Source organism: Nonomuraea sp. NPDC003707, assembly GCF_053587055.1.
The window spans coordinates 1-55,201 of record NZ_JBSFNK010000050.1; the positions used below are offsets into that span (position 1 = coordinate 1).

Sequence of the window (55,201 nt, forward strand, 5' to 3'; positions counted from 1 at the left end):
AACAGGAAGATGGCCACGAACGACAGGCCCATGGCGATCTCGTACGAGACCACCTGCGCCGCACTTCTGAGACCGCCCAGCAGCGCGTACGGCGAACGCGACGACCATCCGGCCAGCACCACGCCGTAGACCGACACCGCGCCCATGGCGAGCATGAACAGCACGGCCACCGGCAGGTCCACCATCTGCAGCGGCGTCTGCACGCCGAACAGGTTGACCATCGGCGCGAACGGCACGATCGAGAAGGCCAGGAACGCCGGGACCACCATGATGACCGGGGCCAGCAGGTAGAGCACCTTGTCCACGGTCCGCGGGAAGAGGTCCTCCTTCAGGCCCATCTTCAGGCCGTCGGCGACCGACTGCAGGAGGCCGAACTTGCCGGCCCGGTTGGGGCCGTACCGGTTCTGCATCCTGGAGATCAGCTTGCGCTCGAACCAGACGCCGAACAGGATGCCCAGCATCAGGAAGGCGAACAGCATCACGGCCTTGATGATGGTGATCCACAGCGGGTCCTTGCCGAAGTCGGCGAGGGTGGGATCGGCCGCGAGAACGTAGGTCATGAGGCGCTCCCGATGGTGACGATGTCGCCGGCCACCGCGTGCAGGTCACGGGTGACCGAGCAGCCGCCGGAGTTCGCAGGCACCCAGACGACCCGGTCCGGCAGGTCGGCGACGCGCACGGGCAGCGTGACGCTGTCGCCGACGACGAGCTTGTCGCCGTCCGCGACCCCGAGCTCGGCCGCCGTGCTCTCGGAGACCAGCGCCTCGGCGGCGCGGGCGGTGCCCGCCAGGTACGGCTCGCCGTCCTGCAGCCTGCCCTCGTCGAGCAGCAGGTGCCAGGTCGCCAGCAGCGCCTCACCGGCCGCCGGGGCGACCTGGGCGCGGGTGGCGGTGTGCGGGGCGGTGACGCGGCTGCCGCGCCAGGCGCCCAGGCCGGACAGCTCCCGCCTGGCGGCCTTGGCGTCCGGCAGGCCCAGGTGGACGTCCATCCGGTCGGCCAGGTTGCCGATCACGGCCAGGTCGCTCTGCAGGCCGGGCACCTTCAGCGGCGCCTCGAACGAGCGGCCCCTGCCCTCCCAGTTGACGAACGTGCCGCCCTTCTCCTGAACTGCGGCGACGGGCAGGACCACGTCGGCGCGGTCGGTGACGGCGCTGGCGCGGATCTCCAGGCTGACGATGAACGGCGTGTGCTCGAGCGCGTCGAGCGCCGCCGCCGGGTCGGCCAGGTCGTAGGGGTCGACGCCGGCCACGACCAGCGCGTCCAGCTCACCGGCGCGGGCGGCCTCCAGGATGCCGGTCGTGTCGCGGCCGGGGGTGGCGGGCAGCGAGGCCACGTTCCACGCCCTGGCGACCTCGGCCCTGGCGGTCTCGTCGTCGACCGGGCGGCCGATCGGCAGCAGGTTGGGCAGCGCGCCGGCCTCGACCGCGCCGCGCTCGCCCGCCCTGCGCGGCACCCAGGCGAGCCTGGCGCCGGAGGCGTTGGCGAGCCGCACCACGGCGGACAGGGCGCCGGGCACGGTGGCCAGGCGCTCGCCGGCGAACACGATCGTGCCCTCGGCCAGCGTGCCGACCAGGTCGCCGATCGCGTCGGCCTCGGTGCCGGGCGCGGTGCGGATGAGCGTGCCGCCCATCTTGACCAGGCCGGGCGAGGCGAACGGGGCGATCGAGGTGACCTTGAGGCCCTTCTTCTGCCACGCCTTGCGCAGGCGCAGGAAGACGATCGGCGACTCCTCCTCGGGCTCGAACCCGACGAGCAGCACGTGGGGGGCCTTCTCGAGGTCGGTGTAGCTGACCTCGATGCCCTTGCCGGCCACCGCGTGGGCCAGGAACTGCGCCTCCTCGGCGGAGTGCGGCCGGGCGCGGAAGTCGATGTCGTTGCCGCCCAGGGCCAGGCGGGCGAACTTGGCGTACGCGTACGAGTCCTCGACCGTGACCCGGCCGCCGACCAGCACGCCGGCCTTGCCGCGGGCCTTGGCCAGGCCCTCGGCGGCCACCGCCAGCGCCTCCGGCCACGAGGCGGGCACGAGCACGCCCTCCTCGTTGCGGACCAGCGGCGTCTTCAGCCGGTCGGGCTGCTGGGCGTAGGTGAAGGCCCAGCGGCCCTTGTCGCAGTTCCACTCCTCGTTGACCTGCGGGTCGTTGCCCGCCAGGCGGCGGGTGACCCGGCCGCGCCGGTGGTCGGTGCGCTGGGCGCAGCCGGCGGCGCAGTGCTCGCACGCGCTCGGCGTGGAGACCAGGTCGAACGGGCGGGCCCGGAACCGGTAGGCAGCGCCGGTCAGCGCGCCGACCGGGCAGATCTGCACCGTGTTGCCGGAGAAGTAGGAGTTGAACGGCTTGCCCTCGGCGGTGCGCACCTGCTCCTTGGCCCCGCGCTCGAAGAACTCGATGAGCGGGTCACCGGCGATCTGGTCGGAGAAGCGGATGCACCGGGCGCACTGGACGCAGCGCTCGCGGTCGAGCAGCACCTGCGTGGACAGCGGCAGCGGCTTGGGGAAGGTCCGCTTCTGCTCCTGGAACCGGGACTCGCCCTGGCCGTTGGACATGGCCTGGTTCTGCAGGGGGCACTCGCCGCCCTTGTCGCAGACCGGGCAGTCGAGCGGGTGGTTCATGAGCAGCAGCTCCATGGCCCCGCGCTGCGCCTTCTCGGCGACCGGCGAGGTGAGCTGCGTCTGCACGACCATGCCCTCGGCGACCTCGATCGCGCACGACGGCTGCGGCTTGGGGAAGCCGCGGCCGTTGCCCGCGTCGGGGATGTCGACCAGGCACTGGCGGCAGTTGGCCGCCGGGTCGAGCAGCGGGTGGTCGCAGAACCTGGGGATCTGGATGCCCAGGAGCTCGGCGGCCCTGATGATCAAGGTGCCCTTGGGCACGCTGACCTGGAACCCGTCGATGGTCAGGGTCACCAGGTTCGTCTCGGTCTCTACGACTGTCACTGCTCACCCCAGAGAGTGGACTTCTTCGGGTCGAACGGACAGCCGCCGATCTCGAAGTGCTTGAGGTACTCGTCGCGGAAGTACTTCACGGAGGAGTGGATCGGGCTGGTCGCGCCGTCGCCCAGGGCGCAGAACGAGCGGCCCAGGATGTTGTCCGCGATGTCGGTGATCGTGGTCAGGTCCTCTTCGGTGCCCTGGCCCTTCTCCAGGCGCTTGAGCACCTGCTTGAGCCAGTACGTGCCCTCGCGGCAGGGCGTGCACTTGCCGCAGGACTCGTGGGCGTAGAACTCGGTCCAGCGCAGCACCGTGCGGACCACGCAGGTGGTCTCGTCGAAGATCTGCAGGGCGCGGGTGCCGAGCATGGAGCCCTTGGCGCCGACCGCCTCGAAGTCGAGCGGCACGTCGAGGTGCTCGTCGGTGAAGATCGGCGTGGAGGAGCCGCCCGGGGTCCAGAACTTGATCTGGTGACCGGCCCTGATGCCGCCCGCCATGTCGAGGAGCTCGCGCAGCGTGATGCCGAGCGGCGCCTCGTACTGGCCGGGCCTGGTGACGTGGCCGCTCAGCGAGAAGATGCCGAAGCCCTTGGACTTCTCGGTGCCCATCCCGGCGAACCAGTCGGCGCCGTTGCCGATGATCGAGGGAACACTGGCGATCGACTCGACGTTGTTCACGACAGTCGGCGAGGCGTACAGGCCCGCCACGGCGGGGAACGGGGGCTTGAGTCGCGGTTGACCTCTGAAGCCCTCCAGCGAGTCGAGCAGCGCCGTCTCCTCGCCGCAGATGTACGCGCCGGCGCCGCTGTGCACGACCAGCTCGAGGTCGTAGCCGGAGCCGAGGATGTCGGTGCCGAGGTAGCCCTTCTCGTACGCCTCCCGCACGGCCGCGTGCAGCCGCCGGATCACGTGGAGCACCTCGCCGCGCACGTAGATGAAGGCGTGGTTGGCCCGGATCGCATAGGCCGTGATGATGATGCCCTCGACCAGCGAGTGCGGGTTGGCCATCATCAGCGGGATGTCCTTGCAGGTGCCCGGCTCCGACTCGTCGGCGTTGACGACGAGATAGTGCGGCTTGCCGTCGCCCTGCGGGATGAAGCCCCACTTCATGCCGGTGGGGAAGCCCGCGCCGCCACGGCCGCGCAGGCCCGAGTCCTTGACCGCCTGGATCACGGCGTCGGGGTCCATGGCCAGCGCCTTCTTCGCCGCCTCGTACTCGCCGTAGACGTCGATGGTGAAGGAGTTGGGCTGGTCCCAGTTCGCGGTCAGGACCGGTGTCAAAGTCGTGCTCATGCCTCGGGGGCCTTCCATCCGTTGGCCTTGGCGACCTTCAGGCCCTCCAGCGAGGCGCCGGCGGCCGACGGGCCGTCGCCCGCCAGGTCGTCGGGCAGGCCGGCGAGCACGCGCGAGGCGTCCTTGAAGCTGCAGAGCTTCTTCGGGCCGCGGGTCGGCCGCACGTCCTTGCCGTCACGCAGGTCGTCGACGAGCTGCTTGGCCGACTCGGGGGTCTGGTTGTCGAAGAACTCCCAGTTGACCATCATGACGGGGGCGAAGTCGCAGGCCGCGTTGCACTCGAGGCGCTCCAGCGAGATCTTGCCGTCTGCGGTCGTCTCCTCGTGGCCGACGCCGACGTGCTCGGACAGCTCGTCCCAGATCTGGTCGCCGCCCATGACCGCGCACAGCGCGTTGATGCACACGCCGACGTGGTAGTCGCCGGCGGGCTTGCGCTTGTACATCGTGTAGAAGGTCGCGACGCCGGTGACCTCGGCCTTGCTGACGCCCAGCATCTCCGCGCAGAACTCCTGCCCGTCGTCGGAGACGTAGCCGTCCTCCGACTGCACGAGGTGGAGCAGCGGCAGCAGTGCGGAGCGCGTCTTCGGGTAACGCCCGATGATCTCCTTGGCGTCTCGCTCCAGACGCTCCCGGATCTCCGGTGAGTAAGTCACCGGTCCACACCTCCCATGACGGGGTCGATAGAAGCCACCGCGGCGATCACGTCGGCGACCTGGCCGCCCTCTGCCATCGCGGGGAAACCCTGCAGGTTGCAGAAGGACGGCTCGCGGAAGTGCACGCGGTAGGGGCGGGTGCCGCCGTCGCTGACCACGTGGGCGCCGAGCTCGCCCTTGGGCGACTCGATGCTGGCGTACGCCTGCCCGGCCGGCACCCGGAAGCCCTCGGTCACCAGCTTGAAGTGGTGGATGAGCGCTTCCATCGAGGAGCCCATGATGTGGGCGATGTGGTCGGGCGAGTTGCCGAACCCGTCGGGGCCGAGCGCGAGCTGCGCGGGCCAGCCGATCTTCTTGTCCTCGATCATCACCGGGTCGCCCTTGAGCGGGCCGGCGATGCGGTCGAGCGCCTGCTCAATGATCTTGAGGGACTCTTCCATCTCCTTCATGCGCACGAGGTAGCGCGAGTAGACGTCACAGCCACGCTCGGTGGCGACGTCGAACTCGTACGTCTCGTAGCCGCAGTAGGGCTGCGACTTGCGCAGGTCCCACGGGAGCCCGGCGGCGCGCATGATCGGGCCGGTGATGCCCAGGGCCATGCAGCCGGTCAGGTCGAGGTAGGCCACGTCCTTGGTGCGGCGCACGTAGACCGGGTTGGCGTCGAGGAGCTTGCGGATGTCCTTGATCCGCTTGGGCATCTCCTTGAGGAACTCACCGACCTTGTCGACCGCGCCCGCGGGCAGGTCGACGCTCACGCCGCCCGGCCTGATGTAGGCGTGGTTCATGCGCAGACCGGTGATGTACTCGAAGAGATCCATGATCATCTCGCGGTCGCGATAGCCGAAGAGGAACGGCGTGGTCGCGCCCAGCTCCATGCCGAACGTGCCCATCGCGACCAGGTGCGAGGAGATCCGGTTGAGCTCCATCATCATCACGCGGATGGCCTGCGCCCGGTCCGGGATGCGGTCCTCGATGCCGAGCAGCTTCTCCACGCCCAGGCAGTAGGCGGTCTCGTTGAAGATCGGCGAGAGGTAGTCCATGCGGGTCACGAACGTGGTCCCCTGGGTCCACGTCCGGTATTCCATGTTCTTCTCGATACCGGTGTGCAGGTAGCCGATGACGCTGCGCGCCTCGGTCACCGTCTCGCCGTCGAGGGTCAGGACCAGGCGGAGCACGCCGTGCGTGGACGGGTGCTGCGGGCCCATGTTGACGACCAGGCGCTCTTCTTCGGTGTCGCGCGCCCCGGTGACGACCTCGTCCCAGTCGCCGCCGTTGACCGAATAGACCTTGCCCTCGGTCGCCTCGTCATAAGCGGTGCTCACGAGTAGCTCCTCCTCTGGTCGGGCGCGGGGATGGTGGCGCCGCGGTATTCGACCGGGATGCCGCCGAGCGGGTAGTCCTTGCGCTGAGGGTGGCCGTCCCAGTCGTCCGGCATCATGATCCGGGTGAGCGCGGGGTGACCGTCGAAAATGATCCCGAAGAAGTCGTACGCCTCACGCTCATGCCAGTCGTGACCAGGGTAAACGCCCACGGTCGATGGAATGTGCGGGTCGGAGTCGGGAGCGCTGGCCTCGACGCGTACGCGGCGGTTGTAGGTGATCGAGCACAGGTGGATGACCGCGTGCAGCTCCTCGCCCGTCAGGTGCGGGTAGTGCACGCCGGTGACGCCCAGCGAGAGCTCGAAGCGCAGGGCCGGGTCGTCGCGCAGCTTCTGGCAGACCTCGACCAGCCGGTCCCGCTTGACGTGCAGGGTCAGCTCGCCGCGGTCGACGACCACGCGCTCGATGGCGTCGTCGAGCGCCAGGCCGTCCACGACCTCGTCGAAGTAGCCGCCGTACGGGCGGGGCGTCGACAGCTGCGGCGCACGGCGCACGACGAGGCCACCGTAGCCGGAGGTGTCACCGGAGTCCTGGGCGCCGAACATGCCGTGCCGGGCGATGGGCGCCTCGGGGATGGCGGGAACCGCGGCCTCGGGGGTCTCACCGCTTTCCGGGCTACCGGGGAGGTTGTCGGGCGAGGTCACTTCGAGGCTCCCTGGTCGATCAGCGGCAGCGGCCGCAGCGCCTGCAGCTCGAGCTCCTCGATCTGCTTGGCGCGGTGGGCGCCGAACTTCGTGTTCTGGATCTTGTCGTGCAGCTTCACGATCGCGTCGATCAGCATCTCGGGCCGCGGCGGGCAGCCCGGCAGGTAGATGTCGACGGGCACGACGTGGTCGACGCCCTGCACGATCGCGTAGTTGTTGAACATGCCGCCGCTGGAGGCGCACACGCCCATGGAGATGACCCACTTCGGCTCGGCCATCTGGTCGTAGATCTGCCGCAGCACGGGCGCCATCTTCTGCGAGACGCGGCCGGCGACGATCATGAGGTCGGCCTGGCGAGGAGACGCCGAAGCGCGCTCCATGCCGAAGCGCGCCAGGTCGTAGTGGGGGCCGCCGGTGGCCATCAGCTCGATGGCACAGCAGGCGAGGCCGAATGTGGCGGGCCACACGGAGTTCTTGCGCGCCCATCCGGCGGCCGCCTCGACCGTGCTGAGGATGAACCCGCTGGGGAGTTTCTCTTCAAGTCCCATTTTCAGTCCCAGTCCAGACCCTTGCGGCGCCACACGTACGCATAGGCGACGAGCACGGTGACGATGAACAGCACCATCTCCACGAGCGCGAACAGCCCCAGACCGGAGCTGAGCACCTGGCCGGCGTCGTTCGTCTGCGGCGCGAACGAGACCGCCCATGGGTAGAGGAAGATGATCTCGATGTCGAACACGATGAAGAGCATCGCGGTGACCATGTACTTGAGCGGGAACCGTCCGCCACCGACGGGCTGGGGCGTCGGCTCGATGCCGCATTCATAGGCGTCAAGCTTGGCGCGGTTCCAGCGCTTGGGGCCGGTGAAGGGAGCGATGGCGACCGAGAAGATCGCGAAGCCCCCCGCGAGAACGGCGAGCACCAGGATGGGCACGTAAAGGTCCATCGCTACGCCTCCTCCGGAGTCGCCGCGCGCGCGGGCGCGCAGCCGGATCTGTCAGTTCTGAGATTCATGCTGGTGGGGCGACCTTCGAGAGAGCGTTAATGATCATGTCTGACGCATCGCCTCGCCGGTCGGTGAGATTACCAAGGAGTTTGATGGCGAAGCGCATCAGCCTCGGGTGAGGGAGACCGTGCCTGGTGCCGAAGCTCATCACGCCCGGCTTTCCGATGAGCTCGACGAACAGCCTGCCCAGGGTGAAGTATCCGCCGTAGGCGTCCTTCAGCACTTGAGGATAGGTCCTCAGAGCGCGTTCCCGGTCCGCGGGGGTGGTGCCCCTGAGGGCCTTGGCGATGACCTCCGCCGCGATCTCACCGGTTTCCATGGCGTAGGCGATGCCCTCGCCGTTGAACGGGTTGATCGACCCGCCCGAGTCGCCCACGAGCACCAGGCCGCGCGTGTAGTGCGGCTGCCGGTTGAAGGCCATGGGGAGCGCGGCGCCGCGGATGGGGGCCGTCATGTTCTCCTCGGTGAACTCCCACTCGGGAGGCATGGCCTTGCACCAGGTCCGCAGCAGGTCCCGGTAGTCGATGTTCTTGAACTGCGCGCTGGTGTTGAGCAGCCCGAGGCCCACGTTGGCGGTGCCGTCGCCGACGCCGAAGATCCAGCCGTAGCCGGGCAGCAGCTTCTCCTGCGCCCACAGCTCCAGCCAGATCTCGAGGTAGTCGTCGTCGTGGCGCGGGCTCTCGAAGTACGTCCGCACCGCCACGCCCATCGGACGGTCCTCGCGCTTGTGCAGCCCCATCCCCAGGGCCAGCCGGGTGCTGTTGCCGTCGGCGGCCACCACCACGCGGCTGCGGTACTCGCGGCCGTCCTTGGTCGTCACGCCGACGATGTGGCCGCTGCGGTCGTCGAGGACGGGCCCCGTGACGGTCACGCCCTCCATCAGGCGCACGCCGTTCTTGACCGCGTTGGCGGCGACGATCTGGTCGAAGTCCTGGCGGGTGCGTACGAGGCCGAAGTCCGGAAAGCGCTCGAGCTGGGGCCAGTCGAGGTCGAAGCGGAGGCCGCCGCCGACGACGCGCAGCCCCTTGTTCCTCACCCAGCCGGGAGCGTCGACGTCGACGTCCATGTTGAGCAGCTGCTTGACCGCCCGCGGCGTCAGGCCGTCGCCGCAGACCTTCTCGCGGGGGAACCTGGTCTTCTCCAGGAGCAGCACGTCGAGTCCGGCCTGAGCGAGGTACCAGGCGGTCGCGGAACCGGCGGGACCCGCGCCGACGACGATGACGTCAGCGTCAACTGTGCTCATGGTCGCGCCCGCTTCGCCACTCGTTGGCTCCTTCGTCGCTCTCTCGCGACGAGCTCCTGCGCTCGGGGCTCATGGTCGCGCCCGCTTCGCCACTCGTTGGCTCCTTCGTCGCTCTCTCGCGACGAGCTCCTGCGCTCGGCGGGTGGCTGTTGGCACGATCACTGGACTGTCCTGTCCTACACGCTCGAAGGCCTCGGGGGTGGTGTGCTGCCTTCGTTCCTTTGTGAACCCCTTCACAAACTTGTCGGCCCGCAGTCTACTGCTTTTCCAGTACATAGTGGCAGTCGGGGTGCTGTTCTGTGATCCAAGAGGAACGGTGTGTCGCGTGTGGTCTCACGCCGCCTTGAACCCTCTGTGCAGGGCGACGATGCCCATCGTGAGATTGCGCCAGGCGACCCGCTCCCAGCCGGCGTCCTGAATGGTCCGGGCCAGTGTGCGCTGGTCGGGCCAATCCCGGATCGACTCAGCCAGATATTCATAGGAATCGTCATTCGAGCCGAACACCTTGGCCACTTTTGGCAGCAGCTTCATCAGATATTCGCGGTAGACGAGATCGAAGGGCTCGAACGTCACGTGGGAGAACTCCAAGATCACCAGTCGGCCGCCCGGCCTGGTGACGCGCAGCATCTCCCGCAGCGCCTGCCGGGTGTCGTGCACGTTGCGCAGCGCCACCGAGATCGTCACCGCGTCGAACGCGTCGTCGGCGAACGGCAGGCGCAGCGCGTCGCCCGCGATGAAGGGCACCCCCTCACCCGACAGCGCGTTGCCGCCGTGGCGGCGCACGCCGGTGCGGAGCATGCCCAGCGAGAAGTCGGACGCGATGGCCCGCGCGCCCAGCGTGGTGAACGCGTCGGTGGACGTGCCGGTGCCGGCGCCCAGGTCGAGCACGAGCTCCCCGGGGCCCGCGTCGATGGCCGCGGCCACCGCCTTGCGCCACATCCTGACCTGCCCGAGGGAGATCACGTCATTGACCAGGTCGTAGCGCCGGGCGGTGCGATCGAACATCGCGGCGACCTCGTCCGGCTGTTTGTCCAACTGAGCGCGCGTCATAGGCCAAGACTATGGGAGGCCCTCCAGGCCCGTTCCCAGGGCCGTGAACACGACATTCAACGGAAAGTAGCCATGAGACTACTGAACGTCTGCTAAAACTTGGCGAATGCTTGCCCGTGTCGCCCTTGCGGCGATCATCGCCTCGGCTCCCACGGCGCATTTCGGCGTCGTCTCGGCCGACCCGGTAGACAACACCCCGCACGTGCTCGACGGCATCGTCAACGCGATCACGGTCGTCGGCGACACCGTCGTGGTCGGCGGCTCGTTCAGCGAGGTGAGCGACGCCGCCCGCACCACCGCCTACCCGCGCTCCAACCTCTTCGCCTACAACCTGACCACGGGCCGCGTCCTGCCGGGCTTCGCGCCGATCGTCCCCGGCCCCGTGTACGGCCTGGCCGCCGGCGACCAGGGCACCGTCTACGTCGGCGGCGAGTTCATCGGCGTCAACGACTCGCCCGCCAGGTCGCTGGCCAGGCTCAAGCTCTCCGACGGCACGCTGGTGACCGGCTTCGCGCCACACATCGGCGGCGGCATGGTCTCCACGCTGGCCAGGCAGGGCTCGAAGCTCTATGTGGGCGGCGACTTCACCAGCCCGCGCACCGCGCTGGCCAGGATCGACGTGACGACCGGCGCGGCCGACCCGGCGTTCGGCATCACGCCCGGCGGATCGCTCACGCCCAGGGTGAAGGTCTACGCGATCGCCGCCACCCGCTACCGGCTCGCCGTGGACGGCTCGTTCACCACGCTCGCCGGCCGGTCCAGGCCGCAGCTCGGGCTCATCGACATCAGCGGCCCCACCGCCAGGCTCGCGCCCTGGCGGACGGAGGCGTACGCGCGCCCGTGCATGAGCGAGTTCCCCTCGTACGTGCGCGGCCTGGACTTCTCACCCGACGGCCACTATTTCGCGGTCGTCACCACCGGCGGCCCCAAGGGCGGGATGTGCGACACGGCCGCCAGGTTCGAGACGTACTCCAAGGGCTCCACCATCAGGCCGACCTGGGTGAACGCCACCGGAGGCGACTCGCTCTACGCGGTTTCCGTGACGGGCGCGGCGGTCTACGTCGGCGGGCATCAGCGCTGGCTGAACAATCCGCAGGGGCGTGACTCCGCCGGCCCCGGAGCAGTCTCACGCCCGGGGATCAGCGCCATTCATCCGACTACGGGAATGGCCCTCAGTTGGAATCCCACACGGGAGCGCGGCATCGGTGTGAAGGCGTTTTACGCGCATCGCAGTGGACTACTTGTCGGTAGCGACACAACCAGACTCGGACGGGAGTACCATGCCCGGATTGGCATGTTCCCCCTGCCCTAGTCGTCTTGCGGCTTCGGCCGGTCGATCTTGTTGCTGATGCGTTCGCTCACGGCATCACGCTGCTTGCTGAGCAGGACGTAGCTCGCTATGCCGCTGATCAAGAAAGACACCAGGATCAGCACGAACGGGTTTTGCAGGCCGAGCAGCCACAGCACTCCGAGGGTGACCGCAAAGATGCCGATGCGCGACAGTGTGTAAACGAGAACAGGAGGCACAGGTTCGAGGTTACTCGGACCCGTGGACCGGTCGCTCTTCGCATCGAACGCGAGCGATGCTACTGTTCCCAGTCAGGGAGTTTCGTAAAGAAACACCCACGAGAGCCCCAAAGAGGCTCTATCATATAACAATCGGGCAGTCAGCTGATAACAACCCGTGATCTTTGCAGAAAACCACGGATAAATCAGGCTTCGCTCGACACACTGGTTACCTGTCCGCCCGCTGGCAGGAAGCGGGATGCGAGGGGGAGAGATTGGTGGAGAGTAGCAGCGAGCGTCTGCTGACCCCAGGAGAGGTTGCCGCCCTCTTCCGGGTAGACCCAAAGACGGTTACACGCTGGGCTGCGGCAGGCCGCATCAGCAGTATCCGCACCCCCGGAGGGCATCGGCGGTTCCGCGAGTCGGAAGTGCACGCCCTTCTACGTGGCGAGGATGTTTTGACGGCCGACAGGCCGGCAGGTGAGTCCCCGCGCGTCTGACCGTGCAGACGGTGATCCTGCGACGGCAGGATCACCGCCGGCGCGCCCCACTGTTCGCGTGCTTTCGGCCACACTTCCGTCCGGCAGCATGAGGCGGCGCCAACCGCCGACCGTGGTTGGCGCCTGTCTGGTCGCCTCAGGCGTCCTCCTGCCGCGCCTTGAAGGCCAGGAACTCACGCTCCAGTTCGTCGTTCTCCTTCTCCCACTCGTTGCGGCGCTCGGCCAGCTCCTCCTCTGTCAGCGCCTCCGGCAACAACTGGTCGTAGTCCGGATCACCGGGCAGCACCTCGACGTACGCGTTCCCGATCAGACGCCCGTCTTCGCTGGTCAGGCTCTGCGGCACGCGCAGGGTCCCGTCCGCGAGCCGGATGACGTACATGTCCGATCACCTAGATTCCGTAGCGCCGGTTGAAGAAGAGCATGATGTCCAGCGCCATCCGCGTGTCTCCCCCGAGCATGTCCACGAGGGCCGGACGCTGGCGGGAGGCGATGGCGGCGAAGGCATCGGCGAAGAACTCCTTACGGCCGAGCCCTCCGCCCTGGCGGTGGAACGTCGAGGCCAGCAGCGGCATGGCCGTGTCGTAGAGGCGGACGAACTCAGGGGAGTCGGAGACCCAGCCGCCGTACGCCGAGTCGATGTCGTCGATGGCATGGCCGACCTCATGCATCATAACGTCCGGGGTCGGTGACGGGCGGTCACCCACGACGATCTTGCGGTCGCCGTACGCGCCCGCGCAGATGTCCCAGGTGGCGCGGCCCGACGGGAGCGGGGCGCCGCGTAAGTAGCCCATGTCGTCGAGGTCCGGGACGCCGCCGCGGCCGACGTAGATGCCCTCCAGCCCGGCCGCGAGCTTCTCCTTCAGCCGCTCCGGCAGGCGGGCGAGGCTCTCCACGGCGCGTACGACGTCCGCCGACGGCGGTCCCTGCCTGGCGTCCCACTGGCGGTGCAGGATGGACTCCAGCTTGCCGCAGTGGCGCAGGCCGTCGCCCATGGACGGGATGCCGGGCCGGTTGGGCTGGGCCCTGGGCTGGTCGTCGAGCTCGAAGTCGTACCAGGTGTAGCGGGGGCGTTCGACCACGGCGGCCGGCAGTCGCTCGCCGCGCTCGCGCAACGAGAACCCGTCCCAGCTCGTCTCGGAGGGCCGTCGTACCTCGTCGCCCGGCCACGCCATCCGCTCACCCCGCTCATTACCCGGCCATCTCGAACCATCGCGCTCTCCGGGTCGCTCAGGCTGGCCTCTGGGCACGTCGGGCCCCCGCCCGCGCTTCTTGCGTGCCTTGGCGTCCGCGCGGCTCTCAAAGGGCTTCTCACGGGCGTTGAACCAGACGGAACGGTCCGCGTCGGGGGGCGCCTCGCCGCGCCGCGAGAAGAGGTACGATCCGCGCCGCCACCAACGGCCGCGCCGATGCCGACCCTTGTCACCAGACGCCTTGGAGTCAGAAAAGGCCATCGCACCTCTCAACGCCCGTGGAGTCCGGCGACTTCGCCGCATCGGCCTCCACGGTACGACGCATGTCTTCCCCTAGTCACCTGAAACGGGACATCGGGAAGCACGATCACGTCGCGGATGGCTTACAGTTCAGGAATGGCAGGTGTACTGATCGGCCTGGCGCTGCTGGTCTTCTGGCTCTTCTCGCTGTTCGACGTGGTCACCGCACCGGAAGATGAGGTTCGGAACGTACCAAAAGCCCTGTGGATCCTGATCGTCGTCCTGATCCCGGTGCTCGGCGGTCTGGTCTGGATGGCGCGCGGCCGCCCGCGGGCCCCGCGCGCCGCGTGGCCGGTGCCCCCTGGTCCGGGCATGCCCAAGGGGCCGGACGACGACCCCGACTTCCTGCGTGACCTCGACCGCCGCATGCGTGGCGACGACGTCTGAGCCGATCAGACGTCGGCGTAGCTGTGCAGGCCGCTGATGAAGATGTTGACGCCGATCAGGTTGAACATCAGGCAGGCGAACGCCACCAGCTGCACGATCGTCGCGGCCCTGCCCCGCCATCCGGCCGTCACCTTGGCGTGCAGGTAGGCGGCGTAGGCCACCCAGGTGATGAACGACCAGACCTCCTTGGGGTCCCAGCCCCAGTAGCGGCCCCACGCCCGGTCGGCCCAGAGCGCCCCCGCGATCACCGCGAACGTCCACAGCGGGAACGAGAACACGATCGCCCGGTGCGCCACCCGCTCCAGGTCGGACCGCGAGGGCAGACGTGACAGCCCGTCACCGCGCACCAGGTAGAGGACCCCGGCGACGCCGGCCAGCGTGAACAGGCCGCTGGCGATGATGGCGGCGGTGACGTGGATGGCGATCCAGTACGAGTCCAGCGCGGGCACGACGGGCCCGGCCGCCGTGTAGAAGAACTTGACCGCCAGGCCGAGCCCGAGAGCCGCCGTGATCATCACGAAGGCGCCGAGGAAGCGTACGTTGTAGCGGATCTGGGTGCCGAGGAACGCGGTCACGGCGGCGAAGCAGATGGCCACCACGAACTCGTACATGTTGCCCCACGGCCACCGGTCCACGGACATGCCGCGGGTGGCGATGGCGGCGAAGTTGGCCGCCCAGCCGATCCAGGCGAGCACCAGGGCCACCTTGCCGGCCCTGACTCCCCCATCTGACGGCTCCTTGGCCTCCGGGGTGGCGGCGACCACGCCGTCGGCTGAAGGCCCCCCACCCGCTCCGACCGTGACCGGCTGCTTGACCTCGGACCGCTCGACGGCGACCGCCTTGTCCGGCCGGGACCTGCCGAAGGCGAGCTCGATCGCGAACCCGACCATGGCGAAGAAGTAGAGCAGAACGGCGGCGACGACGAAAAGGTCGCTCAGCTCCGCGAGTTGCTCAGCGGACATCCTTTTCTCCTGCGGCTAGAACCTTGACGATGTCGGCGAACTCCTCGGCGAAGCCCGCCGCGGAGCCCTCTGTACGGGTCAGGCCGCCCACCTCGACCACGCCGTTCCCGATCCGCACGAACACCCTGCGGCGGCGGATCATCAGGGACAGCGCGATGGAGACGACGGCCGTGGCGGCGAAGACCAGCACCGGCATGCGACCGGGGTCGTAGGCCGTCTGGAGCGTGATCCACTCCTTGACCCCGGTGAACTCCAGCTTGCCCGCCCCCTTGGGCAGGTCGATGGACTGGCCGACGGCGAGCGGCTTGGGGACGCTCTTGCCCATGATCAGCGGGGTGAGCTTCTTCATGAGCTCGGGCGGCGCGAGCTCGTACACCGACCGCGGCTGGCCGGAGCGCAGCCCCAGGTCGCCGGTGAAGGCCCCGACGAGCTGCACCTCGGGGTTGAGCGAGCCGGGGAAGGCCGAGGCGTACGTGCCGTCCGTGAGCGGCACGCTGGTGGGCAGGAACTGCAGCAGGAACCCGAGCTGCGCCGGCTGGGCGTCGGGCACCTTGACCACGCATCCCGAGGTCATCGTGCCCTTGGCCTCGATGAGGCACGGCACCGGGCCCTCGAAGGCGACCTGCCCCTTACCGTCGGTGACCTTGAAGACGGGGGCGTAGCCGTTGCCGATCAGGTACGTCTGCGTGCCGTTGATCTCCAGCGGGTCGTTGACCTTGAGGTCGTACTCGCGGGCGGGCGACCCCGGCGAGTCGTTGACCTTCAGGCGGGCCGTGTAGTCGAGCGCCTGGCCCCGCTTCTCGCCCGTCACCTGGTAGGCGACCTTGAAGTCCTCCAGTTGGAAGGAGAACGGCTCCAGCGACTCGGCCGAGACCTGGTTGCCCGGGATGAACCGGTCGTAGGCGGCCACCGTGTTGGCGAACCCGTCGCCCTCGACGACCAGGACGTTGCCGCGGTAACCGAACAGCGAGCCGAAGCCGACCGCGAGCAGGATCCCCAGCAGGGCGACGTGGAAGAAGAGGTTTCCGGTCTCGCGCAGGTAGCCCTTCTCGGCCGACACCCACCCGTCGCCGGTCACGACGCGGAAGCGCAGCTTGCGCAGCCGCGCGGCGGCCCCTCCGACCTCCAGGTCGCTCTCGAAAGAGGCGAAGTGCGGCAGGCGGGAGACGTTCTTCGGCGCGGCCGGCGGCTTGCGCCGCAGCTCGCGCAGGTAGGTGGCGGTGCGCGGGAGGACGCAGCCGATCAGCGAAGTGAACAGCAGCAGGTAGATCGCCGCGAACCAGACCGAGGTGAACACCTCGAAGAGCTGGAACCTGTCGTACCACTCGGCCAGCGTGGGGCTCTTCTCGTAGAGCTGCGCCACCTTGTCGGGATCGACGCCGCGCTGCGGCACCAGCGAGCCCGGCACCGAGGCGAGCGCGAGCAGGAAGAGCAGGATCAGCGCCGTCTTCATCGAGGTGAGCGTGCGCCAGCCCCACCGCAGCCAGGCGACCAGGCCGAACCCCGCCTGCTGCGCCGCCCGCTCCCTCTCCTCCAGCTCCTTGACGCTCATCAGATCACCGGTACGAATCCGCCGATGAGGCCCTGCATGGCAGCGATCATCTCTCCCCACAGCCCGGTCACGAGCAGCACCCCGACGGCCACCATCATGCCGCCGCCGATCCTGGTGATCAGGCGCGAGTGCTTGCGGATGGCCCGGAACGTGCGCAGGGCCCTGCTGTACGCGAGCGCCGCGCCCACGAACGGCAGCCCGAGGCCCAGCGCGTACGCGACGGCCAGGAGGGCGCCACGCGCGGCGCTGCCCTCGTTGAGCCCGAGCGCCAGCACGACGGCCAGCGTGGGCCCGATGCACGGCGTCCACCCCAGCCCGAACACCACGCCGAGCAGCGGCGCCCCGGCCAGCCCGGCGGCGGGCACCTTGTGGATGCGCACGTCGCGCATCAGCCCGGGGACGAGCCCCAGGAACGCGAGCCCGAGCAGGATGGTCAGCACCCCGAGCACCCGCGTGATGATCTCGATGTGGCCCAGCATGACCGAGCCGAGCCCGCCGAACAGCGCCCCGCTGAGCACGAACACCAGCCCGAACCCGGCCACGAACAGCACCGTCCCCAACACCAGCCGCCCCCGCTTGGGGTCAGCGCTCATGCCGGTCACGTACGACAGGTAGCCCGGCACCAGCGGCAGCACGCACGGCGACAGGAACGACACGACCCCGGCCAGCACCGCGATCGGCACCGCGAGCAGCAGCGAGCCCGAGGCCACGACGTCACTCATCGCGCACCTTGGTCACGGTGTTGAGCAGGTCGGTGTACTTGACCGCGCCGAGCGCCCTGGCGGCGATCCTGCCCTGCTTGTCGATGATCAGGGTGGACGGGATGGCCGCCGGCGGCACCGTGCCCTGGAAGGCCAGCGCCACCTTGCCCGGCTGGTCGAAGATGTGCGGGTAGCCGGTCTTCTCGGTGCGCTCGAACGCCAGCGCGTCGGCCTGGCGGTCCTTGAAGTCGACGCCGATGAACTCCACGCCGCCGGCCTTGGTCTTGGCCGCGACCTCCTTGAGCACCGGCGCCTCCGCCCGGCACGGCCCGCACCACGACGCCCAGAAGTTGATCACCACGACCTTGCCCTTGTGCGCGGCCAGCGAGGCGGTGGCACCGTCGAGGGTCGGCCCCTGGATCGCGGGCGCGGCCTTGCGATCGGCCGCGTCGAACACCTGCATCTTCCCGTCGCCGGCGACGAAACGGGTGTCGCCGGCCTGTGGCTGGCCGCCCTGGTTGCCCGCGCAGCCCGCGACCAGCAGACCCAGGAGGACGAGAGAGATGGACTTGGCGCGCACGGAGGAAGATCTCCTTGTACTACAACCGGTAGAGCTTGCAACTCTACCGGCGAGCCCCCTCGCTCCGGACATCAGGCCCCGGGAACGGACGGACCGGTCTGAAGCGACCCCGCCGGCTCGCTGTAGCCGATGCTGACGAGGCGGTCGCCGTCGAAGGAGAGGGTGGTGAGGCTCGCCAGCGCGCACTGCCTGCGCCGCGGATCGTGCCAGAGCCGGCGGCCCTCGGCGGCCGACCTGATCGTCCAGATGGGGAGCTGGTGGCTGACGAGCACCACCTCGTGCCCGCGCGCGGCCGCCCTGGCGTCGTCGATCACCGACTTCATGCGCCTGACGATCGACGGGTACGGCTCACCCCAGGACGGGCGCAGCGGGTTCCAGAAATAGCGGTAGTTGCGCGGGTTGCGCAGGATCGCCAGGCCCTGGCCCACCGGTCGGCCTTGGAGCAGGTTGCCCGCCTCGATCAGGCGCTCGTCCTGGACGACGTCGAGACCGAGCTTCTCGGCGAGGGGCGCCGCGGTCTCGAGGGCGCGCTCGAGCGGGGAGCTGTGGATGGCGACGATGTCACGGCCGCCCACGGCCTTGGCGACCGTCTCGGCCATGAGCTTTCCCGTCTCGGACAGGTGGTAGCCCGGGAGCCTGCCGTACAGGACGCCGGCGGGATTGTGCACCTCGCCGTGGCGCAGCAGGTGAACGACGGTGGTTTCAGCCATGGTGTGGCCCAGCCTATCCGCTCCCCCTCTATGAGCAGCGTGAGGCCCGGCGGCTCAGTTGACGGCCCAGGCGTTCTCCTGCTTCCTGCTCGCCTCGGCCAGCGCCTCCACCATGGCCCTGATCGCGGGACGGCGGGCCGCGTCCGTGCGCCACACGGCGTAGATCCGCCGTGTCTGGCGCGGCATGATCGGCACGAGCCGCACGCCGTCCGGCACGCAGTCCCGGCCGAGCCGCGGCACGATCGCGCACCCCAGGCCGCCCGCCACCAGCGCGAGCTGGGTCGGGTACTCGTCGGCCATGCACGCGATCACGGGCTCCACCGAGGCGTTGCGCAGGGTGAAGACGAGCCAGTCGTGGCAGACGGTGCCGGGAGACCCGCTGATCCAGTGGTCGTCGCGGAGCTGGGCGAGCTCCAGCTCCCTGCTGTGGGCCAGCGGGTGGTCGGCGGGCACCGCGATGTCGGCCACGTCGTCGAGCAGCGTGGCCCTGGACAGGCCTTCGGGCAGGGCCATGGGCCGGTTGAGCCAGTCCTGGATGACGCCCAGGTCCAGCTCGCCCCTGGACACCTCGCGCACCACCCGCTCCGGCTCGCGCTCGCTGAGCTGGACCCACAGGTCGGGGTGGCGCTCCCGGAGCGAGGCGAGCGCGCCGGGCATGAGGCCGCGCACGGCGGTGGGGAAGGCCGCGATGTTCAGTCGGCCGACGACCTCGCCGCGCAGCGCCTCGAAGTCCGCCTCGGCGGTCTCGACCAGGGCGAGGATGCGCTCGGCGTGCTCGGCCAGGAGGCCTGCCGCGTCCGTGAGGCGCACGCCGCGCCCGTTGCGCTCCATGAGTCTGGCGCCGGTCTCGCGCTCCAGCTTGGCGATCTGCTGGGAGACCGCCGAGGGCGTGACCATGAGCGCGTCGGCGGCCGCGCCGACCGACCCGTAGACATGGACCGCATGAAGGGCCTTGAGCCGGTTCAAGTCCAACATGTAAGTCATCCTAAATGGTTTAGCGTAGAAAGTCTCGCTTGTAGTTGAATGTGTAGCGGATGAAAATAGATGCATGAGAATCCTTAAGACGAAGAAGCAGCAGCCGAGCTCCGTGTCCTACCTCAAGGTCCTGGCCGAGCAGGCTCGCGACCAGCGCATCCGCTACGAGAAGCCCGCTCGCTGAGTGCGGTCCCGCCACCTGGCCCTAGCCATCGCCCTCGCCGCCGTGTGGGGCTTCAACTTCGTGGTCATGCAGGCCGGCCTGCGGCACTTCCCGCCGCTGCTGTACGCGGGCATCAGGTTCGCCCTGGCGGCGTTCCCCGCCCTGCTGTTCGCCGGCCGCCCGGGAGTCCCGTGGCGCTGGGTCGCGGGGGTGGCGGCCACCATCGGGGTCGGCCAGTTCGGATTCCTGCTCGTGGGCATGCGAGCGGGCATGCCGGCCGGACTGACCTCACTCGTCCTGCAGACGCAGGCGATCTTCACCGTGTTGTTCGCGGTGACGCTGCTCAAGGAGCGGCTCACCGCCCGCCGCGTGCTCGGGCTGGGCGTCGCCTTCGGCGGCCTGGCCCTGGTCGCGCTCGACTTCGGGGTGTCGGGCCCGCTCGGGGCCTTCGCCCTCTGCCTGGCCGCAGCGGCCGCCTGGGGCCTCGGCAACGTGGTTCAGCGCAAGGCCGCGCCGCCCGATCCGTTCCGCTTCATGGTCTGGGTGAGCGCCTTCTCCGCGATCCCGCTCCTGCTCCTGTCGCTCTGGCTGGAGGGTGTGCCGGTGCTGGACCCGGCCGCTGAGGGCTGGCTCTCGCTCCTGTACGTGGCGTTCGTCTCCACGCTCGGCGGCTTCGGCGTCTGGGGCTGGCTCCTGCGCCGGTACGACGCCTCCACGGTGGCGCCGTACACGCTGCTGGTGCCGGTGTTCGGCATGTCGTCGGCGGCGCTGGTGACCGGCGAGCCGATCTCCTGGCCGAAGCTGGTGGCGGCGGCCCTGGTCATCTCGGGCGTCCTGTACGCGGGCACGAAACCCCGCCGCACACTCGCCACCACCACCTCTTAGAGCACGGCGGCAGCCGCCTTCGCCGCCGCGGGCAGCGCCTCGGCCACGCGGCCCAGCGCCTCCTCGTCGTGGGAGGCCGACAGGAACCAGGCCTCGTACGCCGACGGCGGCAGATAGACGCCCTGGTCGAGCATCGCGTGGAAGAACGCGGTGAACGCGGCCGTGTTCTGCGTCTTGGCCTCGGCGAAGTTCGTCACCTCGGCGTCCGTGAAGAAGATCGAGAACAGGTTGCCCGCCCGCTGCAGCCGGTGCGGCACCCCGGCGGCGGACAGCGCCTCGGAGGCCGCGTCGCCGACGGCGAGGGCCGCGGCGTCGACGCGCGCGTAGGCCTCGGCGTCCAGGGCGCGCAGCGTGGCCAGGCCGGCCGCGCAGGCCAGCGGGTTACCGGACAGCGTCCCCGCCTGGTAGACGGGCCCCTCGGGCGCGAGCAGGGCCATCACCTCGGCCCGTCCCCCGAAGGCCGCGGCGGGCAGGCCGCCGCCCATGACCTTCCCGAACGTCATCAGGTCGGCCTCCACCGGCTCCAGGCCGTACCAGCCCGCGGGCGAGACGCGGAACCCCGTCAGCACCTCGTCGACGATGAGCAGCGCGCCGTGGGCCGTGCACAGCTCGCGCAGGCGCGCGTTGAACCCGTCCTTGGGCGGGACGATCCCCATGTTCGCCGGGCAAGCCTCCGTGATCACGCACGCGACCTCCGCCTCCGCGAAGGCCGCCTCGACGGCCTCGATGGAGTTGTACGGCAGCACGATCGTGTCCGCCGCCGACGCCCCCGTCACGCCCGGCGTGTCGGGCAGCCCGAACGTCGCCACCCCGGACCCGGCCGCGGCCAGCAGCGCGTCGACGTGCCCGTGGTAGCACCCGGCGAACTTGATCACCTTCGACCGCCCGGTGAACCCCCTGGCCAGCCGCACCGCGCTCATCGTCGCCTCGGTGCCCGAGCTGACCAGCCGTACCTTCTCGACCGGCGCCACCCTGGCGACGATCTCCTCGGCCAGCTCCACCTCGCCGGGGGTGGCGGTGCCGTAGGAGAACCCGTGGGCCACCGCGCCCGACACGGCCTCGACGACCGCGGGGTGCCGATGCCCGAGGATCATGGGGCCCCAGGAGCACACCAGGTCGACGTACCGGTTGCCGTCGACGTCGGTGATGTGGGGGCCCTGGCCGGAGACCATGAAGCGCGGCGTCCCGCCGACCGCACCGAACGCGCGCACCGGCGAGTTGACCCCCCCGGGCACGATCCGGCGGGCGCGGGCGAACAGGTCCTCGGAGTTCTGTGTACGGCTCACCCGACCCAGGTTAGCCGGGACACACAGCGCCCTTCGGAGCGGGCACCACGAGGGCAGCGCTCAGTCGGCCAGCCACTCCAGGATGCGCAGCGGGTCGGGCAGCGGCTGCCCGTTCGGGGGCCGGAGCCAGGAGACGGGCTGCCCCGTGGGGAGGGTCGAGGGGGGCGCGAGGACGTAGCTGTCGCGGCAGTGCCACCGCAGCCCCGGCGTGTCGTCGATCGTGGCGGGATCGCAGTCGAGCTGGCACGACCACCACTCGTCCTCGTCCTCCGGATTGCCCCGCGTGGCCACATAAAACAGGACCCGGTCGCCGTTGGCGGCGACCGGGCCCGGGTGTGCTCCGGCGTTGTCGATCCGGGTGAGGGCCGACAGGCCGATGGCGAGCGGTACGTCGAAGACGTCGAACACGCGTCCGGTGGGCAGGATCACGTTGGCCTCGGGCTCGACTTGCCACCAGCGCGTCAGCAGCGCCGTGTCCGTCGTGGCCTGCAGGTGCCAGGCGGGCGAGAGCGGATGGGCGCCCGGGTCGGGACAGCCGAGGCGGTCACAGGAGCAGGCGCGCGGCCCGTGACGCAGCGGATAGGCCCCCGGCACGACGGGCCACCCCATGGCGGCGTATTCGAGCACGGTGCCGATGCGTGTCGGCCGCGACCGTTTTCTGGTACGCCGAGCCAGTGGTACCCCCACCATTGGTGTCTCCCGTCGAGTCCCCACAGTGCCTGAAGAGGTCCCGGCTCCGGGCAGCCATACGCGCCACGCGGGACACACCAGCACTTGTCATCGCACTCTAACGCACACGCCCCACGAGTTGACGGGAAACCCCTTGGTTAGCCGCGATGGATCCGCAGCGTAGCGAGGACATCCATCGCGGCACGCGAGCGGAAGCTCGCCAATCAGATGCGCCGTGCCACTTCCGTCGCCCAGTACGTGAGGATCATGTCGGCCCCGGCGCGCTTGATCGCGACCAGCGATTCGGTGATCATGCGGTCCCGGTCCACCCAGCCGTTGGCCGCGGCCGCCTCGATCATGGCGTACTCGCCGCTCACCTGGTACGCCGCCACCGGGACGTCCACCTCGTCACGCACGCGGGTGATGACGTCGAGGTAGGCCCCCGCCGGCTTGACCATGACGGCGTCGGCGCCCTCGGCGAGGTCGAGCCGGACCTCGCGCAGCGCCTCCTCCAGCGGCCCGGCGGGGTCCTGCTGGTGGGTGCTGCGGTCGCCGAACTGCGGCGCGCACTCGGCGGCGTCACGGAACGGCCCGAAGAAGGCGGACGCGTACTTCACCGAATAGGACAAGATCGGGACATTTTCATAACCGGCCCCGTCCAGGGCGGAGCGGATCGCCCCCACCTGGCCGTCCATCATCCCGCTCGGCGCCACCATCTGCGACCCCGCGGCGGCCTGGGCCACCGCGATCGAGGCGTAGCGCTCCAGCGTGGCGTCGTTGTCCACGTCGCCGGACGGGGTGAGGATCCCGCAGTGCCCGTTGTCGGTGAACTCGTCGAGGCAGGTGTCGGCCATGACCACGACCGCGTCGCCGACCTCGGCGTTCACGTCACGCAGCGCCACCTGCAGGATCCCGTCGGGATCGTCGGCGGCCGAGCCCCGCGAGTCCTTCACCGCGGGGATCCCGAACAGGATGATCCCGCCGACGCCCGCCTCCGCCGCCTCGTGCGCGGCCTTGCGGAGCGAGTCGCGGGTGTGCTGGAAGACGCCCGGCATCGAGGCCACGGGGTGCGGCTCGGCGAGGCCCTCCTTGACGAAGGCGGGCAGGATCAGGTCGGCGGCGTGCAACCTGGTGCCCGCCACCATCCGGCGCAGGGCGGGGCTGCGACGCAGCCGCCGCAGCCGGGCCACAGGGTACTGCGCGGTCATACGCCACTCCTCAATCGCGAGAACGCGAAGACTAAGAATTCACCTGGCTCTTCTCCTGGCGCCCCGGCGGTTCTGCGACGGCCGGCGCGGGGTGTCGCCCGCCGCCAGCGCCGCCTGGCGCTGCTTGGCCCCGTATTCGGCCACCGCGGCGGCCAGGGCGGAGGCCGACGGCTTGTCGGCCATCACGTCGACCCGGAGCCCGAACTCCTCGGCCGTCTTGGCCGTCTGCGGCCCGATGACGGCGATCACCGTGACGTTGTGCGGCTTGCCCGCGATGCCCACCAGGTTGCGCACGGTGGACGAGGACGTGAAGAGCACGGCGTCGAAGCCGCCGCCCTTGATCGCCTCGCGGATGGGCGCGGGCGGCGGCGCGGCCCGCACGGTGCGGTACGCGGTGACGTCGTCGCACTCCCAGCCCAGCTCGGTGAGCCCGGCCACCAGCGTGTCGGTGGAGATGTCGGCCCGCGGCAGCAGCACCCGGTTGATCGGGTCGAGCATCGAGTCGTACGGCGGCCACTCGGCCACCAGCCCCTCGGAGGACTGCTCCCCCGACGGCAGCAGGTCGGGCTTGACCCCGAACTCGACCAGGGCCTGCGCGGTCGCCTCGCCCACGGCCGCCACCTTGAGCCCGGCGAAGGCCCGCGCGTCGAGGCCGTACTCCTCGAACTTCTCGCGCACCGCCTTGACCGCGTTGGCGCTGGTGAAGGCCACCCACTCGTAGCGGCCCGTGACGAGCCCCTTGATGGCGCGGTCCATCTGCTGCGGCGTGCGGGGCGGCTCGACCGAGATGGTCGGCACCTCCTCGGGCACCGCGCCGTACGCGACGAGCTGCTCGGACAGGCTGCGCGACTGCTCCTTGGTGCGAGGCACCAGCACCCGCCAGCCGAACAGCGGCTTGGTCTCGAACCACGACAGCTTGTCACGCAGCCCCACGGCCTCGCCGACCACGATGAGCGCCGGCTCGGTGAACCCGGCGTGCTTGAGGTCGGGCTGGAGCCGGCCGAGCGAGGACACGACGGTGTACTGCTCGGTGGTGGTGCCGCCGCTGCTGACCGCGACGGGCGTGGTGTCGGGCTTGCCGCCCGCGATGAGCGCCTTGCCGATGGCCACGGCGTCGCCGATGCCGTTGTAGATCACCAGGGTGCCGCGGCAGGCGGCGTGCGCGGCCCAGTCCTGGTCCTGCGCGGCGTCCACGACCCGGAACTCGGGGACGGCGCTCGCGGCCGGGATGCCCGCGTAGGTGAGGACGGCGGTCGCGGGCGGCACGCCGGGAACGATCTCGAAGTCCACCTCCGCCGCGGCGCAGGCCGCGACCTCCTCGGTGATCGAGGAGAACAGCATCGGGTCGCCCTCGCACAGGCGCACCACGAGCTGCCCGTGTTTGGCCCGCTTGACCAGGTCGTCCTCGACGACTTCGACGCCTTCGCGGCAGTGGCGCAGCAGCGGGCGGTGTTCTTCGTCGCCGAGCACCACGGCGTCGGCCTTGGCGAGCAGCTCGGCGGCGCGGAGCGTGAGCAGGTTGGGATCGCCGGGTCCCGCGCCCACGAAGGCGACGAATCCGGAGGTTGGACTATCGGAGCTCAATGGGAATGCTCCCCCATCAATCTGTCGGCTCCTTCGGCGATCATCTCGGCCGCCAGGAGGCGGCCCAGGTTCGCGGCCTCCGAAGGAGATCCGGCGGCGGACTTGCGGACCGCCTCGCGGCCGTCGATGGCGACGACCACGGCGGTCAGGTTCAGAGTGTGCCCGTCATCGGCCGCGAAAGCACCCACCGGAGCGGCGCAACCAGCCTCGAGAGCCGCCAGTACGGCTCGCTCGGCGGTCACCGCGGAGCGCGTGCGCGGGTCGTCGAGAACACTCAGGAACTCGATGAGGTCGGCCCTGTCGGACCTGCACTCCACGGCCAGCGCGCCCTGACCGGGAGCCGGCAGCAACTCCTCCACCTCGAAGATCTGTGCGATTTCGGCGTCACGGCCGATCCTGGTCAGGCCGGCCGAGGCCAGCACGACCGCGTCGAGCTCACCTGAGGTTACCTTGCCGATACGCGTGTCGGCGTTGCCGCGGATCGGGACGTACTCCAGGTCGGGCCGGAGCGCGCTCAGCATGGCGATCCGGCGCGGCGATCCGGTGCCGACCCGGGCACCGGGCGCCAGGTCGGCGAACTTGCGCGGGCCGACCAGCGCATCGCGGTGGTCGTGCCGGGCCGGGATCGCCGCCAGCGTGAAGCGCGGGTCCTGCTTGGTCGGCAGGTCCTTCAGCGAGTGGACGGCGAAGTCGACCTCGTCCTCCATGAGCTTGTCGCGCAGCGCGCTGACGAACACGCCCGTGCCGCCGAGCTGCGCGAGGTGGGCCTTGGTCACGTCGCCGAACGTCGTGACGCCCACCAGTTCGACCGCGCGCCCGGTGAGCCGCGTGTAGTCGTCGGCCACCATCTGGGACTGCGTGGTGGCCATCAGGCTCCGGCGCGTCCCCAACCGCAGAGCTCCCGACATCACAGCTCGACCTCCCTCACGGCCTCGGGCATCTTCGGATCGAGATTGAACAGCTCACGCAGCGCTTCCGCATAATGATCGCCGCCTGGGCAGGTGGCGAGTTGCTTGACACGCACCGTGGGCTCGTGGAGCAGCTTGTCGACGACCCGCTGCACGGTCATGGCGACCTCGTCGCGCGCCTTCTCGTCGAGGTCGGGCACCCGCATGAGCAGGCGGCCGAGCTCCGACTCGACCACGCTCGCCGCCTTGCTGCGCAGCGCCACCACGGTCGGGGTGACCTTGGCGGCCCGCTCCGCGTCGAGGTAGGCGCGCAGCTCCTCGGCCACGAGCGCGCGGACGGACTCGACGGCGTCGCCGCCGCGGGAGCCGATCCCGGACTCCTGGATGGTCTCCAGGTCCACCAGCGTGACGCCGGGGACGGCCCGCACGCCCGGGTCGATGTCGTGCGGCAGCGCCAGGTCCAGCAGGAACGCCGGCCGGCTCAGCATGTCGGGCGTGATGACGTGGCGCCCGGCGCCCGTGCAGGTGATGACGATGTCGGCCCCGGCCAGCTCGTCGGCCACGGCGGCGAAGCCCACCGCCCGGCCGCCGACGGACTCGGCCAGCCGCGCGCCGCGCTCGTACGTACGGTTGGCCACCACGATGTCGGTGACCCCGGCGCGCGCCAGCGTGGCGGCGGCCAGCGAGCTCATGGAGCCTGCCCCGACCACCAGCGCCCGCCGCCCGGCCAGGTCGCCCGCCAGGGCCAGGCCGGCGGAGACGAGGGAGGCGCCCGCCTTGTCGATGCCGGTCTCGTGGTGCGCCCGCTTGCCGACCCGCAGCGCCTGCTGGACCAGCTCGTTGAGGGTGGCGCCGACGGTGCCGTGGCGCTGCGCCAGCTTGAGCGCCTGGCGGACCTGGCCGAGGATCTGGCCCTCGCCCAGGACCATGGAGTCGAGCCCGCACACCATGGAGAACAGGTGCTCGACGGCCCGCTCCTCGTAGTGCACGTAGAGGTGCGGCGTCAGCTCCTCGACCGGGACGCCCGAGTGGACGCCGAGCAGGCCGCTGACGGCGGTGACGGCGGCGTGGAAGCGGTCGACCGTGACGTAGACCTCGACCCTGTTGCAGGTCGAGACCACCATGGCCTCCGCGACGCAGGGATCCTGCTGCACGTCGTACAGGAGTTTGGCGAGCGCGTCACCCGTGATCGAGACGCGCTCCAAAAGCGCCACCGGAGCGGTCCGGTGGCTGAGTCCGATAGCCAGAACACTCATTGACTGTCCACCGCCATGAGTGGCCCCCCAGCCTTGCGTTGCTCGTGGAACGCGAGAATCTGCAGTTCGATAGATAGGTCGACTTTACGGACATCGACGCCGTCCGGGACGGAAAGCACAACTGGGGCGAAGTTCAGGATGCTGGTCACGCCCACGGAAATCACACGATCGCACACTTCCTGCGCCGCTGCCGCCGGTGTCGCCAGAACCACGATCGAGACTCCACGCCGCTTGATGACGGCTTCCAGTTCGTCGATGTGCTCAACATTCAACCCCGCGATGGTGTCGCCCACGACTCCGGGGTCGGCGTCCACGAGCGCCGCGACGCGGAAGCCCCTGGAGACGAAGCCGCCGTAGTTGGCCAGCGCGCGGCCGAGGTTACCGACTCCGACGATCGCGACCGCCCAGTCTTGCGTCAGGCCGAGCTCGCGGGAGATCTGGTAGACGAGGTACTCGACGTCATAGCCTACGCCGCGCGTGCCGTACGAGCCGAGGTGCGACAGATCCTTGCGGAGCTTGGCCGAGTTGACGCCGGCGGCGACGGCCAGGTCCTCGGAGCTGACGGTCGCGATGCCCCGCTCGGCCATCCCGTGCAGCGCCCGGAGGTACAACGGAAGCCTGGCGACCGTCGCCTCGGGTATGCCGCGGTCACGGGGCTGGGACGGGCTCTTCACGTGCCGGAGCTCCAGGGGACGGGCGGTGTGGGGACCGCGTGAACGGAATCGAACCGTCTTTCAGGTTAATCCCTTTGTGAACCGATGCACAAAGTCGCGGCGGTAGCGTGTGCCCATGCATCGCATCACGTTGCTCGGGAAGCCCGGCTGTCACCTGTGTGAGGACGCGCGAGAGATCATCGCCAAGGTGGCGGGCGAGCTCGGGGTGCCGTGGGAGGAGATCAGCATCGAGTCCTCCGAGGAGCTTCAGGAGAAGTACTGGGAGATGATCCCGGTCACGCTGATCGACGGCGTGCAGCACGACTTCTGGCGGGTCGACGAGACCCGGCTGCGGGCGGCCCTCAGTACGTGACCGTCGGGAGCGGCACCACCTTCGCGGCGTTGACGTTGAGCTCGATGACGTTGGTGGCCAGCACCATCGCCTGCCGCTCGTTGACGAACCTCTCGACGTGGGGCTGGCGCTGGTGGTCGCGGTAGGCGACCTCGTCGCGGTAGAGCTCGTAGACGATGCGCTGCAGGGGGGCCGACTTGACCGCGTGGCAGGCGTACACGAGCGTGTCGGGCTCGCCGCGGCGCACGGCCTCGACGGTCGCCTCTGCCAGCCGGTCGAACGCCTCCCCGGCCCCGTCCATGATCGTGAAGACGGTGAGCAGGCCGTAGATGGTCGGTGAGGGCTTGCCGGAGCCGGGCTGCTGTTGCTGCTGCTGTTGCTGTTGCGGGGCGGGCGAGAACAGCTCGGCGCCCGGGTAGACCGCGCCGGTCCCCGGCATCGCGAAGTCGGGGCGCTGGGGCGGCGCCTGCGCGGAGGGCGGCGCGCCGTTCATGATGTAGCCGGTCGAGGGCCCCGAGTCGGGCGGCGGTGACATGCGCGCGGCGTAGTCGACCCCCTGGTCGCCCGCGCGGTATTCGGCCACCAGATCGCCCAGGCCCGACGACCTGCGCGGCGGGGAGGGCGGGAGCCCGGGACCGCCGGGAACGGGCTCAGGCATGCCCCTGGGGCCCGGCGGGGGCTGCATGGGCGCCTCGTCACGGAACATGGGGCGCTCGTCGTGGTGCTGCGCGCGCTCCTCGCGACGCTGAGAGCGATCGTCCCGGCGCGAAGGGCGCTCGTCGCGGTCGGAGTCGAAATCGTCCTCGTCGTCGTCCTCGTACGGCGCCAGGGGCCGCAGCACGGTGTACCAGACGGCCGCCGCGGCGACGGCGAGCAGCGCCGTGGTGAACAGCGGCGGCACCGTGAACCTCATCGCACCCACGAGCGCCATCCCCGAGGGGACGATGACCGCCGACGCGTGCAGGTTGTCGGTGTCGTATTCGTCACCCTGGCGCCACTTGATCCCCGCCACGACGAGCATGCCGAGCATGATCAGGACGGCGACGACGTGCACGCCGAGCAGCAGCTTGTCGGGGATGATCGCCCAGAAGTTGGCGGCCGTCGGCAGCGACTTGCCCATCTCCTCGCTCTTGAGCGGGTCGAAGATGAGGATGGCCACCGACACGATCGTCAGGGCGATGCCGATCAGCCATGCGAGGAACCTCGGCGGTGCCTTCTCCGCCAGCAACTGGACCATGCCGACGGCCAGCCAGAGCGGCGCCAGCAGCGATCCCGTGATCTGGTAGATCCGGAACGTGACCGAGCCGAACCCGAAGACGTAGCCGATGCCGATCACGGCCAGTGACAGGCAAAGAGACACGACTGCAACGGTCCAGGCGATCAACCACCCCTCAGGCTCGTCGCGAAGTCGTTGAATCAGGGCGCCCACCGCGATCGCGGCCAGGAGCGCACCGGCGAAAGCTATGACGGCAACGAGGATCTCCATGATGACTCCAATGCTGCCGGACGAACCTCCCAGACCGGTAGCCGAAGAGGGAACGGGTCGGGAGACACGGTATCTGCCGATTACGCCTAGTCATGCCAGCACGCTGTGGATTGTGGAATTTCCGGTTGATTTCTAGAGTGTTCGAGCACGCCGCACCCCTTACCCCTAGGGATACCGGATGCCTGACTCGTCACCGTTCGCCGGGCTGCTTGCGCCAACGGTCGCTGTGCCTGCCCGGACGGGCGAGCCCGCCGTGCGCGCAGAAGTGCCCGACGACATTCGCACGCTGGTGCTGCATGCCAAAAGTGGCTGCACCGATTCCTTTGGCACGCTCTACGACCGGTATGTGGATCTCGTCTACCGCTACATCTACTTCCGGGTGGGATCGCACCAATTAGCCGAGGACCTCACCAGCGAGACCTTCCTGCGCGCGCTGCGCAGGATCGGCGACTTCACGTGGCAGGGACGCGACTTCGGCGCGTGGCTCGTGACCATCGCCAGAAACCTGGTCACCGACCACTTCAAGTCCGGCCGCTACCGGCTGGAGATCCCGACGGGCGAGATCATCGACGTACCGCTCGACGGCTCGCACATCCCTGAGAACGCCGTGGTCAACGCGATCATCAACGACAGGGTGCTGCGTGCCGTACGAGATCTCAATCCCGAGCAACAGGAGTGTGTGGTCCTGCGCTTTTTGCACGGCCTCTCGCTCGCGGAAACCGCGCTGATCATGGGGAAGAAGAGTGGAGCGATCAAAGCGCTGCAGTTCCGCGCCGTCCGGGCGCTGGCCAGGGCACTTAAGCACGATCTGGCGTAACTTCCCCCATCCGCATCTCGTTGTTCAGATGTCACTGCCGGATCCGTCAGGGAGCTGTCATGGGTAGGGCGCGCAGGGAGCGGGAGCTCGTGCTCGAGCACCTCGCGGAGCTGCGCAGCCTGCCGCTCGGGGGCATGCCCGAGCCCGCCTTCCGCGAGCGGCTGCGCGCGGAGATCCTGTCCGGCGCGCTCCTGGAAGCGCCCGAGCCGAAGGCACCCGCCCACCGCCGTCCGGCGCGCCGGCGGCCGCTGCTGTCGCAGCTGGCCACGCTGGGGCTGGCGGCGGCCTTGATGATCTCCTCCTTCGCCACGTACCAGTCGGTGCCGGGAGACTCCCTCTACCCGCTCAAGCGCGCCGCGGAGAGCACGCTCGTACGCCTCAGCAGCGACGACGCCGAACGCGGCGAACGCGAGCTCAACTCGGCCAAGACCCGGGCCAGGGAGGTCGCCACCCTGCTCGGCTCGGCCGAGGGCGGCCCGCTGGTCGGCAGGACGCTGAAGGACATGGAGGAGTCGACGCGCTCGGGCATCAGCAGGCTGGAGCGGGCGGAGCCGCGCTCCCCTAAGATCAAGACCTTCGCCCGCGACCAGAAGAAGGTGGTCGGGCCGATACTCACGCAGCTCGACGACTCACAACTTGCCCAGGCGGAGGGATACCTTGACTACATCGAGGGTCTGGTCGCGCCTGACTAGGAAAGTAAGCTGAGCGCCATGTGGCGGCTAATTCGACGACGATACGAGGTGGCGCCCGAGGCCGCCGGCGAGGCCGCGGCGCAGGCGGCGGCCACCGTCGCCCCGGTCGAGCCGGACCTGCAGGCGGCGGCGTTCTTCGACGTCGACAACACGATGATGCGCGGGGCCTCGATCTACCACTTCGCCAGGGGGCTGGCGACGCGGGGCATGTTCACGACGTCCGACCTGATGAAGTTCGCGGTCGGGCAGGCCGTGTTCAGGCTGCGCGGCAACGAGAACCCCGAGCACATCGCGGTCGCCAGGGAGACGGCGCTGGCGTTCGTGGCGGGCGCCAAGGTCGACGACGTCGTACGCCTCGGCGAGGAGATCTACGACGAGGTCATGGCCGACCGCATCTGGGGCGGCACCCGTTCCCTCGCCCAGAGCCACCTGGACGCGGGCCAGCGCGTCTGGCTCGTCACCGCCACCCCCGTGGAGCTGGCCCGCGTCATCGCGCAGCGGCTCGGCCTGACCGGCGCCCTCGGCACGGTCGCGGAGACCCGTGACGGGATCTACACGGGACGCCTGGTGGGCGACCTCCTGCACGGTCCCGCCAAGGCGGAGGCGGTGCGGGCCCTGGCCCGCCGCGAAGGGCTCGACCTGACCCGCTGCACGGCCTACAGCGACTCGGCCAACGACCTGCCGATGCTGTCCCTGGTGGGCTCGGCGGTGGCCATCAACCCGGACAGCGAGCTGCGGGAGCACGCCAGGAAGCACGACTGGCCCATCAAGGACTTCCGCACCGGCCGCAAGGCCACCCTGACGGCCCTGCCCATCGCGGCCGGCGTGGGCGCCATAGCCGGCGGCATAGCCGCCGGCATCGCCCTCCGCCGCCACTACCGCAACTCGATCTAGCCGTTACGGCGAATCGTCACCCTCCGAGGCGTTTGAAGAGCTTTTCGGCCTCCGGTTGCTTCCACTGCAGGCGGTTCCTGTCCTCCGGATACGGCTCCCACGGGACCGTCGTGAGGTCCAGCTTGGTGCCCGACAGCTCGGTGGCCAGCTCGTACATCGACTCCAGGTTCAGATCGGTCTTGACCGACCTGCGCACCGCCTCCAGGAACGGCTTGAGCCGCTCGGGCGAGGACAACCCCGACCGGGCCTTCATCAGCATCGACAGCACGAGGGTCTGCTGCCGCTTCATCCGCTGGACGTCCGACCCGTCGCCGTAGTGCCGCAGGCGCACGTAGCCCAGCGCGGCCTCCCCGTTCAGCAGGTGCTTGCCGGCCGACAGCTTGAGCTTCGACGCCTTGTCGTCCACGGCCTTGGGCAGCATGACCTCGACGCCCCCCAGCGCGTCCACCATGCCCTTGAAGCCCGAGAAGTCCACCTCCACCGAGTGGTGGATCCGCAGCCCGGTCAGAGACTCCAGAGTGCGTTTGAGACAGCCCACCCCGCCGGTGTCGTACGCGGAGTTGATCATGCCGAACCTCGCGGGCGACGAGTCGCAGCGCGGGATCTGGACCATCGAGTCGCGCGGGACGCTGACGACGGTGGCGCGGCCGCGGTCGGCCGGGACGTTGACGATCATGATGGTGTCGGACCGCTTGCCGACGTTCTGTCTGGCCTGCATGGGGCCGTACTTGGCGTTGCCGTCGCCCTCGCGGGTGTCGGAGCCGATCACCAGCACGTTCCGCGTGCCGCTCATGTCCACGGCCTGCGAACCGGCGGGCGGCGCGGCCGTGTGCCGGCCGCTGACGAGCACGGCGGGCACGGCGACGGCGCTCGCCGTGGCCACCGCGACCAGCCCCGCCGTCCACCAGCCGCCCCACCGGCGGCGGGGACGCGCGCGCAGCAGGCGGTCGCGCTGGCGGACGAGCGTCGCGGGCGGCTCGTGCCCGATCTCCTCCCCGAGGTCCCGGAGCAGCTTCAGGTCGTCCATCGTCACTCCTCCTCCATGGGGTTGGTGTCGCCGAGTGCGGCCCGCACCTTCCGCCTGCCCCTGTTGAGGCGGGAGCGCACGGTCCCGATGGGGATGCCGAGCGCCCGCCCGACCTCCTCGTACGTGAGATCGCCCCAGGCGATGAGCAGCAGCACGTCCCGGTCCTTGGCGGGCAGCGCCGCGAGGGCCCCGGCCAGCTCGGCGCGGACGGCCTGGGCGGTGACCCCGGCGGCCACCCGGTCCGCGGGCGACTCCACGTCGGAGTCGACAGGGGCGCGGAGGAGGGCCCGGTAACGGGCCGCCTCCTTGCGGTGGTGCCGGGAGATGAGCTTGGTGAGGATGCCGAAGAGCCACGGCCGGGCGTCCGGGTACGCCAGGTCGTAGCTCTTCCTGCGTGAGAAGGCGACCAGGAACGTCTCGCCGACGAGGTCCTCGGCCGGCTCTGGGCCGAGGCGTTTGGAGACGTACCGGTAGAGCATCGCGGAGTAGCGGTCGAAGAGCTCGGCGAACGCCTCGGGTTCGGTCCACGAGGCGCTCACGAGCTCCGCATCCGCACCCCTGGTGGCGGGTTGCGTGATCATCTCCGCCCTTCTTTGGGGGGATCGGTCACGGATGTCTTGCCACAACCCGCCCAGAGGGTTCACAGCTCCTTGAGCTGACCCCCGTCGATCACGAACTCGGCGCCGGCGGTGCTGCCGGAGCGCGGCGACGCGAGCAGGGCGATCGCGTCGGCGACCTCCTGCGGGTGGACGAGCCGTCCTGTGACCATCTTCATCATGGTGGGCGCGACCTCGTTGATCACGCTCTCCTTGTCGGAGCCGGCCATACCCGCGAAGACCTCGGCCGCGCCGCCCTCCTTGGTCCACCAGTCCGTCAGCACCGCGCCGGGCATCACCGTGTTGACCCTGACGCCCTGGGGCCCGTACTCCTCCGAGAGGGACTTGGTGAGCTGGTTCACGGCCGCCTTGGCGGCGCCGTAGTCGACGTTGACGGGGCCGGCCTGCCTGCTCATGGTGGAGGAGACGTTGACGATCGAGCCGCCGCCCCGCTCCAGCATGACGGGCAGGGCCGCCCGGATCATGCGTATGACCGCGAACAGGTTGAACTCGAACATGGCCGCCCAGTCCTCGTCGGAGGGCGTCAGGAACCCGGCACGCGGCAGCGTCGCCCCGGGCGGCGGGCCGCCGGCGTTGTTGACCAGGATGTCCACCCCGCCGAACTCCTCCACGGCCCGCGCCACGACCCGCGCGGGCGACTCGGGGTCCATCAGGTCCACGGGCACGTGCACGACCTTGTCGGGCCACTCGTCCGTACGGGTCCGCGAGGCCGCCACGACGTGGGCGCCCTCCTCGGCCAGGGTGGTGGCCACGGCCAGTCCGATGCCCTTGGACGCGCCCGTGACGACGGCGACGCGGCCGGAAAGCTGAAGATCCATGGGATTCCTCCCGATGTTCGGCGAATTCATCTTTGTCGCCCGTAGAACACCGGAGGCACCTCGCAGGTTTCACACGAAGGGCGGGAAGGCGTGTCCTCGGCGCAGCCGCAGCTCGTTGAGCATCTGCTGGATGACCTCGCGTACGTGGTCGGTGAGGTTGAAGACCACCATCGGGTCGTCGGCCGCGGACGGCTCGTACTCGTCGGTGCGGATCGGCTCGCCGAACTCGATCATCCACTTGGACGGCAGCGGCACCAGACCGAGCGGCCCGAGCAGCGGGAAGAACGGCGTGATCGGCAGGTAGGGCAGCCCGAGCATCCTGGCCAGGAACTTCAGATCGCCGACCTTGGGATAGATCTCCTCGGCCCCGACGATCGCGGTGGGCACGATCGGCACCCCCGCGCGGATGGCCGAGGCCACGAAGCCGCCGCGGCCGAACCGCTGCAGCCGGTAGCGGTCGCCGAACGCCTTGCCGACGCCCTTGAAGCCCTCGGGGAACACCCCGACCAGCTCACCCTTGCGCAGCAGCCGGTCGGCGTCCTCGGGGCAGGCCAGCGTGTGACCGGTCTTGCGGGCCAGGTGGCTGAGCACCGGGAGCTGGTAGACCAGGTCGGCCCCGAGCAGCCGCAGCGGCCGGGCGGCCTCGTCGTGCAGGGCCACCTGCAGCATCAGCGCGTCGACCGGCAGCGTGCCCGAGTGGTTGGCGACGACCAGCGCCCCGCCCTCGTCGGGGATGTTCTTCAGCTCGACCGTCTCCACCCGGAACCAGTCGGTGTAGAGCGGCCTGATCAGCTCCAGGACCACCTTGTCGGTCAGCTCGGCGTCGTAGCCGAACTCGTCGACCTCGTAGTCGCCGTCGACGCGCCTGCGCAGGAAGGCCAGCAGCCTGGCCACCCGATCGGGCTCCTCGAACGACGGCGCCGCGCTGATCGGGATCACCACGGCGTCCTGTTGTTCCTGGGGAACGCTCAACTGCGCACACCTCCGAGCGGGTGCAGGCCGTGCGAGCGCAAGAAGTCGTCGAACGCCGCCCCGGTCGTGAACTTGGGCTTCCATCCGAGCGCCGCCTCCAGCGCGGAGGTGTCGACCGCGCGCCCATGGCACATCAGCCTGACCTGCTCGGGCGAGTATTCGACCAGCCCGATCCTGCGTACGGCGTTGCCCAGCGCCTTGAACGCGGGCGAGGGCAGCGGCATCGAAGGCCGGCCCGCCCGCCTGGCGCACTGCGACAGCAGCAGCACGCCTGCCCCGGCCACGTTGAACGTGCCGGGGTGCTCTTCCGTCGCCATCCGGCGCAACACCTCGACCGCGTCGTCCTCGTGGATGAACTGCAGTCGCGGGTCGAAGCCGAACACGGTCGGCAGCACCGGCTGGGAGAAGTAACGAGTCAGCGGCGAGTCGACGCCGGGACCCATGAAGTTGGCAAAGCGCAGCATCGACACCGTCACGTCGGGACGTCGCCGGGCGAAGCCCCGGACGTAGCCCTCGACCTCGACAGCGTCCTTGGCGTAGCCGTGGGTGGGGCCGTCGTGGGGCTCCAGGTCCTCGGTGAACACCGCGGGATCCCGCGGCGACGAGCCGTAGACGGCGGTGGTGGAGCGGACCACCACGCGCCGCACGGTCGCCGACCGCTGGCAGGCACCGAGCAGTTGCATGGTGCCGATCACGTTGTGCTCTTTCATGGCGGCCCTGCCACCGCTCCTCGACGGAGCGCTGACCAGGCTCATGTGCACAACGGTGTCGATGTCGGCAGCCGCGATCACCTGAGCGATGTCAGGGCTGCGCAAATCCACCCGAACGAACTCAGTCCGGCCGAGAGAGATGCCGCCGTCCCGTGTTAGCCAGGGGGGCGGCACGGTGTCAACTCCAATGACGCGGCTGATGTCCGGGTCGGACGAGAGAATGCTCGCCACCCGGGCGCCGATATGGCGCGAGACCCCGGTGACCAGCACGGTGTGGGTCATCAGCGCCTCGCAGCTGCGTAAGTTACTTCTTGTTACGCCGCTGGATGCGCGTCTTCTTGAGCAGCTTGCGGTGCTTCTTCTTAGCCATCCGCTTGCGGCGCTTCTTGATCACAGAGCCCACGGGACCCCCAGGTACTGATAGCAAGTCTGACCGGAGTGCGAGCGCACACCGGCTCACAGACTACCGGCGATCGACGGTGGATCGCCCCACCGGGGGGTGAGAGCCCGGTCGCGCCTTCCGGCGGCCGGGCCCCTCCCGGGACAGCTTTCACGACATTCACGACATGACGGGTCACGTCGCTACTTCAGCCTGCCTCGATGTAGGCCTCCCGCAGATAGTCGTGTACCGCCTGCTCAGGCACCCTGAACGACCGGCCGACACGGATGGCCGGCAACTCGCCAGAGTGGACGAGCCGGTACACCGTCATCTTGGACACCCTCATGACCGTCGCCACTTCCGCGACGGTCAGGAACTTCACCTCACTGAGAGGTCTTTCGCCTGCACCCATCGGACGCCTCTTCCGCACGTGTTTCCGGGTTATCCCCACTGGTGCCATTGCTCACGCACGTGTACTGCCGTCAGCGTAAGTCGGGACTCCGGGTGCGCAAACCCCCTAGTTTCTCAGTCGCCGGAGCCGCCTGTCAGCCGAACCAGCGAAATCGCTGGTGAGCAGCCGGGCAGAGCACCTCACCTGGACGTTGGAACTGTCCAAGTTGCCACACATAAGAGTCGCCGGAGCCCCATCAAAAGTTGGCAAAGGGACAGCGAGCCTCTTGGAATGCAGGCGCGAAAAGACGGTATCGGGAGGGCCGAATTCGACTCAAAGGGCTCGTGAGACCTGAGTGACGATCCGCTCCGTCAGCGGAGCGTAAAAGCGTGGTAGCACATTGTCATCGAGCGGGACGACCACGTCAATCTTTCCTTCGGCCTCGCCGAGGAAGAGTCCGGGGTCGTTGCTGTCGGCGAACGCCACTGTGTGCGCACCGGCCTCTCCCGCCGCTCCCGCCCAGCCGTGGTCGGCGATCACGAGGTCGGGAAGCTCTCCTCCGAGCTCGTCGATCATGTGGCACATGGGCGTGGCGTCGTGGGTGTGCACGAACGCGCCCCGGTCGTCGAGCATGGCGACGTCCTGCAAATAGCGGATCTTCCGCCGACGCCCGAAATTGGGCCCGGAGTACGACCATCCCTCGCCCGGCGCGAGCAGTTCGGCCCCGCGCTCGGCGCAGAGCCGCGCCAGCGGCAGGTGCACGGCGAGCAGCCCGGTCGGGTGCCCGGTGGCGAGCAGGACGCGCGGGTTCTCCCGCGACAGCACGGCGGCGATGGACTCGGCCATGTCGTCGAGCGCGTCGATCACCAGGTCGGGGTCGATGGTGTCCTGGCCCCACCGGTGGTCGGGGTCGGAGACCACGCCGGCCGACTTGGCCATCAGCGCCAGGATGTCGCGGTACGACCACGGCTGGTCGAAGGTCAGGCCCAGCTTGTAGTGCGGGTCGCCGTTGGCGAGCGAACTGTAGTGGTCGAGGTTGTTCTCTCGGGGGGTCGCGACGTCGCCGGCTATTCGAGTCTGGACAAGGTGCTCTCGTAGTTGGTCGCGGCTAAGCACAGCACTTCCTCGTTAGGGCATTGGATCGAGGCCGTGCAGGGGGAACACCGCATGTCGGGTCGCCATGACAGCACGGTCAATGGGGTCCGCTGGGTCATAACCACCAGAGATGTCACGAAATTCCGGATTGCGGCCATCCGTCATCGTGAGCGGCGGCGTCTCGCCCGTACGTTCCCTGACGAACTGGCGCCAGCTCTCGCTCGTCGGGGTGGCCGGATCGACCGGGTGACCCGCCAGCTCGGCGATGAGATGGGTCCACGCCCGCGGCACCACCTGCACCAGCTCGTAACCGCCGCCGCCGGTGGCGATCCACCGGCCGCCGGCGGTCTCGTGGGCCAGGTGGTGCAGGGCGGCGTACGCGGCCCGCTGGCCGTCGACGCTGAGCATCAGGTTGGCCAGGGGGTCGAGCGCGTGGCTGTCGCAGCCGTGCTGGGTGACCAGGATCTCCGGCCTGAACTCGTGCAGCAGCGGCGGCACGACCGCGTGGAAGGCCCGCAGCCACCCCGAGTCGCCGGTCCCCGCCGGGAGGGCGACGTTGACGGACGTGCCCTCCGCGCCGGTCTCCTCCGGGAAGCCGGTGCCGGGGAACAGCGTGCGCGGGCTCTCGTGCAGGCTGATCGTCAGGACCCTGGGGTCGTCGTAGAAGGCCGCCTGGACACCGTCGCCGTGGTGGACGTCCACGTCCACGTACGCGATGCGGCCGGCCCCCTGCCGCAGCAGCCAGGCGATGGCCAGCGCGGGATCGTTGTAGACGCAGAAGCCGCTCGCGGCGGAGCGCATCGCGTGGTGGAGGCCGCCGGCGACGTTGACGGCGTGCTCGGCCGAGCCCTCCCAGACCGCGCGGGCGGCGGCCAGCGAGGCGCCGGCGATCAGCGCGGAGGCGTCGTGCACGCCCTGGAACGCGGGGTTGTCCGGGGTGCCGAGCCCGGCGCCGAGGTCGGGCCGCCCGGAGGCGGACACCCGCTTGACGGCCTCGATGTAGTCGCTCGTGTGGACCATGGCCAGCTCGGCGTCCGTCGCGGGCTCGCAGCCGGCCATCTCGACCTTGTCGAGCACGCCGAGGGCGCGGGCGAGCGCCATGGTCAGCTCGACGCGCACGGGGGCGAGCGGATGGCTCGGGCCGAAGTTGTAGGAGGTGAGAGCGTCGTCCCAGATCACCCGCGCCGACCGGCTCATCCGTATCCTCTCCCTCGTCCTTGGGGCGACGTTACCGCAGGGCAGACGCCGCCTTGTAGCCCAGAGCCGGCCAACCGATCTAGAAATTTCATGATTAGGGTCGTAGCGTGCGGCGAACCTTCCTCAAGATCGTGCGCTACTTCAGACGCCCCAGGGTCTTCGACACGACGCTCGTGGTCGTGCTCTCCCTTCCCGCCCTGATCGCGCTGTTCTTCATGCTTCGCCGGGGCGACATGACATCCGTCCCGAGCGCGGTGTTCTACCTGGCGGGCATGCCGTTCCTGCTCATGCGCCGCCGCAGGCCGCTCGTCACCGTCGCGCTGGTGACCGCTGTGGACATCGCGAGCATCGCCACCGTAACGGCGCTGAACAGCGGCGTGGCCGCGTCCATCGCGCTCTACAGCGTGGGCCGCTACACCGCGGGGCGCACGACCGCGATCGCGACGGCGGCGGTGTTCGCCGCGTACGCGACGGCGGCGGAAGTGCTCAGGCAGATCGCCGGCGGCTGGGCGATCTCCCTGTTCTCCGTCGGCGTGCCCGTGGGGATCGGGCTGATCGTCCGGCTCAGGACCGAGCTCGCCGAGCGCGGCCGGCGCGAGGCCGCCGACGCGGCCGTGCGCGCCGAGCGGCGGCGCATCGCCAGGGAGCTGCACGACGTGGTCGCCCACCACATCACCGTCATCAACGCCCTGGTCGGCGGCGCGCGGGCGACGCTCCCGCCCGAGCAGGAGGTCACCAGGAACGCGCTGGAGAGCGCGGAGCAGACCGCCCGGCAGGCGATGTCGGAGATGCGCCGCCTGCTGGACGTGCTCAGGGCCGACGGCAGCGAGGGCCCGGACGCCGCGACCGGGGTGGGCGCGGACCGGCTACCCTCGTTGATCAAGGAGGCGAAGTCGGCGGGGCTGCCCGCCAGCCTGGTCGTGACCGGCGAGCCCATCGCCCTGCCCGCGACCGTCGACCACGCCGTCTACCGGATCGTGCAGGAGGCGCTGACCAACACCCGCAAGCACGCGACCAGCGCCAGGGCGAGCGTGCGGCTGGCGTACGAGCCCCGGGCCGTGGAGGTCGAGGTGGTGGACGACGGGCTGGCGGCGGGCGGCGGCACGCCGGGGTTCGGGCTCGGCGGCATGGCCGAGCGGGTGGCGTTATGCGGCGGCCAGCTCTCGACCGGCCCCCGCCCAGAAGGAGGCTTCCGCGTGCACGCCCGCATCCCCCTGGAGGCGCCGTGAAGATCAAGGTACTGCTGGCGGACGACCACGAGCTGGTCCGCAAGGGCTTCCGGCTGATGCTCGACGCGCAGCCCGACCTCGGCGTGGTCGGCGAGGCCGCGGACGGGGCCGAGGCGGTGGAGCTGTGCCGGCGGCTGCGGCCCGACGTGGTGCTGATGGACCTGCACATGCCGGGCCTCGACGGGGTGCGCGCGACCGAGCTGATCACCGCGGAGCTGCCGGAGGTGCGGGTGCTCGCGCTGAGCACGTTCGACCTGGACGAGAACGTGGTCGCGGCGCTCAGGGCGGGCGCCGGCGGGTTCCTGCCCAAGGACGTCTCCCCCGAGGAGCTCATCGAGGGCGTACGCGTGGTGCACCGGGGCGAGTCGGCCGTCGCGCCGCGCCTGCTGACCCGGCTGATCGGTGCATTCATCCACGTGTCCCGCCCGAGGCAAGTACCCGCCGAGCTGGACGGGCTGACCGACCGCGAGCGGGAGGTCCTCGTGCTGATCGCCCGCGGCAGGTCCAACACCGAGATCGCCCAGGACCTGTCCGTCTCCCCCTCGACCGTCAAGAACCACGTGACGAGCCTGTTCGCCAAGATCGGTGTCAGGGACCGGGCGCAGGCCGTGATCGTGGCATATGAGGCGGGGCTGATCCGCCCAGGAGAGTAGGACCACGCTCCCAGACCCCCTCTCCGGAGACGGTTCCCGGGCAGGAGGAAACCGGGCACGCGCGACGGCACGCTGGGATCATGAGCGCGATACGAGCTACGAACCTGAGCAAGCGCTACGGCGGCACCACGGCCGTCTCAGACCTGTCCTTCGACGTCGAGCCGGGCCAGGTGACCGGATTCCTGGGGCCGAACGGGGCCGGCAAATCGACGACCATGCGCATGATCCTCGGGCTCGACCGGCCGTCCGGCGGCTCGGTGCTCGTGGACGGCCGGCCGTACGGGGACCTGAGGCATCCGCTGCGCAAGGTGGGCGCGCTGCTGGACGCCAAGGCCGTGCACGGCGGGCGGAGCGCGTACAACCACCTGCTGGCCATCGCCCAGAGCAACGGCATCCCCGCGGGCCGCGTGAACGAGGTGCTGGACGCGGTGGGCCTGCGCGAGGTGGCCAGGCGGCGGGTCGGCGGCTTCTCGCTGGGCATGTCGCAGCGGCTGGGCATCGCCGCGGCGCTGCTCGGCGACCCGGAGATCCTGATCTTCGACGAGCCCGTCAACGGGCTCGACCCCGACGGCATCCTGTGGATCCGCACGTTCATGCGCAAGCTGGCCGCCGAGGGCCGGACCGTGTTCGTCTCCAGCCACCTGATGAGCGAGATGGCGCAGACGGCCGACCACCTGATCGTGATCGGCAAGGGTCGGCTCATCGCCGACACGAGCGTGCAGGAGTTCATCGGGCGCAGCTCGCAGGGCTACGTACGGATCCGCTCGCCCCGCCTGGCCGAGGTGGCCGAGCTGGTCAAGGTCGGCGAGCTGCACCCCGACCACCTGCGCGTGACCGCGATGAACACGCTCGAGATCGGCACCCTCACCGCGCGGGCCGGGATCCCGCTGGAGGAGCTGATGTTCGTGCAGCCCTCGCTCGAAGCGGCCTACATGGAGCTCACCAAGGACAGCCTGGAGTTCTCGTCATGATCGACATCCTCAGGTCCGAATGGACCAAGATCCGCTCGGTCCGCTCGACGGTGTGGACGCTGGCCGTCACCGCGCTGCTGATGCTGGGCATGGGCGCGCTCATCAGCATCGCCGCGAAGAACTCGGCCGACGGGCCGATCGACGCACCGCAGGCGATCATGATGGGGCTGGTCGGCACCATGTTCGCCTCGCTGTCCATGGCCACGCTGGGCGTGCTGGTCATCTCCAGCGAATACCGCACGGGCGGCATCCGCACGTCGCTGATGGCCGTGCCCAAGCGCATGAGCCTGCTGACCGGCAAGATCGTGGTGTTCACGGCGGTGTCCCTGGTCGTCTCCACGGTCGCTTCCGGGGCCTCGGTCCTCGTCAGCCTGATGGTCACGCAGCCGCCGGCGCTGGAGACGGGTGACGTGGTCCAGGCCGTGCTCGGGGGCGGCCTCTACCTGACCGCCTGCGGGCTGTTCGGGCTGGGGCTGGGCACGCTCATCCGGCACACGCCGGGCGCGATCGTCTCGGCCATCGCGCTGATGCTGGTCCTGCCGCAGGTGACGACCATGCTGCCCGGGCAGTGGGGCAAGACCGTGTCCGACTACTTCACCACCAACGCGGGCTCCCAGATCGTGATGCCCCGGGGCGGCAGCTCGCTCGGCCCGTGGAACGGGTTCGGCGTCTACCTCGTCTGGGTCGTGATCGCCATGATCGCGGGGGCCGTCCTGATGCAGAAGCGGGACGCCTGAGATCACTCGGCGCGGAGGGCGATGACGGGGTCCAGCCGGCCCGCCCTCCGCGCCGGCGCCACGCCGAAGAACACCCCGACCGCCGCCGACACCCCGAACGCCAGCGCGATCGACCACCACGTGATCGACGCCGGCACCTCGGTGAACGCCGCGATGGCCAGCGAGCCGCCCACCCCGAGCACGATCCCGGCGAGCCCGCCGATCGTGGTCAGCAGCACCGCCTCGATGAGGAACTGGGCCAGGATGTCGCGCTGCCTGGCCCCCAGCGCCTTGCGCAGCCCGATCTCCCGGGTGCGCTCGCGGACGCTGACCAGCATGATGTTCGACACACCGACGCCGCCGACCAGCAGCGAGATGCCCGCGATGGCGGCCAGCACGCCGGTGAGCATGCCGAGCACGCTGCCGATCGTGCCGAGCAGCGCGGTCTGCGTGACCGCCGAGAACTGCTCGCCCGGATACCGCGCCCGCAGCGCCGCGGTCACCTTCTCCGACAGCGGATCGATCTCGTCCGGCCCGGACGCGCCGACCGCCAGCCCGTTGATCCGCTCGATCCCGAGCAGCCGCTGCGCCGTCGTCACCGGGATGTGGATCTCCTGGTCGCGGGAGAGCCCGAACGTCTGCCCGATCTCGGCGTACACGCCCACCACCCGGAACCTGGCCCCGGCCACCGTCACCTGCCGCCCGATCGGGTCCAGGTCGCCGAACAGCCGGTCGGCCACCTCCGAGCCGAGCACCGCCACCCTGCGCCGGGTGTCCACGTCGGTCTCGCTCAGCGGGCGGCCCTTGTCCAGGGGGCGCTCGAAGATGTTGACGAGGTTCTGGTCGGTGCCGATCACCGTGACGAAGGCCTCGGCCCTGCCGACGCGTACGGTCTCGCCCGACTGCAGCGAGACCGTCACCTTCGACGGGTCGCCCACCACGCGCCGCAGGTAGGCCACGTCGGCCAGGCCCAGCTTGCTCTGCGTCGGGGCGGCGCCCAGGCTGATGCGGCCGGGGACGACGAGGATGATGTTCGTGCCGAGGCCCGAGATCTGCTTCTCGATCTCGTCCTTCGCGCCGGTGCCGATGGCCACCAGGATCACCACGGCCAGCACGCCGATGATCACACCCAGCATGGTCAGCGCGCTGCGCAGCCGATTCACCCGCAGGGCTTCCAGCGCCATCGCAAAGGCTTCGCCGGACCTCACGTTGTGTCCTTCTCGATCAACCCGTCCCGTACGTGGATCTGCCGCCGGGCGTGGGCGGCGACCTCCTGCTCGTGCGTGACGAGCACCACCGCCACCCCGCCCTCGCCGTTGAGGCGGTCGAGGATGGCCATGACCTCGGCCCCGTTGGCGGTGTCGAGGTTGCCCGTGGGCTCGTCGGCCAGCAGCACCTTGGGCTCCCCGACAAGCGCCCTGGCGATGGCGACGCGCTGCTGTTCGCCGCCGGACATCTGGGACGGCCGGTGCTCCAGCCGGTGCCCGAGCCCGACCGCCTCCAGCGCCGTACGGGCCCGCGCGCGCCGCTCGGCCCGGCCGACCCCCCGGTAGACCAGCGGCAGCGCCACGTTGTCCAGCGCCGACGTCCTGGCCAGCAGGTGGAAGGACTGGAAGACGAAGCCGATGGTCTTGTTCCGGAGCTCGGCCAGCTCGGTGTCGGACAATCCGGAGATCTCCACCCCGTTGACCTTGAGCACGCCCGAGCTGGGACGGTCGAGGCAGCCGAGCAGGTGCATGAGCGTGGACTTGCCGGAGCCGGAAGGCCCGACGATGGCGGCGAACTCGCCCTGGTCGATCCTGAGCGACACGCCGCGCAGCGCCTCCACGGCCAGGCCGTCGAGCTGGTAGCGCCGGGTGAGGTCCACCGCCTCGATGGCGGCCGTCACGGGATCCGCTGCCCTTGCCGTACGGAGTCCGCGCCCTTGACCACGATCCGGTCGCCCACGGACAGCCCGCTCAGCACCTCGACCACCGCGTCTCCCTGGGCCCCCAGCTTGACCACGCGGCGCTCCGCCGCGCCGTTCCTGATCGCCCAGACCACGCTCTCGCGCCCGCTGGAGACGATGGCCGAGGCCGGGGCCGAGACGGCGGAGGGCGACTCGCGCACGGTCAGCCGCGTGACGGCGCTCATGCCCGGCTTGGGGGTGGGCGCCTTGGAGCCGTCGTCGAAGGCGCCGGGCCCGAGCGTGAGCCGCACCGGGTAGCTGACGCCGCCCGTGGTGCCCTCCATGGGGGTGACGCCGATGCCGGTCACCACGGCCGTGTACGTGGCGCCGGGCACCGCGTCCAGCTCGACGCCGGCCCGCACGCCCTTCTTGACCAGCAGCACGTCGGTCTCGTCGACGTCGGCGTCCAGGGTGAGCTCGGAGACGTCGGTGACGGTGACGATGGAGTCGCCCGCCGAGACGGGGACGCCCGCCACGACCGGGCTGCCGGAGGTGGAGCCGCCCGTCGACGGCAGGGACGGGAGCTGCTGCCCGCCGCCGGGCAGCCGGCTGAGCAGCCCTTCGACGCCGCTCCCGGCCCCGCCGCCGCCCGAGGCGCGGCCGAGCGTGACGACGCCGCCGAACGGCGCCTTGATCGTGAGCGACCTGACCGTGCTCTCCGCCGCCTTGACCGCGGCCTTGGCCTGCGACTTCGAGGCCGCCTGCAGCGAGGCCATGGAGCGGGACAGCCCGCCGGTCACGCCGGACATCAGGCCGCTGATGGAGCGGTTGAGCTGGGCGGTGATCGAGGCCAGGGCCCTGGTCTGCGCCTTGTGCTGGGCCTGGGCGAGGTCGATGGCGTTCAGGAGCTGCCGGCGCGTCTTCGCGTCCTCGACCTTCTTCGCCTCCTTGCGGGCCCTGGCGAAGTGGGCGGCCACCTTGCGGTCGAACGCCCGGGTGTCGAACGACGGCAGCCGGACCTCCGGCGTGCCGAAGCTCGCGGGGGTGGCCGCCTTGGAGGCCTGGCGGGCCTGCCGGAGCTGGCTCTGGGCCTGGGGCGAGCTGATCCTGACCAGGATCTGGCCCTTGCGCACGCGGTCGCCCTCGCGGACGTACAGCTTGGCGACCGTGCCCTGGGCGGGCGAGCGCAGTGTCGCGGAGGCACGCGCGCCGATCGTGGCGGGGGCCTCCACGACCTCCGTGACCGGGCCCCGGCCGACCTCGCCGACCTGGACCGCGGGCGGCGACTCGGAGGAGCAGCCGGTCAGTACGAAAAGGACGAGCAGCGGCGCGATGCCGCGACGTAACGTCACCCGACCCATCGTAGGAGTGAGGCCGGCCGGTCTCTCAGCCGGAGGCGAGCTGGCGCCCCCGGTCGCGGGCGGCCTCGATCGCGGCCAGGAACGCGGCCCGCACGCTGTGCCGCTCCAGCTCCGCGATGGCGGCGATGGTCGTGCCGCCCGGCGAGGTGACGGCCTCGCGCAGGATCACCGGGTGCTCGCCCGAGTCGCGCAGCATCACGGCGGCCCCGACGATCGACTGGGTGACCATGTCGAGCGCGGCGGCCCGCGGCATGCCGAGCAGGATGCCCGCGTCGACCATGGCCTCGACCAGGTAGAAGAAGTAGGCCGGGCCGCTGCCGGACAGGGCCGTGGCGGCGTCCTGCTGGGACTCGGGGATGCGCAGCACCTTGCCGACCGGGCTGAGCAGGCCCTCGGTGCGCTTGAGGTGCTCCTCGCCCGCGTGGGCGCCCGCCGAGATCACGCTCATCGCCTCGTCGAACCTGATCGGCGTGTTGGACATCACCCGGACCACGGGCACGTCCACCCCGAGCCGCTGCTCCACGAACGCCGTCGTGATGCCGGCCGCGGCGGTGATCACGAGCCGGTCGGCGGGCACGTACGGGGCGATCTCGGCCAGTAGCGTGGCCATGTCCTGCGGCTTGACGGCCAGGATGAGGGTGTCGGCGACCTTGGCGGCCTCGGAGTTGGAGACGGTGCGCACGCCGTACGTCTCGCGCAGTGCCTGTGCCCGCTCGGTCCGGCGGCTGGTCGCCATGATGTCGCCGGGCTTGAACCCGGCGCGCAGCAGACCGGACAGCAGGGCCTCGCCCATCTTGCCCGTGCCCAGAATCGCAATCATTGGGGCAGCCTACCGTCGGCTCACCAGCGACCTGAGGAAGAAGGCCAGGTTGCGGGGGCGCTCGGCCAGGCGGCGCATGAGGTAGGCATACCAGTCGGAGCCGTAGGGGACGTAGACGCGCATCCTGGTGCCCTGCCCGGCCAGGCGGAGCTGCTCGTCGGGGCGCACGCCGTACAGCATCTGGTGCTCGTAGCCGGTGGCGTCGCGGCCCTCCAGGACGGCGAGCGTGGAGGCGATCCGCACGAGCCTGGGGTCGTGGGTGGCGACCATGGGGTAGCCGGTGCCGGCCATCAGGACCCGCAGGCACCGTACGAAGGAGCGGTCGATGTCGGCGGGCCTGGTGTAGGCCCCCGGTGCGGTGTACGCGCCCTTGCACAGGCGCACCCGGGCCCCGCCGAGCTTCTCGCAGCGATCCAGCGAGTCCGGCAGGTACGCCTGCACCACCACGCCCACGTCGGGATGGTCCTTGCGCAGCGCGGCGTGCACGGAGTGCAGGCCGGGGATCGTGTCGTGCTCCTCGGCGTCGAGCGTCACCGTGACGTCACGGGCCGCGGCGGCCCGGCAGATCGCGGCGGCGTGGTCGAACGCGAGTCCCTCCGACAGCCGCAGCCCGAGCGCCGTCAGCTTGACCGACACGTCGGCGCCGGCGGGCAGCAGGGCCAGCAGCCGCAGGTGTTCGGCGACCCCCTCCTCGGCCTGCGCCTGGTCGGTCACCTCCTCGCCGAGGTGGTCGACGGTGACGAGCAGCCCCTTTCGGGTCAGCTCGCCGATCACCCCGCGCACGTCGCCGGCGACGTAGCGCCCGACCACGCCCGCGGTCAGCGGCGACGTCGAGATGAGGCGCTCGGCGCGTTCGCTCTTGGATATGGCAATAAGGGCCTGACGGAGCACGTGAACCACACTAAACCGGGGCATGATGAACCGCGGAACACTCCTGTCCGTCGAATGGGTATGCGTGCAATGACTGCGACTCTCCTGGCCGGTTGTCTGGTGCTCGCGACGAGTTGCGGCGCGGCGGCGCCCGCCGAGCGGGCCTCCACGGCGGTCCCGGCCAAACCGCCCGCCGTGGCCGAGCCGGTCACCACCACCCCGACGAAGAGCCCCGAGAAGGGCCCACAGCCGGTCAAGCCGACCGGCAACGCCATCAACGTCCACAAGGTCCGCTGGACCAAGGCCAGGGCGGTGTCCAAGCGGAAGGTCCAGCTCACCTGGTGGTCGGGCGTCGCCCCGTGCACGGTGCTGGACCGCGTCAAGGTCAAGGAGTCGCCCAAGTTCGTCACGGTCACCCTGTACGAGGGCACCGCGCCCAAGGCCAGGAACGTGTCGTGCATCATGATCGCGATCGAGAAGACCACGACGATCACGCTCAAGAAGCCGATCGGCAAGCGCAAGATCGTCGACGGCTCCAAGTAGGGCGCCATGCGGCCCGACGCCCCGGCCCCGCGCCGGGGCGTCTTCATGCCCAGGAACCTTCCGCGGATCCGCCGCCGTTAGAGGGAATGCCGGCGCGCTCACGAGGGTTGAGTCGAGTAGGCTCAAGTCGTTTGACAAAGACGACCGGCATTCGTACCTTGAGTCCACAAGACTCAACTTTGACTACAAGGACGTACTCATGGCACGTGCGGTAGGTATCGACCTTGGGACGACCAACTCCGTCGTCTCGATCCTCGAGGGCGGTGAGCCCACCGTCATCGCCAACGCGCAGGGCTCGCGGACCACGCCGTCCGTGGTCGCCTTCGCGAAGAACGGCGAGGTCCTCGTCGGTGAGGTCGCCAAGCGGCAGGCCGTCACCAATGTGGACCGGACGATCCGATCGGTCAAGCGGGAGATGGGCACCAACTGGTCCCAGGAGATCGACGGCAAGAAGTTCTCGCCCCAGCAGATCAGCGCCTTCGTCCTGCAGAAGCTGAAGCAGGACGCGGAGGCCTACCTCGGCGAGAAGATCACCGACGCGGTGGTCACCGTTCCCGCCTACTTCAACGACGCCCAGCGCCAGGCCACCAAGGAGGCCGGCACGGTGGCGGGCCTCAACGTGCTCCGCATCATCAACGAGCCGACCGCGGCGGCCCTCGCCTACGGGCTCGACAAGGAGCAGGACCAGACCATCCTGGTCTTCGACCTCGGTGGCGGCACCTTCGACGTGTCGCTGCTCGACGTCGGCCAGGAGGACGGCCACGGCTTCGTCGAGGTCAAGGCCACCTCCGGCGACAACCACCTCGGTGGTGACGACTGGGACCAGCGCGTCGTCGACGAGCTCGTCAAGCGCTTCCAGAACGCGCACGGCGTCGACCTGTCCAAGGACAAGATGGCGCTCCAGCGCCTGCGCGAGGCGGCCGAGAAGGCCAAGATCGAGCTGTCCAGCCAGTCCGAGACCAACATCAACCTGCCCTACATCACGGCCTCGTCCGAGGGCCCGCTGCACCTCGACGAGAAGCTGACGCGCTCCGAGTTCCAGCGGCTGACGGCCGACCTGCTCGAGCGGACCAAGGGCCCGTTCCACCAGGTCATCAAGGACGCCGGCATCAAGGTCTCCGACATCGCCCACGTGGTGCTCGTCGGCGGCTCGACCCGTATGCCCGCCGTGACCGAGCTGGTCAGGGAGCTGACCGGCGGCAAGGAGCCCAACAAGGGCGTCAACCCGGACGAGGTCGTCGCCATCGGCGCCGCCCTGCAGGCCGGTGTGCTCAAGGGTGAGGTCAAGGACGTCCTGCTGCTCGACGTGACCCCGCTGTCGCTGGGCATCGAGACCAAGGGCGGCATCTTCACCAAGATCATCGAGCGCAACACGACGATCCCGACCAAGCGCTCCGAGGTCTTCACCACGGCCGAGGACAACCAGCCGTCGGTGCAGATCCAGGTCTTCCAGGGTGAGCGCGAGATCGCCTCGTACAACAAGAAGCTGGCGACCTTCGAGCTGACCGGCATCGCGCCGGCGCCGCGCGGCATCCCGCAGATCGAGGTCACCTTCGACATCGACGCCAACGGCATCGTCAACGTCTCCGCCAAGGACCTGGGCACGGGCAAGGAGCAGTCGATGACGATCACCGGCGGCTCCGCGCTGCCGAAGGACGACATCGAGCGGATGATGCGCGAGGCCGAGTCGTACGCCGAGGAGGACAAGAAGCGCCGCGAGGAGGCCGAGGTCCGCAACAACGCGGACGGGCTCGCCTACCAGACGGAGAAGTTCCTCCGCGAGAACGACGACAAGGTCCCCGGCGACATCAAGACCGAGGTCAACGACGCCCTGTCCGAGCTGAAGAAGGCTCTGGAGGGCACCGACACCGACGTCATCCGCACCTCCGCCGAGAAGCTCGCCACGGTCAGCCAGAAGATGGGTTCGGCGATCTACGCCGCGAGCCAGGGCCAGCAGGCCGGTGGCGAGGGCGCCCCGCAGGACGCCGCCGCCGGTGACGGCCAGAAGGCCGACGAGGACGTGGTCGAGGCTGAGATCGTCGACGACGAGCCGAAGAAGGACAAGTGATGCCGCCGCGCGACAACGGGCATGACGAGCCGGTGATCCGCGACAACCGCAAGATCGACCCGGACACGGGGCAGGTCAGGGACACCACCGTCGCCGACCAGGCGGCCCAGCCGCCGGCGGCGGAGGTCTTCGCCAACGGCGAGCTGGAGGCCCAGCTCGCCGAGCGGACCGCGGACCTGCAGCGACTCCAGGCCGAATACGTGAACTACCGCAGGCGGGTCGAGCGCGACCGCGCCGCGGTCAGGGAACAGGCTGTCGCGGGCGCGCTGGTGGAGCTCCTGCCCGTGCTCGACGACATCGGCCGGGCCCGCGACCACGGCGAGCTCACCGGGGGCTTCGCGAAGGTGGCCGAGTCGCTGGAGGCGGCCGTCACCAAGCTGGGCCTCAGCGCCTTCGGGCAGAAGGGCGAGCCGTTCGACCCGACCGTCCACGAAGCGCTGATGCACAGCTACTCATCCGAGGTCACCGAGCCGACCGCGATCGAGGTGCTGCAGCCTGGATACCGGATGGGTGACAGGGTGCTGCGCCCGGCGCGGGTGGCCGTCGCGGAGCCCGGGGACGCCACTCCCGCGTCCAATGACGACGACGAAAACTGACAACGAGGACGAAGGGCCGTAGATGAGCACCAAGGACTTCCTGGAGAAGGACTACTACGCCGTCCTTGGTGTGCCCAAGACCGCCACCGCCGAAGAGATCAAGAAGGCCTACCGGAAGCTGGCCAGGCAGTACCACCCGGACACCAACCAGGGTGACGTGACCAAGGAGACCAAGTTCAAGGAGGTCTCCGAGGCTTACGACGTCCTGTCCGACACCAAGCGCCGCAAGGAATATGACGAGGCGCGCACGCTGTTCGGGTCCGGGGTGGGCGGCCAGCGGCCCGGTGGTGGCGGTTTCCCGTTCGACTTCGGCGACCTGTTCGGCGGCACCGGACAGAACACCGGCAGTGGTGCGGGCGAGCGGCTCGGCGACCTGTTCGGCGGGCTGTTCAACCGTGGCGGCGGCACCACCCGCACGACCACCACGTCCAGGCCGAGGCGTGGCCAGGACATCGAGTCCGAGGTCACGCTGACGTTCACCGAGGCGGTCGAGGGCACCACGGTGTCGCTCAGGCTGACCAGCTCGGCCGCCTGCGCCGCGTGCACCGGCACCGGCGCCAAGGCGGGCACGACCCCCAGGGTCTGTCCCACCTGCGAGGGCACGGGCGCGGCCAGCCGAAACCTGGGCAACTTCGCCTTCTCGGAGCCCTGCCGCGACTGCAAGGGCCGCGGGCTGATCGTGGACGACCCCTGCCCCGTGTGCGAGGGCAGCGGCCGGGCCAAGAGCACCCGCACCATCCAGGCCCGCATCCCCGCCGGCGTGGCCGACGGCCAGCGGGTCAAGCTCAAGGCCAAGGGGGCGCCGGGCGAGAACGGCGGGCCCGCCGGCGACCTCTACATCCTCACGCATGTCAAGCCGCACGCCGTCTTCGGCCGGTCGGGTGAAAACCTGACGATCACCGTGCCGGTCACGTTCACGGAGGCGGCGCTCGGCGCGGAGATCAAGGTGCCGATCCTCAAGGGCATGCCGGTCACGCTGCGCATTCCCACGGGCACGCCCAACGGGCGCACGTTCCGTGTGCGCGGCAGGGGCGTGACCCGCAAAGACGGCACCAAGGGAGACCTGCTCGCCATGGTCGAGGTGGTGGTGCCGAAGACGCTCGACGACAAGTCACGTGAGCTCCTCAACGAGTTCAACACCGCGACCGCGGGTGAAGACCCGCGCGCTGAGCTGATTCAGCGAGCCAGAAGCGAGTAGCCGATGGACGCCAATTATTTCGACCTGTCAGATGACACACCTGTATACGTGATCTCGGTGGCCGCGCAGCTGTCGGGGCTCCACCCGCAGACGCTGCGCCAGTACGACCGGCTGGGCCTGGTCAGTCCTGGCCGCACGGCGGGGCGCGGCCGCCTCTATTCGACCCGCGACATCATCCAGCTGCGCGAGGTGCAGCGGCTCTCCCAGGAGGAGGGCATCAACCTCGCGGGCATCAAGCGGATCCTCGAACTCGAGAACGAAGCTCTGCGGCTGCGTGAGGAGGTTCACCGCCTGCGTGCCGAGATGCGCATGGTCAGAGCGTTGATCCGATATGAGCTGCCACCGGGGGCATAGAAAGAATGGACTACAAGCTCACCCAGAAGAGCCAGGAAGCGCTCTCGGGCGCCATGCGGCGTGCCGCCGCGGAGGGCAACCCTGAGATCTCCCCGGCCCACCTGCTGACCACCCTGCTCTCCCAGACGGGCGGCACCGCCGCACCCCTGCTCGAAGCCGTCGGCGCCGACTGGCGCACGCTGCGGGCGCGGGCCGAGGAGCAGCTCGCGGCGCTGCCCAAGGCGCAGGGCGCGACGGTGGGGGCGCCGTCGAGCTCCCGCCAGCTCCTCACGGTGCTCAACACCGCCGCCCAGCACGCCAACCGGCTCGAAGACCTCTACGTCTCCACCGAGCACCTCCTGGTCGGCCTGGCCGCCGACGGCGGCCAGATGGCCGAGCTGCTCAAGTCGCAGGGCGCGACGCCGCAGGCGCTGCTCGACGCGTTCGAGAAGGTACGCGGGCACGCCCGCGTCACCAGCGAGACCCCTGAGGACACCTACCAGGCGCTGGAGAAGTACGGCGTCGACCTGACCGAGCGCGCCCGCGCCGGCAAGCTCGACCCCGTCATCGGCCGCGACTCCGAGATCCGCCGCGTCGTCCAGGTGCTCAGCCGGCGCACCAAGAACAACCCGGTGCTCATCGGCGAGCCCGGCGTCGGCAAGACCGCGGTCGTCGAGGGCCTGGCCCAGCGCATCGTGGCCGGCGACGTGCCCGAGTCCCTGCGCAACAAGCGGCTGATCTCGCTCGACCTGGGCGCGATGGTCGCCGGCGCGAAATACCGCGGCGAGTTCGAGGAGCGACTCAAGGCCGTGCTCTCCGAGATCAAGGAGAGCGACGGGCAGATCGTGACGTTCATCGACGAGCTGCACACCGTCGTGGGCGCCGGGGCCGCCGAGGGCGCGATGGACGCGGGCAACATGCTCAAGCCGATGCTGGCCCGCGGCGAGCTGCGCATGATCGGCGCGACGACGCTCGACGAATACCGCGAGCGCATCGAGAAGGACCCGGCGCTGGAGCGCCGCTTCCAGCAGGTCTACGTGGGCGAGCCCTCGGTCGAGGACACGATCGCGATCCTGCGCGGGCTGAAGAGCCGCTACGAGGCCCATCACCAGGTGCAGATCGCCGACAGCGCGCTGGTGGCCGCGGCCGCGCTGTCCGACCGCTACATCACCAACCGCTTCCTCCCCGACAAGGCCATCGACCTGGTCGACGAGGCCGCCTCGCGGCTGCGCATGGAGATCGACTCCCGTCCCGTGGAGATCGACCAGCTCCAGCGCAACGTCGACCGGATGAAGATGGAGGAGCTGGCCCTGTCCAAGGAGACCGACGAGGCCTCCGTCCAGCGGCTCGAACGCCTCCGCAAGGAGCTGGCCGACCGCCAGGAGGAGCTCAACGCCCTCGTCGGCCGCTGGGAGCACGAGAAGGCCGGGCTCAACAAGGTCGGCGAGCTGAAGAAGCAGCTCGACGAGGCGCGCGGCGCCGCCGAGCGGGCTCAGCGCGACGGCGACTTCGAGGCCGCCTCCCGCCTCATGTACGCCGAGGTGCCCCGGCTGGAGCAGGCGCTGAAGGCCGCCTCCGACGCGGCACCGCCGGACAACGCCATGGTCAAGGAGGAGGTCGGGGCCGACGACATCGCCGAGGTGATCTCGTCGTGGACCGGCATCCCCGCGGGGCGGCTCCTGGAGGCCGAGACGGCCAAGCTGCTGCGCATGGAGGACGAGCTGGGCAGGCGGCTGATCGGGCAGCAGAAGGCCGTACAGGCCGTCTCCGACGCCGTACGCCGCAGCCGGGCGGGCATCGCCGACATCGACCGGCCGACGGGCTCGTTCCTGTTCCTCGGGCCCACGGGGGTGGGCAAGACCGAGCTGGCCAAGGCGCTGGCGGAGTTCCTGTTCGACGACGAGCGGGCGATGACCCGGATCGACATGAGCGAATACTCCGAGAAGCACAGCGTGGCCAGGCTCGTCGGCGCGCCTCCCGGCTACATCGGCTACGAGGAGGGCGGCCAGCTCACCGAGGCCGTCCGGCGGCGCCCGTACACGGTCGTGCTGCTGGACGAGGTCGAGAAGGCCCATCCCGAGGTCTTCGACATCCTCCTCCAGGTGCTCGACGACGGGCGGCTGACCGACGGGCAGGGCCGCACGGTCGACTTCCGCAACACGATCCTGATCCTCACCTCCAACATCGGGTCGCAGTTCCTCATCGACCCGAAGCTGGAGAACGGCGCCAAGCGCGAGGCCGTCATGGGCGCGGTGCGGAGCTCGTTCAAGCCGGAGTTCCTCAACCGGCTCGACGACGTCATCCTCTTCGACGCGCTGGGCACGGAGGAGCTGGCGCAGA

Annotated in this window: 58 protein-coding genes and 1 pseudogene (1 of these 59 cut by a window edge); 18 read left to right on the forward strand and 41 right to left on the reverse strand. The window is 69.9% G+C overall.

Annotated elements, in window-relative coordinates; translation table 11 throughout:
- The 10 genes from ACWDRB_RS59905 to ACWDRB_RS59950 form a co-directional block, all read right to left on the reverse strand.
- The coding region (locus ACWDRB_RS59905; protein WP_449910598.1) for a complex I subunit 1/NuoH family protein at positions 1–560 on the reverse strand (560 nt) is incomplete at its 3' end.
- Positions 557–2,932 carry an NADH-quinone oxidoreductase subunit G gene (locus ACWDRB_RS59910; protein ID WP_350739847.1) on the reverse strand — a complete coding sequence of 792 codons (2,376 nt, stop codon included), beginning with the start codon at positions 2,930–2,932 and terminating at the stop codon, positions 557–559. The genes ACWDRB_RS59905 and ACWDRB_RS59910, both read right to left, overlap by 4 nt.
- The gene (gene nuoF, locus ACWDRB_RS59915; RefSeq protein WP_350739844.1) at positions 2,929–4,218 is read right to left on the reverse strand and encodes an NADH-quinone oxidoreductase subunit NuoF; all 1,290 of its coding nucleotides are present in this window, start codon (positions 4,216–4,218) and stop codon (positions 2,929–2,931) included. The genes ACWDRB_RS59910 and nuoF overlap by 4 nt, the downstream gene beginning before the upstream one ends.
- Complete coding sequence (gene nuoE, locus ACWDRB_RS59920) at positions 4,215–4,871, reverse strand: NADH-quinone oxidoreductase subunit NuoE (RefSeq protein ID WP_350739842.1); 657 nt, start codon at positions 4,869–4,871, stop codon at positions 4,215–4,217. The genes nuoF and nuoE overlap by 4 nt, the downstream gene beginning before the upstream one ends.
- Positions 4,868–6,193 (reverse strand): NADH-quinone oxidoreductase subunit D, encoded by a 1,326-nt coding sequence (locus ACWDRB_RS59925; RefSeq protein WP_350739839.1) that lies wholly within the window; start codon positions 6,191–6,193, stop codon positions 4,868–4,870. Before ACWDRB_RS59925 ends, nuoE begins: the two co-directional genes overlap by 4 nt.
- A complete protein-coding gene (locus tag ACWDRB_RS59930; protein ID WP_449910601.1) occupies positions 6,190–6,894 on the reverse strand; it encodes an NADH-quinone oxidoreductase subunit C in 705 nt (234 codons plus the stop codon). The genes ACWDRB_RS59925 and ACWDRB_RS59930 overlap by 4 nt, the downstream gene beginning before the upstream one ends.
- Complete coding sequence (locus ACWDRB_RS59935) at positions 6,891–7,442, reverse strand: NuoB/complex I 20 kDa subunit family protein (protein WP_355210274.1); 552 nt, start codon at positions 7,440–7,442, stop codon at positions 6,891–6,893. Before ACWDRB_RS59935 ends, ACWDRB_RS59930 begins: the two co-directional genes overlap by 4 nt.
- Before the next feature lie 2 nt (positions 7,443–7,444).
- Entirely contained in the window at positions 7,445–7,840 is a 396-nt protein-coding gene (locus ACWDRB_RS59940; RefSeq protein WP_185069986.1) for an NADH-quinone oxidoreductase subunit A, read from the reverse strand.
- Positions 7,841–7,904: 64 nt separating this feature from the next.
- Complete coding sequence (locus ACWDRB_RS59945) at positions 7,905–9,143, reverse strand: geranylgeranyl reductase family protein (RefSeq protein ID WP_355210271.1); 1,239 nt, start codon at positions 9,141–9,143, stop codon at positions 7,905–7,907.
- Between the two features lie 333 nt (positions 9,144–9,476).
- Positions 9,477–10,193, reverse strand: a complete 717-nt coding sequence (locus tag ACWDRB_RS59950) for a demethylmenaquinone methyltransferase (RefSeq protein WP_363976734.1) — start codon at positions 10,191–10,193, stop codon at positions 9,477–9,479.
- Positions 10,194–10,299: 106 nt separating this feature from the next.
- Here ACWDRB_RS59950 and ACWDRB_RS59955 point away from each other — a divergent pair, with 106 nt between their 5' ends.
- Positions 10,300–11,505: a hypothetical protein gene (locus ACWDRB_RS59955; RefSeq protein WP_449910604.1), complete on the forward strand. Its 1,206-nt coding sequence runs from the start codon at positions 10,300–10,302 to the stop codon at positions 11,503–11,505.
- Here ACWDRB_RS59955 and ACWDRB_RS59960 read toward each other — a convergent pair.
- Positions 11,502–11,720, reverse strand: a complete 219-nt coding sequence (locus ACWDRB_RS59960) for a DUF4229 domain-containing protein (RefSeq protein ID WP_350739829.1) — start codon at positions 11,718–11,720, stop codon at positions 11,502–11,504. The two genes, ACWDRB_RS59955 and ACWDRB_RS59960, sit on opposite strands and share 4 nt — an antisense overlap.
- A 257-nt stretch (positions 11,721–11,977) precedes the next feature.
- Here ACWDRB_RS59960 and ACWDRB_RS59965 point away from each other — a divergent pair, with 257 nt between their 5' ends.
- Complete coding sequence (locus ACWDRB_RS59965; RefSeq protein ID WP_026214226.1) at positions 11,978–12,199, forward strand: BldC family transcriptional regulator; 222 nt, start codon at positions 11,978–11,980, stop codon at positions 12,197–12,199.
- 136 nt (positions 12,200–12,335) lie between these two features.
- On the opposite strand, the gene ACWDRB_RS59970 is transcribed toward ACWDRB_RS59965, so the two are convergent.
- Both ACWDRB_RS59970 and ACWDRB_RS59975 read right to left on the reverse strand, forming a co-directional pair.
- Entirely contained in the window at positions 12,336–12,578 is a 243-nt protein-coding gene (locus ACWDRB_RS59970; RefSeq protein WP_350739826.1) for a hypothetical protein, read from the reverse strand.
- Positions 12,579–12,588: 10 nt separating this feature from the next.
- Positions 12,589–13,371, reverse strand: a complete 783-nt coding sequence (locus tag ACWDRB_RS59975; protein ID WP_225963881.1) for a hypothetical protein — start codon at positions 13,369–13,371, stop codon at positions 12,589–12,591.
- A 414-nt stretch (positions 13,372–13,785) separates the two neighbouring features.
- Here ACWDRB_RS59975 and ACWDRB_RS59980 point away from each other — a divergent pair, with 414 nt between their 5' ends.
- Complete coding sequence (locus ACWDRB_RS59980; protein WP_185069979.1) at positions 13,786–14,076, forward strand: PLD nuclease N-terminal domain-containing protein; 291 nt, start codon at positions 13,786–13,788, stop codon at positions 14,074–14,076.
- Between the two features lie 5 nt (positions 14,077–14,081).
- On the opposite strand, the gene ccsB is transcribed toward ACWDRB_RS59980, so the two are convergent.
- From ccsB to ACWDRB_RS60010, 6 genes are all read right to left on the reverse strand, one after another.
- Positions 14,082–15,038 (reverse strand): c-type cytochrome biogenesis protein CcsB, encoded by a 957-nt coding sequence (ccsB, locus tag ACWDRB_RS59985; RefSeq protein ID WP_449910608.1) that lies wholly within the window; start codon positions 15,036–15,038, stop codon positions 14,082–14,084.
- Entirely contained in the window at positions 15,028–16,590 is a 1,563-nt protein-coding gene (gene resB, locus ACWDRB_RS59990; protein WP_449910609.1) for a cytochrome c biogenesis protein ResB, read from the reverse strand. Before resB ends, ccsB begins: the two co-directional genes overlap by 11 nt.
- Complete coding sequence (locus ACWDRB_RS59995) at positions 16,590–17,312, reverse strand: cytochrome c biogenesis CcdA family protein (RefSeq protein ID WP_350739815.1); 723 nt, start codon at positions 17,310–17,312, stop codon at positions 16,590–16,592. Before ACWDRB_RS59995 ends, resB begins: the two co-directional genes overlap by 1 nt.
- Positions 17,305–17,871 carry a TlpA family protein disulfide reductase gene (locus tag ACWDRB_RS60000; RefSeq protein ID WP_350739812.1) on the reverse strand — a complete coding sequence of 189 codons (567 nt, stop codon included), beginning with the start codon at positions 17,869–17,871 and terminating at the stop codon, positions 17,305–17,307. Before ACWDRB_RS60000 ends, ACWDRB_RS59995 begins: the two co-directional genes overlap by 8 nt.
- 71 nt (positions 17,872–17,942) lie before the next feature.
- A complete protein-coding gene (locus ACWDRB_RS60005; protein WP_449910612.1) occupies positions 17,943–18,581 on the reverse strand; it encodes a histidine phosphatase family protein in 639 nt (212 codons plus the stop codon).
- A 54-nt stretch (positions 18,582–18,635) separates the two neighbouring features.
- Complete coding sequence (locus tag ACWDRB_RS60010) at positions 18,636–19,556, reverse strand: LysR family transcriptional regulator (RefSeq protein ID WP_350739807.1); 921 nt, start codon at positions 19,554–19,556, stop codon at positions 18,636–18,638.
- 184 nt (positions 19,557–19,740) lie between these two features.
- On the opposite strand from ACWDRB_RS60010, the gene ACWDRB_RS60015 reads away from it, so the two are divergent.
- A complete protein-coding gene (locus ACWDRB_RS60015) occupies positions 19,741–20,604 on the forward strand; it encodes an EamA family transporter (protein ID WP_449910614.1) in 864 nt (287 codons plus the stop codon).
- Here the strand turns inward: ACWDRB_RS60015 and hemL are convergent.
- From hemL to ACWDRB_RS60050, 7 genes are all read right to left on the reverse strand, one after another.
- Complete coding sequence (hemL, locus tag ACWDRB_RS60020; RefSeq protein ID WP_449910616.1) at positions 20,601–21,890, reverse strand: glutamate-1-semialdehyde 2,1-aminomutase; 1,290 nt, start codon at positions 21,888–21,890, stop codon at positions 20,601–20,603. The genes ACWDRB_RS60015 and hemL overlap by 4 nt on opposite strands.
- 60 nt (positions 21,891–21,950) lie before the next feature.
- Positions 21,951–22,580 (reverse strand): bifunctional DNA primase/polymerase, encoded by a 630-nt coding sequence (locus ACWDRB_RS60025; protein ID WP_350739798.1) that lies wholly within the window; start codon positions 22,578–22,580, stop codon positions 21,951–21,953.
- 203 nt (positions 22,581–22,783) lie between these two features.
- Positions 22,784–23,767: a porphobilinogen synthase gene (gene hemB / locus ACWDRB_RS60030; RefSeq protein ID WP_449910617.1), complete on the reverse strand. Its 984-nt coding sequence runs from the start codon at positions 23,765–23,767 to the stop codon at positions 22,784–22,786.
- 39 nt (positions 23,768–23,806) lie between these two features.
- The gene (locus ACWDRB_RS60035) at positions 23,807–25,351 is read right to left on the reverse strand and encodes a bifunctional uroporphyrinogen-III C-methyltransferase/uroporphyrinogen-III synthase (protein WP_350739792.1); all 1,545 of its coding nucleotides are present in this window, start codon (positions 25,349–25,351) and stop codon (positions 23,807–23,809) included.
- The gene (gene hemC, locus ACWDRB_RS60040) at positions 25,348–26,259 is read right to left on the reverse strand and encodes a hydroxymethylbilane synthase (RefSeq protein ID WP_449910619.1); all 912 of its coding nucleotides are present in this window, start codon (positions 26,257–26,259) and stop codon (positions 25,348–25,350) included. Before hemC ends, ACWDRB_RS60035 begins: the two co-directional genes overlap by 4 nt.
- Positions 26,259–27,515 carry a glutamyl-tRNA reductase gene (locus tag ACWDRB_RS60045; protein WP_350739787.1) on the reverse strand — a complete coding sequence of 419 codons (1,257 nt, stop codon included), beginning with the start codon at positions 27,513–27,515 and terminating at the stop codon, positions 26,259–26,261. The genes hemC and ACWDRB_RS60045 overlap by 1 nt, the downstream gene beginning before the upstream one ends.
- Positions 27,512–28,189 (reverse strand): redox-sensing transcriptional repressor Rex, encoded by a 678-nt coding sequence (locus ACWDRB_RS60050; RefSeq protein WP_350739785.1) that lies wholly within the window; start codon positions 28,187–28,189, stop codon positions 27,512–27,514. Before ACWDRB_RS60050 ends, ACWDRB_RS60045 begins: the two co-directional genes overlap by 4 nt.
- Before the next feature lie 115 nt (positions 28,190–28,304).
- Here ACWDRB_RS60050 and ACWDRB_RS60055 point away from each other — a divergent pair, with 115 nt between their 5' ends.
- A complete protein-coding gene (locus ACWDRB_RS60055) occupies positions 28,305–28,541 on the forward strand; it encodes a glutaredoxin family protein (RefSeq protein ID WP_192789467.1) in 237 nt (78 codons plus the stop codon).
- On the opposite strand, the gene ACWDRB_RS60060 is transcribed toward ACWDRB_RS60055, so the two are convergent.
- Positions 28,531–30,006: a putative quinol monooxygenase gene (locus ACWDRB_RS60060; protein ID WP_449910621.1), complete on the reverse strand. Its 1,476-nt coding sequence runs from the start codon at positions 30,004–30,006 to the stop codon at positions 28,531–28,533. The two genes, ACWDRB_RS60055 and ACWDRB_RS60060, sit on opposite strands and share 11 nt — an antisense overlap.
- A 178-nt stretch (positions 30,007–30,184) precedes the next feature.
- Here ACWDRB_RS60060 and ACWDRB_RS60065 point away from each other — a divergent pair, with 178 nt between their 5' ends.
- The 3 genes from ACWDRB_RS60065 to ACWDRB_RS60075 are packed head-to-tail and all read left to right on the forward strand — an operon-like array spanning position 30,185 to position 32,409.
- A complete protein-coding gene (locus ACWDRB_RS60065; RefSeq protein WP_449910623.1) occupies positions 30,185–30,823 on the forward strand; it encodes a sigma-70 family RNA polymerase sigma factor in 639 nt (212 codons plus the stop codon).
- Positions 30,824–30,882: 59 nt separating this feature from the next.
- Positions 30,883–31,515 carry a DUF5667 domain-containing protein gene (locus ACWDRB_RS60070; RefSeq protein WP_449910625.1) on the forward strand — a complete coding sequence of 211 codons (633 nt, stop codon included), beginning with the start codon at positions 30,883–30,885 and terminating at the stop codon, positions 31,513–31,515.
- Positions 31,516–31,533: 18 nt separating this feature from the next.
- Positions 31,534–32,409 carry an HAD family hydrolase gene (locus tag ACWDRB_RS60075; RefSeq protein WP_449910627.1) on the forward strand — a complete coding sequence of 292 codons (876 nt, stop codon included), beginning with the start codon at positions 31,534–31,536 and terminating at the stop codon, positions 32,407–32,409.
- A 16-nt stretch (positions 32,410–32,425) separates the two neighbouring features.
- Here the strand turns inward: ACWDRB_RS60075 and ACWDRB_RS60080 are convergent, their stop codons facing one another.
- The 9 genes from ACWDRB_RS60080 to ACWDRB_RS60120 all read right to left on the reverse strand — a co-directional run bounded on the left by ACWDRB_RS60080 (position 32,426) and on the right by ACWDRB_RS60120 (position 39,615).
- On the reverse strand, positions 32,426–33,436 hold the full coding sequence (locus tag ACWDRB_RS60080) for an LCP family protein (RefSeq protein WP_449910629.1): 1,011 nt from the start codon (positions 33,434–33,436) through the stop codon (positions 32,426–32,428).
- Between the two features lie 2 nt (positions 33,437–33,438).
- Positions 33,439–34,017 carry an RNA polymerase sigma factor gene (locus ACWDRB_RS60085; protein ID WP_185069958.1) on the reverse strand — a complete coding sequence of 193 codons (579 nt, stop codon included), beginning with the start codon at positions 34,015–34,017 and terminating at the stop codon, positions 33,439–33,441.
- A 59-nt stretch (positions 34,018–34,076) separates the two neighbouring features.
- Positions 34,077–34,871 carry an SDR family NAD(P)-dependent oxidoreductase gene (locus ACWDRB_RS60090; protein ID WP_449910631.1) on the reverse strand — a complete coding sequence of 265 codons (795 nt, stop codon included), beginning with the start codon at positions 34,869–34,871 and terminating at the stop codon, positions 34,077–34,079.
- A 69-nt stretch (positions 34,872–34,940) separates the two neighbouring features.
- Complete coding sequence (locus ACWDRB_RS60095) at positions 34,941–35,843, reverse strand: lysophospholipid acyltransferase family protein (protein WP_355210228.1); 903 nt, start codon at positions 35,841–35,843, stop codon at positions 34,941–34,943.
- The gene (locus ACWDRB_RS60100; protein ID WP_357751333.1) at positions 35,840–36,835 is read right to left on the reverse strand and encodes an NAD-dependent epimerase/dehydratase family protein; all 996 of its coding nucleotides are present in this window, start codon (positions 36,833–36,835) and stop codon (positions 35,840–35,842) included. Before ACWDRB_RS60100 ends, ACWDRB_RS60095 begins: the two co-directional genes overlap by 4 nt.
- Positions 36,836–36,857: 22 nt before the next feature.
- On the reverse strand, positions 36,858–36,956 hold the full coding sequence (locus ACWDRB_RS60105; protein ID WP_018654693.1) for a 30S ribosomal protein bS22: 99 nt from the start codon (positions 36,954–36,956) through the stop codon (positions 36,858–36,860).
- Positions 36,957–37,140: 184 nt separating this feature from the next.
- Positions 37,141–37,344, reverse strand: coding sequence for a helix-turn-helix domain-containing protein (locus ACWDRB_RS60110; RefSeq protein ID WP_026214222.1), 204 nt, complete (start codon positions 37,342–37,344; stop codon positions 37,141–37,143).
- Positions 37,345–37,656: 312 nt separating this feature from the next.
- Positions 37,657–38,439, reverse strand: a complete 783-nt coding sequence (locus tag ACWDRB_RS60115) for a phosphatase (protein ID WP_449910634.1) — start codon at positions 38,437–38,439, stop codon at positions 37,657–37,659.
- A 12-nt stretch (positions 38,440–38,451) separates the two neighbouring features.
- The gene (locus ACWDRB_RS60120) at positions 38,452–39,615 is read right to left on the reverse strand and encodes an acetoin utilization protein AcuC (RefSeq protein ID WP_350739760.1); all 1,164 of its coding nucleotides are present in this window, start codon (positions 39,613–39,615) and stop codon (positions 38,452–38,454) included.
- Between the two features lie 107 nt (positions 39,616–39,722).
- Between ACWDRB_RS60120 and ACWDRB_RS60125 the strand changes: the two genes are divergently transcribed.
- The 4 genes from ACWDRB_RS60125 (at position 39,723) to ACWDRB_RS60140 (ending at position 43,205) form a co-directional block, all read left to right on the forward strand.
- On the forward strand, positions 39,723–40,844 hold the full coding sequence (locus ACWDRB_RS60125; RefSeq protein WP_449910636.1) for a sensor histidine kinase: 1,122 nt from the start codon (positions 39,723–39,725) through the stop codon (positions 40,842–40,844).
- Entirely contained in the window at positions 40,841–41,497 is a 657-nt protein-coding gene (locus tag ACWDRB_RS60130) for a response regulator transcription factor (protein WP_350739754.1), read from the forward strand. The genes ACWDRB_RS60125 and ACWDRB_RS60130 overlap by 4 nt, the downstream gene beginning before the upstream one ends.
- Before the next feature lie 80 nt (positions 41,498–41,577).
- Positions 41,578–42,468 (forward strand): ABC transporter ATP-binding protein, encoded by an 891-nt coding sequence (locus ACWDRB_RS60135; RefSeq protein WP_449910638.1) that lies wholly within the window; start codon positions 41,578–41,580, stop codon positions 42,466–42,468.
- Positions 42,465–43,205 carry an ABC transporter permease subunit gene (locus ACWDRB_RS60140; protein ID WP_363976802.1) on the forward strand — a complete coding sequence of 247 codons (741 nt, stop codon included), beginning with the start codon at positions 42,465–42,467 and terminating at the stop codon, positions 43,203–43,205. The genes ACWDRB_RS60135 and ACWDRB_RS60140 overlap by 4 nt, the downstream gene beginning before the upstream one ends.
- A 2-nt stretch (positions 43,206–43,207) precedes the next feature.
- On the opposite strand, the gene ACWDRB_RS60145 is transcribed toward ACWDRB_RS60140, so the two are convergent.
- Genes ACWDRB_RS60145 through ACWDRB_RS60165 form a run of 5 tightly spaced genes read right to left on the reverse strand, consistent with a single transcriptional unit; the run spans position 43,208 to position 48,144 of the window.
- Positions 43,208–44,392, reverse strand: coding sequence for an ABC transporter permease (locus ACWDRB_RS60145; RefSeq protein WP_449910640.1), 1,185 nt, complete (start codon positions 44,390–44,392; stop codon positions 43,208–43,210).
- Complete coding sequence (locus ACWDRB_RS60150) at positions 44,389–45,072, reverse strand: ABC transporter ATP-binding protein (RefSeq protein ID WP_449910642.1); 684 nt, start codon at positions 45,070–45,072, stop codon at positions 44,389–44,391. Before ACWDRB_RS60150 ends, ACWDRB_RS60145 begins: the two co-directional genes overlap by 4 nt.
- Positions 45,069–46,424 carry an efflux RND transporter periplasmic adaptor subunit gene (locus tag ACWDRB_RS60155; RefSeq protein ID WP_449910644.1) on the reverse strand — a complete coding sequence of 452 codons (1,356 nt, stop codon included), beginning with the start codon at positions 46,422–46,424 and terminating at the stop codon, positions 45,069–45,071. The genes ACWDRB_RS60150 and ACWDRB_RS60155 overlap by 4 nt, the downstream gene beginning before the upstream one ends.
- A 34-nt stretch (positions 46,425–46,458) precedes the next feature.
- A complete protein-coding gene (proC, locus tag ACWDRB_RS60160; RefSeq protein WP_350739738.1) occupies positions 46,459–47,253 on the reverse strand; it encodes a pyrroline-5-carboxylate reductase in 795 nt (264 codons plus the stop codon).
- 9 nt (positions 47,254–47,262) lie between these two features.
- Positions 47,263–48,144, reverse strand: coding sequence for a proline dehydrogenase family protein (locus tag ACWDRB_RS60165; protein ID WP_449910647.1), 882 nt, complete (start codon positions 48,142–48,144; stop codon positions 47,263–47,265).
- A 69-nt stretch (positions 48,145–48,213) separates the two neighbouring features.
- Here ACWDRB_RS60165 and ACWDRB_RS60170 point away from each other — a divergent pair, with 69 nt between their 5' ends.
- The 6 genes and pseudogenes from ACWDRB_RS60170 to clpB form a co-directional block, all read left to right on the forward strand.
- Positions 48,214–48,666 carry a hypothetical protein gene (locus ACWDRB_RS60170; RefSeq protein WP_364253668.1) on the forward strand — a complete coding sequence of 151 codons (453 nt, stop codon included), beginning with the start codon at positions 48,214–48,216 and terminating at the stop codon, positions 48,664–48,666.
- A gap of 199 nt (positions 48,667–48,865) precedes the next feature.
- Entirely contained in the window at positions 48,866–50,734 is a 1,869-nt protein-coding gene (dnaK, locus tag ACWDRB_RS60175; RefSeq protein ID WP_350739729.1) for a molecular chaperone DnaK, read from the forward strand.
- The gene (grpE, locus tag ACWDRB_RS60180) at positions 50,734–51,330 is read left to right on the forward strand and encodes a nucleotide exchange factor GrpE (protein ID WP_350739726.1); all 597 of its coding nucleotides are present in this window, start codon (positions 50,734–50,736) and stop codon (positions 51,328–51,330) included. Before dnaK ends, grpE begins: the two co-directional genes overlap by 1 nt.
- A gap of 22 nt (positions 51,331–51,352) precedes the next feature.
- A complete protein-coding gene (dnaJ, locus tag ACWDRB_RS60185) occupies positions 51,353–52,528 on the forward strand; it encodes a molecular chaperone DnaJ (RefSeq protein ID WP_350739723.1) in 1,176 nt (391 codons plus the stop codon).
- Between the two features lie 3 nt (positions 52,529–52,531).
- Positions 52,532–52,855, forward strand: a pseudogene (locus ACWDRB_RS60190) (heat shock protein transcriptional repressor HspR); the annotation flags it as partial.
- 32 nt (positions 52,856–52,887) lie between these two features.
- Positions 52,888–55,201: the 5' portion of an ATP-dependent chaperone ClpB gene (gene clpB, locus ACWDRB_RS60195; RefSeq protein ID WP_449910651.1), read on the forward strand. The gene runs 257 nt beyond the window's last position; the window shows 2,314 of its 2,571 coding nt (coding positions 1–2,314); the start codon lies at positions 52,888–52,890; its stop codon lies beyond the right edge, outside the window.

Bases quoted from the DNA above. Each gene is read 5' to 3' on its own strand.
- ACWDRB_RS60170 (WP_364253668.1), top strand. From the start codon at position 48,214: ATGACTGCGACTCTCCTGGCCGGTTGTCTGGTGCTCGCGACGAGTTGC.
- ACWDRB_RS60055 (WP_192789467.1), top strand. From the start codon at position 28,305: ATGCATCGCATCACGTTGCTCGGGAAGCCCGGCTGTCACCTGTGTGAG.
- dnaJ (WP_350739723.1), top strand. From the start codon at position 51,353: ATGAGCACCAAGGACTTCCTGGAGAAGGACTACTACGCCGTCCTTGGT.
- ACWDRB_RS60045 (WP_350739787.1), bottom strand. From the start codon at position 27,515: ATGAGTGTTCTGGCTATCGGACTCAGCCACCGGACCGCTCCGGTGGCG.
- proC (WP_350739738.1), bottom strand. From the start codon at position 47,253: ATGATTGCGATTCTGGGCACGGGCAAGATGGGCGAGGCCCTGCTGTCC.
- ACWDRB_RS59995 (WP_350739815.1), bottom strand. From the start codon at position 17,312: ATGAGTGACGTCGTGGCCTCGGGCTCGCTGCTGCTCGCGGTGCCGATC.
- resB (WP_449910609.1), bottom strand. From the start codon at position 16,590: ATGAGCGTCAAGGAGCTGGAGGAGAGGGAGCGGGCGGCGCAGCAGGCG.
- ACWDRB_RS60075 (WP_449910627.1), top strand. From the start codon at position 31,534: ATGTGGCGGCTAATTCGACGACGATACGAGGTGGCGCCCGAGGCCGCC.
- ACWDRB_RS60135 (WP_449910638.1), top strand. From the start codon at position 41,578: ATGAGCGCGATACGAGCTACGAACCTGAGCAAGCGCTACGGCGGCACC.
- ACWDRB_RS60080 (WP_449910629.1), bottom strand. From the start codon at position 33,436: ATGGACGACCTGAAGCTGCTCCGGGACCTCGGGGAGGAGATCGGGCAC.
- ACWDRB_RS59935 (WP_355210274.1), bottom strand. From the start codon at position 7,442: ATGGGACTTGAAGAGAAACTCCCCAGCGGGTTCATCCTCAGCACGGTC.
- hemC (WP_449910619.1), bottom strand. From the start codon at position 26,259: ATGTCGGGAGCTCTGCGGTTGGGGACGCGCCGGAGCCTGATGGCCACC.
- ACWDRB_RS60090 (WP_449910631.1), bottom strand. From the start codon at position 34,871: ATGGATCTTCAGCTTTCCGGCCGCGTCGCCGTCGTCACGGGCGCGTCC.
- ACWDRB_RS60070 (WP_449910625.1), top strand. From the start codon at position 30,883: ATGGGTAGGGCGCGCAGGGAGCGGGAGCTCGTGCTCGAGCACCTCGCG.
- ACWDRB_RS59950 (WP_363976734.1), bottom strand. From the start codon at position 10,193: ATGACGCGCGCTCAGTTGGACAAACAGCCGGACGAGGTCGCCGCGATG.
- ACWDRB_RS60100 (WP_357751333.1), bottom strand. From the start codon at position 36,835: ATGACCCACACCGTGCTGGTCACCGGGGTCTCGCGCCATATCGGCGCC.
- ACWDRB_RS59945 (WP_355210271.1), bottom strand. From the start codon at position 9,143: ATGAGCACAGTTGACGCTGACGTCATCGTCGTCGGCGCGGGTCCCGCC.
- ACWDRB_RS60060 (WP_449910621.1), bottom strand. From the start codon at position 30,006: ATGGAGATCCTCGTTGCCGTCATAGCTTTCGCCGGTGCGCTCCTGGCC.
- ACWDRB_RS59955 (WP_449910604.1), top strand. From the start codon at position 10,300: ATGCTTGCCCGTGTCGCCCTTGCGGCGATCATCGCCTCGGCTCCCACG.
- ACWDRB_RS60005 (WP_449910612.1), bottom strand. From the start codon at position 18,581: ATGGCTGAAACCACCGTCGTTCACCTGCTGCGCCACGGCGAGGTGCAC.
- hemB (WP_449910617.1), bottom strand. From the start codon at position 23,767: ATGACCGCGCAGTACCCTGTGGCCCGGCTGCGGCGGCTGCGTCGCAGC.
- ACWDRB_RS60140 (WP_363976802.1), top strand. From the start codon at position 42,465: ATGATCGACATCCTCAGGTCCGAATGGACCAAGATCCGCTCGGTCCGC.
- dnaK (WP_350739729.1), top strand. From the start codon at position 48,866: ATGGCACGTGCGGTAGGTATCGACCTTGGGACGACCAACTCCGTCGTC.
- ACWDRB_RS60025 (WP_350739798.1), bottom strand. From the start codon at position 22,580: ATGGTGGGGGTACCACTGGCTCGGCGTACCAGAAAACGGTCGCGGCCG.
- ACWDRB_RS60065 (WP_449910623.1), top strand. From the start codon at position 30,185: ATGCCTGACTCGTCACCGTTCGCCGGGCTGCTTGCGCCAACGGTCGCT.
- ACWDRB_RS60085 (WP_185069958.1), bottom strand. From the start codon at position 34,017: ATGATCACGCAACCCGCCACCAGGGGTGCGGATGCGGAGCTCGTGAGC.
- ACWDRB_RS60010 (WP_350739807.1), bottom strand. From the start codon at position 19,556: ATGTTGGACTTGAACCGGCTCAAGGCCCTTCATGCGGTCCATGTCTAC.
- ACWDRB_RS59975 (WP_225963881.1), bottom strand. From the start codon at position 13,371: ATGGCGTGGCCGGGCGACGAGGTACGACGGCCCTCCGAGACGAGCTGG.
- ccsB (WP_449910608.1), bottom strand. From the start codon at position 15,038: ATGTCCGCTGAGCAACTCGCGGAGCTGAGCGACCTTTTCGTCGTCGCC.
- nuoF (WP_350739844.1), bottom strand. From the start codon at position 4,218: ATGAGCACGACTTTGACACCGGTCCTGACCGCGAACTGGGACCAGCCC.
- ACWDRB_RS59940 (WP_185069986.1), bottom strand. From the start codon at position 7,840: ATGGACCTTTACGTGCCCATCCTGGTGCTCGCCGTTCTCGCGGGGGGC.
- ACWDRB_RS60120 (WP_350739760.1), bottom strand. From the start codon at position 39,615: ATGAGCCGGTCGGCGCGGGTGATCTGGGACGACGCTCTCACCTCCTAC.
- ACWDRB_RS60110 (WP_026214222.1), bottom strand. From the start codon at position 37,344: ATGGGTGCAGGCGAAAGACCTCTCAGTGAGGTGAAGTTCCTGACCGTC.
- grpE (WP_350739726.1), top strand. From the start codon at position 50,734: ATGCCGCCGCGCGACAACGGGCATGACGAGCCGGTGATCCGCGACAAC.
- ACWDRB_RS59980 (WP_185069979.1), top strand. From the start codon at position 13,786: ATGGCAGGTGTACTGATCGGCCTGGCGCTGCTGGTCTTCTGGCTCTTC.
- ACWDRB_RS59970 (WP_350739826.1), bottom strand. From the start codon at position 12,578: ATGTACGTCATCCGGCTCGCGGACGGGACCCTGCGCGTGCCGCAGAGC.